This window comes from Sporocytophaga myxococcoides (genome assembly GCF_000775915.1).
In the GTDB taxonomy this organism is placed as follows: Bacteria; Bacteroidota; Bacteroidia; order Cytophagales; family Cytophagaceae; genus Sporocytophaga; species Sporocytophaga myxococcoides_A.
Window position 1 is genome coordinate 1 of the sequence record NZ_BBLT01000012.1, and the last position, 57,671, is coordinate 57,671.

Consider the following 57,671-nt stretch of genomic DNA (forward strand, 5'->3'; position numbering starts at 1 on the left):
AAAACGTTAGGCATGATAAAGAAAAACCGATGAATATACATTTAACTTTTGCATTAATTATTCTTTTTTTTGGGGCGTGTACCAGTCAGAATGGAGGACATGAGAATAAAAAAATAACAGAATCTTTTCCCGACTCAATAGTTAACGCAGGAATTATTTCAAAGACTGCTTTTATTGGAAATGGTAAAAATTACTTTTCAAAAGCTTATTCAGCACATGAATCTTTTAGAATTCTTAATTGGCAGAAAGATGCAGATAAAGAAAAAATTAAAAAATTTTATGCTGATGCTCTTGAAAATTATAAAAAATCCCTTGATAACAATGACGCACCTGAAAATATGATTTACACTAATATCGCTGGATTAAAATTAGATTTTGGTGATTATTATGGTGCAATATCTTATTATGAAAAATTACTTGAAAAGCATTCTAGAAATCAAGAATTTCTTTTATTGAAAGCTTTTTGTTATTTGAAATTAAATGAGATTGAAAAATCTGAAATCATTCTTGACTCAATCATTGCCATTAATGAGAAGTTAGAAATTGATAAAAAAGCAAAATCAAGTAATAAAAAGCGAATTAGTCTAAACTTGCCAGAATCAAAGGAGGATAACCCAATAATAGCTTCAGTTTATTATTATAAAGGAATTATTAATTATTTAAATAGCAATAAAGAAAATGCATGTAAAAATTGGAGCAGATCGTCTGAATTGGACAAACAAGTTTCTGAAAATGCGGTATTGGATATTATTTTAAAATATTGCCATTAAAAATGATTACCATGCCTAACATTGTGTATGAAATATGCCGGGTTGATGATGTTACGGAAAGGGCAGTGCTTCTAAGTCCCGCACATTTTGTTTATTTTTTAAAAGGTGTGCTGGGTTCCCTGCATGCGGATACTTTAGCACTTTAAAACCCGGCACATGTCATACACTAACTGTTAGCAGAAATTAAGTCACACCATATAAGTACACCAAAAGTTTAGATTAATACAATGGATTTAGAAAAAGATATTGAAGAAACATCAGAAAGGATTAAGAATAGGCAAAGTAAAATAACTTCAGAATTATCCATTCTTGAAAATAAAATAAATCTTTATACAAATTGGGCTTGGGGCTTTGTTTGGTCAGGAATAGTTGTAAGTATTTTTTCAATATTATATTTCATTTGTAAAAATTCGGAAGAGGGATTTGCATTAAACTTGCTAGGTGATTTTTTAGGAGGTAGTGTTGCTTCTATTTGGGCATTAGCTGGATTGTTTTTTATTTATGTAGCGTTTCTTGGTCAAAAACAACAATTGCTTAACCAACAATTGGAGTTAATGTATAGCCAATTAGAAGTAAAATATACTAGATTGGAACTAGCAGGTCAAAAGGAAGAAATGAAAGAACAAAATTCTACTCTTAAACAACAAAGATTTGAAAATACATTTTTTCAACTTATCAGCCTATTTAATACTATTGTTACTAGCTTAGACATAAGAGACAGAAAAACAAAGGTGGTTACTACTTCTGGACGTGAATGTTTTAATATTTTTTACTTAAGATTAAGACATCATCTTAAAAACATAAAATATGGGGAAGCGAGTACAAATGATAAATTAGACGATGCTTCAATAGCTGATTCATTAAAAGCATACGACACTTTATATGATAATGAGAAAGCGGACTTAAGCCATTATTTTAGGGTAATATATAGGATTTTCAAGTTTATAGATAATTCAGATATTGATGACAAAAGTCCTTATGCAGCAATTGCCAGAGCACAATTATCAAGTTACGAGCAAATCATAATATTTTATAATTGTTTACATGTACATGGTCGTGAAAAATTTAAACCTCTAATTGAAAAATATGCAGTATTAAAAAATCTAGATGATTCTTTAATTATTAATCACAAACATTTAGAAGAATACGATAGGACTGCGTATGGACAATAATGTAACTTCTGCTAACATTGTATATAAAATATGCCTGTCTGATGTTTGGAAGTCGAGAATAGTGCATCTAAATCCTGCACTTTTTTATTACTTTTAAAGGAGTGCAGGGTTCGGTAACGCCGGATAGTGAAGCAGTTCTAAACCCGGCACATTTTATATATTAACCGTTATGCAAAGAAACCATACATTATAGTACATCAGTAAAAGTTTTATTTTTGAGTGAAAATTAAATGTCAAAAGAATCAGAAATATTTTTTTATAAGGGAGATGATGGTAGCATCAAAATAGAGGTATTCTATCAGGATGAAACCTTTTGGATGACTCAAAAGTCTCTTGGAGATCTTTTTGGCGTGCAAAGACCTGCAATCACTAAGCATTTAAAGAAAATTTTTGAAAGTGGTGAATTACAAGAAGATTCAGTTAGTTCCATTTTGGAACATACTGCCGATGATGGAAAAAAATATAAGACAACGTTTTATAGTCTTGACGTAATTATTGCCGTTGGATACCGAGTTAATTCAAATAAAGCCACAAAATTTAGGATATGGGCAACTAAGTTATTAAAAGAATTTATTACCAAAGGGTTTGTTTTAGATGACGAACGATTAAAACAAGGAAAACAATTTGGCAAGGATTACTTTGATGAATTACTTGAGCGGATTCGTGAAATCAGGGCAAGCGAAAGAAGGTTTTACCAAAAAATTACCGATATATATTCCCTTTCAATTGATTATGACAGTAATGATTCATTGACAAAAGACTTTTTTGCAACTGTTCAAAACAAGCTGCATTGGGCAATTACCGGTAAGACCGCTGCTGAAATAATATACAGTTCAGCTGATGCTTCTAAACTATACATGGGACTGACCAATTGGAAATATGCACCTGATGGTAAAATATTAAAATCTGATGTATCGATTGCAAAGAACTACTTAATTGAACAACACATTCGAGAACTTAACAGGATTGTTTCCGCTTATCTGGATTTAGCTGAAAGTAGAGCAGAACGACAAATTCCTACAACCATGCAGGATTGGTTAAAATTTTTACACCAATTTTTAGAATTATCAAATTATCCGATTTTAAATGATAAAGGCAAAATTTCTGCATTAGAGGCTAAATTAAAAGCGGAACAAGAATATGAAAAATATCGAATCATCCAAGATAAGAATTACGAATCTGACTTTGATAAAGAAATAAAAAAAATTAAAGGAAAAGAATAAAGCACGACCTGGCTGATCAAGTTAAGGAAAGTGCAGTACTTCTAAATCCTGCACCTTTTGTTTATTTTTAAAGGTGTGCAGGTTTCGGTGCAGGCGGATACTTTGACACTTTAAATCCCGGTACATTTCATACGCTCACCGTTAAGCTTATTTGAGACAATCGACCCCCCCGAAATCTCACATAGATAAATTCAATTGTAAAAAAGAATCAGAAATGACAGACGAAAAATTGCTAAAGAAACTTGGTGAACGAATAAATCAATTAAGGCAGGAACAAGAAATGCCTTTTCAGGATCTGGTCCATAAAACAGGAATAGACAAAGGTAACCTTGTAAAGCTCACATCAACCGGATCCAATATAACACTTACTACATTTTTAAAAATATCCAGAGGTTTAAATACACCTATTGCTGATTTTTTTGACTTTGAATATGGAATAAAAAATATGGGTTGAAGGAAATGAATTGGGGAATGCTTGCTCTTCCATTTAAAGTTAAAAATTTGTTAGATTAGGGGTATAAGAAAAACCATATGGCCGTTTATTCAAATGTTAGCGGCAACCATAACAGACAATAAAACATGGCATACACATCACCATTATTTCAGAGTTCATTTGATCTCTTTTCACATTCGATAGAGCATTTTAATAGAGGAACTGAAAGAGACAGGAAATTTGTAATTCTGCATTTGGCTAATGCTGTTGAATTAATTTTTAAAGACCTAATGCTTGACTTAGGGCTATCGATATACAAAAATCCAAAAGAAACAGTTACAATAACAGGTGCTATTGAAACACTCTCAAAGGACAAAGGTATCAAGATACCGCATTTGAATAAATTGGAGTTATTAATTGATGAACGCAATGCATTACAACATCGATATGGATTTCCGAATGAGTTGACGACTATTTTTTATATGGAAGCTACTTATGATTTCTTTAGCGAGTTTCTCAAGCAAAACTATTCACTTGATATTGAGAAGATATTGGAGGACTTTCTACAACCAGAAGACCTTGCAGTATTCAAACTTCGTTCTGTGACTACGGAAACTGAATTAGACAAACTCAATAAGCTAATTAAAGTTCACCCAGTTGGAGCTTTGTTATCTGCTTATGCATATATGGAAGGACAAACAAATGAAATACGTGAGCTTATTATGAGTCAAGCTGTTGGCGAGGAGCGGGATTATCGAATGTCAATGTTTAGATTTTTCAATCCTGACAACGTGTCTCGCTTGATGTCAGAGTATGGTGTGGATGTAGATGAGAAAGTAAGAAGAAAACTATTTGACTTCAGAAATGTCAGAAATCAAGTAGCTCATGGCAGAGATACGGTAGAGGGTAAAGAAGTTGCAGATTTCATAAAAACGGTAAAAGAATTGGAGCCTAAATTTAAAGAACTTAAGGATAAAGTTGAACTTAATCCAAGACTGTTATTAGAAAAAGAGAAGGCAAGAATTGATGAACAAAAAGCGTCTTGAGAAAAGGCCCCCTCTCTGGTTAAAGTCTATCTGACTTCAACCCACAAATGAGAGCAAGTTTATTAACTTGCGGTTGCAGGGCGGAAATAGAAGAAGATGCCCAATACGCCTATAATCCTCGTTGCCAAACAAGGATTTACGAGAATAGCGATTGTACCGCTCCGAAATTTTCACTCTGTACACTTAAGAATAGTGATATTTAATAATCATGTAAATGGAAGCAATAGAATATACAAAAGGTGACGCGACAAGACCTGTGGGGTCAGGAAACAAAATAATAGTTCATGTTTGCAATGGTGGATGGGGAAAAGGGTTTGTCATGTCAATTTCAAAAAGATGGAAATTACCAGAAACTGAATATAGAAAATGGTATCAATCTAAAAATAAATTTGACTTGGGGCGAGGTCCAATTTGTACAGGTAGAAAATGATATTTGGATTGGAAATATGCTTGGTCAGAGAAATATCAAAACAAATTCAAAAGGAATTCTCCGCATCAACATTTGTGGTGAAAATCGTCATCATCTCCAAGCCAGAAAACATTAGCGGTTATTGGAAATAAATTCCTGCTCAATATCACCCTTTTTCTTAAATTTCAGCCTAATCAACTATTTTGCATGATGAGCGGATTGATTAACAAACCATCAGATTTTTTTGAAAGAATAGCCAGTTTACTAAATCAGGCCAGAAACTCAGTAATTCGAAATATTAATCATACAATGGTTCGGACATATTTCGAGATTGGCAAACTCATTGTTGAAGAAGAGCAGAATGGTAAAGACAGGGCAGAATACGGTAAGCAGCTAATCGAAGAACTTTCAATAAGGCTCAATCAAGAGTTTGGCAAAGGTTTTTCTGCTACCAACCTTAAGCAAATGCGTTCATTTTATCAGATATATTCAAAAGGTCAGACACTGTCTGACGAATTCGCGCTGAGTTGGTCTCATTACTTAAAACTCATGAGGATTGATGATGATAAAGAACGTAGATTTTATGAGATTGAATCAGCTAAAAACAATTGGAGTCTAAGAGAGCTTCAACGTCAGTATGATAGTGCACTTTATACTCGTTTGGCTTTAAGCAGAGATAAAGATAAAGTTTTGGAACTATCGCAGAAGGGATTAGTTATCGAACATCCTAAAGATGCAGTTAAAGACCCTTATGTATTAGAATTTATTGGTTTACCGGAGCATTCTGTATATTCTGAAAATCAATTGGAACAAAAACTGATTGATAAATTAGAACATTTTTTACTTGAACTTGGAACAGGATTTACCTTTGTAGCAAGGCAGAAACGGATATCTTTTGATGACAAACATTTTAGAGTAGATTTGGTGTTTTATAACCGAATTCTTAAAAGCTTTGTATTAATAGATTTAAAAATAGGAGAATTAACTCATCAGGATTTAGGACAGATGCAGATGTATGTTAATTACTATGACCGAGAAATGAGATTGCCTGATGAAAACAAGACTATAGGAATTGTTCTTTGTCAAAACAAAAGCCAAGCTGTTGTGGAATACACTTTGCCTGAGAATAATGATCAAATTTTTGCAAGTAAATATCAAACTGTTTTACCAAGCAAAGAAGATTTAAAACATATAATTGAAGACGAAGAATAAACTAACAAAACCGCTAACAATGCATAGGCCTGACCAGCAGGTTCTGTAGAAGCCGATACTTCTGAGCTTTACCTATCTTCGGTTTAGGAGGATACTTACCTGCTTTAAAATCTGCTGGCCATGCCATATGCTTACGTTATAAGACATTTTAACCAACATCTCGCTAACAAAAATTGAACATAGCAACAGAAATAAGAAACTTATACAACCCAATTCAACCGACAGTAAAGCAATCGGCTGAAAAGGTTACCTATATTGAATTTTTGCCTGACATAAAACTTCAACCATTCATTTATTGCTATTGGCAACTAAAAACAACACAAATACTTACCGAACAGTTTAATTATCGTGTTGTAGCTGACGGTTGTATCGATATCTATTTTGAACTCAATAATCCGCAGGAAAATTATGTTATGGGTTTCTGCAAGAAGTTTACTGAATTTCCTCTCGAAAACACATTTAATTATGTTGGCGTTCGATTTTTACCGACAATGTTTCCGCAACTTTTTGGGATCAATGCAATGGAATTAAGTAATCGCTTTGAACATTTGCATTTAGTTGTTCCATATTTGTCCGACTTTATTATACATAGTTTCAACGAAAATCAACAACAAGAAAAAATCAGAACTTTGCTCGACAACTATTTTCTTGATCAAATTACCAAAAGCACATTTGACTATGATAGCCGATTATACGGAGCGATAGAAATTATCTTGAAAAAATTCGGAGTTCTTGACGTTGAAAAAGAATTAAATACTGGTATCAGCACAAGACAACTTCGTAGACTCTTTGAGTTTTACATAGGTGATACAACCAAGACCTTCAGCAAGATTGTCCGGTTTCAAAATATCCTTAAAGCAAAACCTTCAAGTCAAAGTTTACGACAAAACAAACTATTCTTTGATGTAGGTTATTATGACCAATCACATTTCATCAAAGAGTTCAAAAATTTTTATGGAGTAACTCCCAGCAAAGCCTTTGGAAGATGAACTTGTCCGATTTTTACTATTTCAAGTGTTTATTCTGTGTGAACTTTGTTCCGTTAATTAAATTCAATAAAAATGAAACGGATAGTTTTAACCATTACAGCGATTTGCCTTTTGGTTATGGGCTGTTCACAGAAAAATTTAACAATTAAAAAGGAAAACAAAATGAAATTAAATGCAGGTATCATAACAGAAAAATTAGCGGAAACAAAAGCGTTTTACACACAGACATTGGGCTTTGGCGTAACATTTGAAAATGAATTTTACCTTTTGTTGCACACGCCAAATCACGAAGCAGAAATAAGTTTTTTGCTTCCAAACCACCCAAGTCAGCAACCGATTTTTCAAGCACCTTTTCAAAATCAAGGTGCTTATTTGACTATTGAAGTTGATGACGTGGACAGTATTTACAAAAAGTTAAAAGACAAAGGTGTTGAAATCAAAATCGATATTCGCAACGAAGCTTGGGGCGACAGACATTTTGCAATTCAAGACCCTAACGGAGTTGGTATTGACATTGTAAAATATTCGCCACCAACAGAAAACTAAAAAATCGCCAATGACAGCGCCTCCCCTCTGGTTGAAGTCTATCTGACTTCAACCAGCAAATGAGAGCAAGTTTATACCTTACGCTTGAAAGACAAATAGCCTATACATTCTCTATACATTTTTATAAAATACAATTATGTAAATCTGATTTACTTTCTAAAAAACAACTGATCAGCCGAAATACCATTCCCCCCTTTAAACTGAAGCAACCACACGAAAATCATCACATGTATTAATTGGGAAGGAATTGCTTCCCAGCTTTCTATAAGAGAACTACCGAATATAAGTAGTATCATAACTGCAGTCCCGGAGATCAGTGCTACTTCAGTAAAAAGCCCGATAATCAAAAGGAAACCTACACCAAACTCTATGAAAGGCAAAGCATAGCTGAAAGACACTACTAATGCCTGAGGCAGAATGGATTTTTCAAATCCCGTTACCATCCAGCTGCTAAATGAGGAAAGCTTTGGAAAACGAACCAGACCGTGACCAAACATACTTGCGCCTATTGCAAGCCTTAATAATAAATAAGCTATTGTATTCATACCGCATTTAATTTTTATTGGATCAAATTTATTCAGGATTTACAGCAAGGACTTGTAAGAACAATGGATAAATTTGTACATTCACAGGTATGGAAATCCGAAATATCCATCACCCCTTTGAGCTTGATATTCTGGAAGTAAGTTCATACTCTGCCAGGTCACATAAGAACACATTTTTTGAAATGATCTTTATCCTTGAAGGAGAAGGAATACAAATCGTTAATGAGCATAAACTTCCTTATAACCCGGATAAACTATTTCTTGTTTTCCCGCAAGACAAGCATAGTTTTGAAGTAAAGACCTTTACCAGATTTTTGTTTATCCGGTTTAATGACAGTTATTTAAAAAATCAAAGCAAAGAATGGATTAAAAAGGTTGAATATATTTTCCATAACCACAATCATCTTCCAGGATGTATTTTAAAAACAGTTACAGATAAACCTCTGATCAGAGCCCTTGCCCTAGGCCTTATCTGTGAAAATCAAAAACGTAATCCAAATCATCATGAGGTCATAACACAACTCATCAACACGATCATTACAATAGCTGCAAGGAACATAACACTCTTAAATGAATCTGGATCTTTACCTTCCTCTTCTAAAGATTCAGTTTCATTATTAAATTATATACATGAGAACATTTACTCACCGGAAAAATTAAGGACAGAAACAATGGCAGACCAGTTCAACATTTCTGCTACATACATAAGTGAATATTTTAAAAAACATACTGGTGAAAGTCTGCAGCAATACATTACACAGTACAAAATAAAACTAGTTGAAACCAGGCTTCTTTATACTCAAATGAGACTTAGTGAAATCTGTGACGAATTCGGATTTACAGATTTAAGTCATATGAATAAAGCTTTTAAAAAATATAAGGGTCTTAGTCCAACCGAATATAGAAAAACAAATAGTAAAGAGTAGCTAGATATCCTAACAACTCATAGGTAGGCTAATCACCCCCCGTCTGGTTGAAGTCTATCTGACTTCAACCCACAAATGAGAGCAAGTTTATTAACTTGCTGTTCATGGCAGGAATTGAAGGAGATACTCAATAGCCCCCTTTCAAAACAAGGATTCCCAAACACATCAATAGTATCACCCACTCCCTAAAACTCAATCTCCTCCATCTCCCAGAATACAATGCCCTTGATCGCGATCATTCAACTTTTATTATAGATTTAAGCCCCGAACAATCGGGCTAAAGCCCGAGAGATCCAAGCTTAAGCCTGGCTGTTCCAGGCTTACTTCTGGAAACTCCAGAAACCTCCTTATATTCCGGGAAAGCTCCTGACTCCTCCAGGAATACTCATGGAAGAATCAGAAGACTGCTGAACGGTCCGGGCTTAAGCATAAAGACATGAGGCTTAAGCATAAAAATTCCAGGCTTAAGCCTCAGACCTCCGAGTTTAAGCCTGAACAGCTCAGGCTTACTTCCGGATCATTCAGAAGCACTTCTAAAAGAGTCAGGAGCACTCCTTAAGCTCCCAGGAGCCCGGCTGGCGAAATCTGATATTTTACCTTCCTGCCCCTCTGGTTAAAGTCTATCTGACTTCAACCTACAAATAAGAGCAAGTTTATAACTTGCGGTGACATGGCAGGAATCGAAGAACCTTCACCTTCCAGAATAAAAAGCTTCTGATTGTAATCATTCAACCTTTATAATTGACGCCATCGCTTGAAGCGATGGCGTCAATTCAGAGCAGACATTTATTCAAATCCTTTTGATGATTTCTAGCTTAAACAAAAAAGCCCCCGAAAGATTTCCTTCCGAGGCCTTAATCAAATGGAGCGTATCTATATCCTTGCCCTGTTATTCCGGACAAGTCAAATGATTCATATACTTATTGCTTAACAAACTTGGTTTTATAAGAACCTGTAGATGTTTCAACATTCAGGAAATACAAACCAGGTTTGAAGTCTTCAACCAAAAGAGTATTACCACTAAATTCTACAGGTATATTAACTCCTTCAATGTTGGTAGCAGTTACTTTTAATACCACACCTTCGCAATCCAGGGATACATTAGAAACTGAAGGGTTCGGGTAAATGGAGAACTGAGAAGCCGTTTCTGTCTCAAAACTTTCCGCTCGTAAGTGGTTCGGATTTGCAAATCCGTTGTAGAAGAAGTCTGTAAATACCGCTCCCTGATTAGTTCCACTAAGATAATTGGTATTAACAGCACTGGCAATGATTCGATCACCATGAATATCGACATCAGATCCCACTCTAACTTTGTCAAGTCTGCCTGTAGCAGCATTGGTAGATGGAATATACATGGATCCGATTAGTGTGAAGTTGTTTTGAAGTTGATAATAGAAAATTTTTAAGTCATTTGATATAACCAGGTTCTGATTGCTGATAGCTACATTTAATCCGAATCTCGGTGTTCCTGTGATTGTTTGATAAAGAGACCAAACACCATTGCCTGACTTTTTAAAGACTAATGCTGGCTCCCCATCTCTTCCGCCAATAGCATAATTATTGGTAATATCCACATCAGAATAACCATACACCGAATTGGTATACGCGTAATCCTGTAACCAGGTCCCATTATTTTGTAATGAGTAAATGTAAACAGAAGATCCTCCTGTAACGATCATCTGCCCACCTGATATTTTTATGCATTTACCAAATCTGGCTCCGGATGGAAGCATAGGTGTAAATATCCATCCTCGTTTTGTCCACTGCTGATCGCCTGTTCTCTGGAACATATAAACACCACCGAGAGCATTGTGTCTTCCGGTAGCACCAACAGCAATCCAGTCTCCATCAATTGCTACCGCAGCACCAAAATTAAGATTGGATTCATTATCGACTGGGTCCGGAACTAATGTCGAAGTAAAGGAACTTTGGTAATCACCATTAGACAATCTGTGCGCAAGTAATACACCTCCGGACTGCACGTTATTTTGATACCTGTAGATTACTCCTGCAACAATAGCATGTTGTCCTATAGCAACTGAATGTTTTTTTCCTAATCCCAGGTTTGCGCCATTTCCATTGGTATACCTTCTAACAAATTGATTATTCTTGAATAATCTTACGGTACCGAAGTAAGTGTTGGTATTTCCGTTAAAGTATACATCGTTTTCAAATTCGGAGGCAGCAACGGTGTATTGATCATACACTGAAACAGCTGTTCCGAATTCTGATGGATGCTGAGGTTTCGGATAAACCAGTTCAGTCGCAGGGGTCTGAGCACTAACATTGCCAATGGCCAGTATCATTAAAATACTGCATACAGATTGTCTAAGTTTTCTCATGCGGTTTTGTTTTTTGCATAAGTTTATGATTTACAGACTGAAGAACCCAACAACAATTAATCTAATGCTGTTTTCCCTTAACAACCGTTGATTCTCGCTTAAGAAATGTTTCATCTTCCCAATCAATAAACCTTTGACAAACAACACCTTTTTAATCCTCATCATTTTCAATCATCTGGCATAGCGGTCTGAATTCTGATTATAGCTTAATAATTTGTGGATATACTTCACATCAGAAAAAACCAACGAAAGATGATGCTTTAAACATCACTTCTTTCCATCTGACTCATTCGAATCTAACTTGTTATACCATTCAGAAGGGCTGTAAACCCAACCTCCGCTTGAGTGTTCTATCAATTCACCCCAGAAAGGAATTTCTTTATTGGCAATATATCCATGATCACGGATGAGCTGAGCTTCTTTTATAGATCTGCAATACCACTCCTGGTCTTCTTCATCAAAATAGGGTTCTGTTAAACCCAACTCTACCTCTAACTCACTAAGCAAATAACTTCGAAGATCCCATCCACAAACAATTGTATCTGCTCCCCAAACTGAAAGAACAGGATTTCCTCCTTGCTGAGGTTCACTTATTAAAAACCGGTGAGCATACAATGGCAATAATTCAGGTGATTGCTTGTACCACTCTGCAAAGATTCTTTCTCTTTCCAAAGGAGATTGAAGAATCTCTCCCCAGGAGTCTAACCATGCACTTTTTAGAACATCGTGCCGGATAGTTTTATACGGCCAGTGTAACATCATTCTGATTTCACCATCATCTGTCAGCCAATTATAAAACATTGATTTTTCAGTAATTAAAACACCATCAGGTGTTTCAAAAACATGATCTTCGGTCAAAGGCTTTTTACGGTCTAATGTGTGTAAAACTTTTAAAAAAGCCCGATGCTCCGGAGTAAACCTGATTGAGTATTTAATTTCAATCTCGCCAATCTGAGCTTCTTCCATGCCAATCCATTTTGCACCATGAAGCCAAGTGTCATCCTCCAATGGATTTATAAGATTTGAATTATTGGCCCAATATGCCTCCGTTCTATCTTTTACCCAATACAAAAATGTATGAATATCTTCCGGAATTATTGTCATCGCTTTAGAAAACTTCCCTTACAAAGTTAACTGATTCTCAACCCGAACAAAGCAGCTCCGTTTCATCCACAGCCTGCCAACTGCTTTTCACTAAGAAACTCCTAACTGATTTCTAATTGATGCCATCGCTTGAAGCGATGGCATCAATCCTTTTCTCCGGTAAACAACGACAGACTTTTTAGTGAATAATCCGTATCTTTAACATTAATATTTAAATCAAAAATTTTATGGCTTCTGGTATTCTGGCTATTTTAGATGACATCGCTGCTTTAATGGACGACGTTCTGATAACCAGCAAAATGGCAACACGGAAAACAGCGGGAATCTTAGGTGATGACTTAGCAGTAAATGCAGAAAAAGCAACAGGATATCTTTCTTCGAGAGAACTACCTGTAATCTGGGCAATTACAAAAAAATCTTTACTTAACAAATTTATTATTATCCCGCTGGCCTTATTGTTTAATTTCTTTTTTCCTATAGTTATAAAAATTGTCCTTGTTCTTGGAGGATTTTATTTAGCCTATGAAGGAGCTGAGAAAATTGTTGAATACTTTTTCCCTCACCCTAAAAATGATACAGAGACTGAAGAAGAAAGCACTGAAGAAGATAATGCAGCAGCTGAAAAAGAGAAAATTAAATCAGCAGTCAGGACGGATTTAATTCTTTCTATTGAAATTGTCATCATTGCATTGGGAACCGTTTTAGACCAAAGCCTGACAATACAGATCCTTACTGTGTCAGTGGTAGCAATTATAGCTACTATTGGTGTTTATGGTTTAGTGGGTCTCCTAGTAAAAACAGATGATCTTGGCTACAAACTCATAAGAGATTCTAAAAACAAAGGATTTATATCCAAAGTCGGCCATTTTTTAGTCCGCCTGCTTCCATACATTATTAAGTTCTTATCTGTTGTTGGCACCATTGCTCTGCTATTGGTTTCCGGAGGCATATTTGTTCATAATATAGAGGCGTTTCATCATCTTTTCCCGGGATTGCATGATGTTATCAAAGAGTTTTTAATAGGATTGGTTGCGGGGCTTTTAGTAGTAGGACTGGTTTTGGCAGGAAAGAAAGTTGTTTCATTTGGTAAAAAGTAAAGTCATTGATTATGTAAATCTCAATAGTCCTTCTGTACTAATTGAGGATTACAAGAATACATTCTGCGGGCTGAAGTCTATCTGACCTCAGCCCGCAAATGAGAGTACTTTTTTTATCATTCTATTGAATGGAAGAATGCTGTATATTACCCAAACATTTTTCAAACTGATCAAATAGGCATCTTTGAATCTTACATAAATACCCATGACAAATTACACCGAACAAATCCAACGAATAAAAGAAAAACTTCTTGAAGCTAAAAATACAGACAAAAATTTAAAAGTTTTTGGAGCTGCAAGCCATAGATACATCATTCATGAGCCGGCAACACTAAAAAAAGTTAGCGAAATTGAGGCTAAATATTCTATTGAATTACCTGAATGTTATAAAGCATTTATACTCCATATTGGGAATGGCGGCATTAGTTCGCAAAATTCTGCGGCAGGACCATTTTACGGAATTTATCCGGTAGGAGTAAATATCAATGAATTGATTTATAATAATACCGAAGAATACTTAAAAAATGGCTGCATCATAATGCCGAAAATGACTGATGAGTATTGGAAGAGCATAACCAGCAATCCAGAAGAAAACAAAGCAATATCTAATGAAGATTTCGATGTAAAATCAGGTATATTATGGGCAGGTATACTACCAATTGGCTCTCAAGGCTGCTCCTACATTCACGGTATTGTGCTTAATGGACCACATAAAGGACGAGTTGTGAATCTTGATATAGACAGGCAAAAACCTCAATTCACCTTTGAGAATAATTTTTTGGATTGGTATGAAAGATGGCTGGATGAAGTAATTTCAGGTGAACTGATTAAGGATGTCCCAAGTTCATTCGGATACAGGAAAGGTGGCTCAGAAGAGCAATTATTAGCTTCGTTTCTAACCTCTAAGGATATGGAGGAGAAAAATGATAATTTAAGCGGACTATTGAATAAAAACTCCTTATCCAACCATACTTTAAATCAAATTGAAAATTTAATCAACATCAATTCTGAACCTAAAAATAAATTAATCCAGTTGCTGAGTAAATCAGATTACGCAAGAGCAAAACCCTATTTAATTGAATTAACAAAAACAGATTTATGTTCCGCATTTCAATTTATATACTGGTATGCAAAAGATAAAAGCAAAGAATGGATAACCGTTATTGAGAATAATATTCATAGAATTGATAATGATGAAACGTTTAGATTCTGTTCCTATTTACTAAAAGAAACAAACACTGACTATGGAAGGCTTATTGAACCGTTTACCAAAAATATTAATGATAATATAAGAGCGCAAGCATTTTACACACTGGGACTATTAAAAAATAAGAAAGACTATTTAGATTGCTTTATTGAAGGACTACAAGACAAATCAAACAAGGTGGTACATTCAACCTTGCAGGCCTTATCAGGTGTAAAGGACAAAAAATTATTAAACCATTATAAACAAATTGCAGAAAGATTTCCAATAGAACAAGATTATATTCTTGCAAATCTTAATCATAGACTTGCTGATTATGGATTAACAAACAAAACAATTTTAAATCAAAACATTCCAGAACAATCAACAAAGAAATGGTATGAGATATGGAAATAAAGACCTCCGTTAACCACATGACTTCTGCCCATAACTAAAAATATGTCACTAAAAAAAATACTTTCAAACAGTAGAAATGAATTCCAGACAAACAGATATAGATGATATAAAGAGAATCATAATTTCTAAAGACCATATTGCTGTTGAAGAAAAAGCCGTTGGTTTAATTCTAAAGTATCAAAGAGATGAAGAAATTTTATTACTTCTATGTGTAATTTTTGAATCTGATTGGCATTTCATGCACGAAGACATCGCTTCAAGTTTCCAATTCATAAAAAAACCCGTAGCTTCAAAATCTTTATTCAATATTGCCTTTTCGGACTTTGAATATCAAAATTGGAACGATAACTATCCTTTACAAAGAAAATGTACTTGGGCTCTTGCAGATATTGGAACAGAAGAAGCAAAACAATATTTACAAGAAATTGAAAAGAACGCAAATACAACAATTGCTTCCTTTGCCACAAAACGTTTGCAGAATTGGGACAAGGAAATAAATAGAAAAGGTCAAATATAAAGTAGTAATATTCGACTTTACTAACATCCCACTCTATTAAAAGACTATACGAACATCAATCAAGGTTCAATAACATTTCACAATAGTCGCAGTATGGAACTTTTCAAAACTTACATTTTGAATAAATTTTATCGGAAAGGATGGATAAGTTTTTTTTTCTATATCAAACCCCGTTTACCTTTATAAAAATCAATACCCTATTTTCATATAATTATAAGATTTACCAAAAAAGTATTTTTCACAATTCTTCCACTCTTATTTTTATTTAATAGAACTTGTTATTTAAAACTCGGTCGCAATTGAATTGCGAAGTGAACTTGGATCTTTATATTAAAATCAAAAACAAGTCTTTGAACAATAGTTCAATCTATAAAAAAATGACCAGAATTGGTTATTGATTTTGAAGTAAGCCTGGTATTCCTTTGCACATACACTAATAATAAATATCACATAGATCGAAGTAGATATTATTGAAATGGGAATTTAATGAATCACAAGATCAAGTAGCTTTATTTCAATAGATCAAATTTATACAAGAATTTGTACTAGTCAGCTAAATCACTAATCCAATCATTTTATAAACTGATCAATTTTAATTTTTAATTCACTTTTAACTTTAACCATTTAATCTATGAGAAAAATGAATTTACTCCTTCTCACAGGAGGACTTCTATTGATTTTAGGGCACCAGGCGTTTGCCCAGAAATACAAAGAGAAAGATCATGGCTCTATTGATTCCTTTAAAGGAAAAATAAAAAATAAGAGAGCCCTTGATATTGACCTGCCAGGAAAAGACAAAGCATTCAGGGGTGAAGTAAACCATGATAAAGTCAGGAATGGAGCTACAACAGTTGCCGGTATTTTAAAAGATGAACTCTCTGCGGGCTTTCAATTTACATACACAGAGAAAGGTGTAGAAGGACTGGTAGTTCTGAAAGACAAAAAGCAAGCCTTCAGATATTATACAGAAAAAGGAAAAGTAAAATCAAAGGAAGTTAATATTAACTCAGTGATGTGTGTTGAATATGCCTCCAATATCCCTGGGACTTCCCAGGCTCCTCCTATAGCACAAGCCCCACCGTCCGGAGATCCGATTTACAGTTTACAAAGTTTACCTGGTGCAGGTGCGGTAGTTTACCTGGACTTCGACGGAGAAACTGTAACAGATACATACTGGAATTCTTGGTATAACAACGGAAATATTATAAATGCACAGGCTGCCGCTGTAAATGCTACTCAGATTCAGGAAATATTCAATGTTGTATCTGAAGATTTTTTACCATTCCAATTGAATATTACTACAAGTTTGAGTGTGTACAATGCAGCTCCGGCCAACAGAAGAATGAGAGTTGTATTTACAGAGACAAGTGATTTTTTCCCTTTTGCAGGTGGAGTTGCTTTTGTCGGAATTTTTTCCGGAGGAAACCCATTAGTTAGTCCTGCCTGGGTTTTTACAGGTAATCTTCAGAATGCGAAAAATATGGGTGAAGCTGCCTCTCACGAAATCGGACATACTTTGGGCCTTGATCATGATGGCAAAACTGGTGTATCAGAATATTATGAAGGTCATAATGGCTGGGCACCTATAATGGGCGTAGGATATTACCACCCTTTGTCTCAATGGAGTAAATGTGAATATCCCAATGCATACAACCCTGGTCTAACTACACCACAGGATGACCTGGACATAATCACAACATTAAATGGTTTTGGTTATAGAACAGATGAAGACCTGAATACTACCGCTTCAGCCAGAAATCTGACTATAGATGGTTCAGGAAACGTCCTTGCTGCAAACAACAAAGGTATCATAAGCAAACGAACAGATATAGACTATTTCAAATTTACAGCGACCACCCAGTCAAATCTTGCGCTGAGTATTTCACCGGCACAGATGCATGGTGATCTTGATATCCAGGTAAGATTATTAAACTCAAGTGGTAGCCAAATCGCTGTATACAATCCGGCAGGACCAGGTAAAGTAGATATCTCCAATGCTATTAATACTGGAACATACTATCTGGAAATAGATGGAGTAGGGCAAGGAGATCTTACTACAGGATATTCTGACTATGGTTCATTAGGAGCTTATTCTATTTCAGGACAACTCAGTGCATGTGGAAACAATTTTGAACCGAATGAATCAATCGCAGCAGCTTCTCTGATAAACGTTAATACAACAAATAATGCGGCAATTACAACTTCCACAGATGTTGACTATTATAAGCTGAACGTTACAACTGCCAATCAGGATATAGAGCTGATATTGAAAAATCTGACAGCAAATTTAAAACTGGAATTACTAAGTTCCACTGGTACTGTGTTGTTCACCTCTGATAATTACGGAACCTCAGATGAAAAAATCAGTTACCTGGCTACGACTACAGGACTTTATTATATAAGAGTAACTGGTGTGAGTGGTGCTGTTACTACTGGTTGCTACACATTGGCAAATTCAGTAAAAGTCAATAACTGTCCAACCGCAAATGAACCAAATGAAAGTATTGCAGCAGCAACAGCTTTTCCTTTGAGAAGTTCTGTACAGGGAGCAATAAATACCACTACTGATAAAGATTTTTACAAACTGATCAATTTAACTGCAGGATCAGTATTGAAAATAAATTTAACAGGTCTTACTGTAGACATTGATATAAGGCTATTAAATTCATCTGGAACTCTGGTAGCTGGTTCATACAATGGAAGTTTTTCAGACGAAAATATCACTTATAATGTCCCTGCAACAGGCACATATTACCTTGAAATGTATGGATATATGGGTGCAAACAGCAGATTTTGCTATACGCTTACCAATGATGTGATCCTTTCATGTCAGAATGCTTATGAACCCAATAATCAGCCATCTCAGCCTATGCCGGAGATCCCTCTTAACTCTACTATTACTGCAGATTTTAATCTACCAACGTATGATTACGACTATTACGTGGTAACTGTACCTGAAAAGGGAACGCTTTCCTTTTCCCTTACCAACCCACCTGCTACAGGAATCTGGTTGTTGCTTTACAACTCAGCCCATACATTTTTAACACAAAGCAATACCCTGGCATTATCTTTTACAGTAACCACTCCGGGAAAATATACCATCCTGGCTTTTAATTCAGTTACAACTACAAACTTAAGTTGTTATAACTTAACCAACACATTTACTCCGGAATGCAATCTCTTTGAACCTAATAACACTGTAGCAACAGCTACTGTAACTTCACTAAACGGAAGTTTCAGAAGCACATTCACTGCTGCTACTGACGTAGATTATTTTAAACTAACCGTAACTGAAAGAGGTCAACTGAACATTTCAATTGAAGATAGAGATCCAACTTCCATTATTGTATATAACCCGGCTGGACAGATTATAACAGGTAATTCAAATACCGGATGGAACTGGCCAAGAAATTTTCTTGTGGCGGCAGCTACAACCGGGGATTACATCATTGAATTGAAACCGGTGACGAGCTATCCTATTACTTACCCAACCCAATGTTATAAAATACAGACAAGCTTTGTCCCTATGCCCGTGACTCTTTCCGGCAATGCTGTGAAGTTTAACGGGGATAATTATGGTGTTATCGGAGATGAATCTGGTATTTATATTCCTGCAAGCAACAAGCACCACATTGAAAACGCAAATATGAAGTTCTCACTGGAAGCTATTGTAAAATCTGATCAGGTACCTTACCCAGGAAGATTTAGTAGTAGTGATTCACCTGATGAAGGAATTTTCAGTAGTCCTACTATAGGTCAATTAGGAATTGTAAGAAGTGAATCATTGACTGGTAAAGATCTGTTGTACTTTTATTACTATGGTGGTGAATTATATTATGAATATAATTTTAAAGATGGCCTGTGCCACCATATTGCAGTTGTACACGATGGTACTAATTTAATTTTGTATATAGATGGAGCCAAGGTTGTTGAACAATTAAAACAATATCCAACAAATACACCATACGTAACAGGTGATACTCATCCGATAATTTTAGGTGCTTTTGGCAATGGAGCTGATTTTGGCTTTCAGAAAAGTTTCAGAGGAACTATAAAAGAAGTTCGTTTCTGGAAAGATGTTACAAGACCTCAGGCCACTATACAAGATCAGATGAATAAGGGATTGAATGGTAATGAAACAGGCTTGTTGTGTTACTGGAAATTAAATGAAACTACTGGTCAATATGCCTATGACCGCAGTATCAATGATGGAATTACATTCCCATTCCCCGAACCGGGATATTTCGGATTGACACCAGATAATAATTATTCGGACCCAAGTCGCGTTACAAATTCATGCACTAGCATTGGAAGTGCGAGATTGGCAAATGCAGATGCCATTGATTTTATGAATTCATCTCAAAAAAATGTTCAGGTATATCCTAATCCATTTAATGAAGAATTAAAATTTATATTAAATGAAAATGAAACTGAACAACATTACAATGCTGAATTAAAAAACTCATTAGGAATAACCGTTTTTGAGCAAAAAGAAGTTGTTCCGGGAGTCGAGTATTCTATTAAAGAAAACATAGTCCCTGGAACCTATTTTCTGGAAATCACCAGTGGAAATGAGAAGAGGGTAATTAAGTTAATTAAACTTTAATAACTTCAATATCTTTAATAACTTCATAAAAAGGCTGCCCTCATCAGGCAGCCTTTTCTAATAATTTTTATCTTACTTGATCATTGTCGTGATCACTACCTCGCAGAAGCTATCTGACTTCTTCCCACCAATGAGAGCTACTTTATTAACTTGAAGCCCAAATACAGTAGACTATCCAGGATTTTATCTCTTGACCAATCGACGGCGTTGAATCTTATTCCGTAAATACATATCTTGGTAGAGATACAAAAAAAAATAAACGCAACTGGTCTGAATATAAAGAATTATGTTGCATTATAAGATTGTAGCAACTTTAACTTTTAGAAATTTAAACTAATAGTACAATGAACAAAAAATGGTCTATTGATGACATTCAAAACACCTGGCAATTAGCAACAAAACTCCATGATGGGCAAAAGTACGGGGGAGCGAATCAAGGAGAGCATATAGAATATATCAATCATATTGGCAGTGTAGTTTTTGAAATTATGACAGCCATTACTATGGAAGATGGAATGAATTCTGATCTGGCTATAAAATGTGCAATTCTCCATGATACCATTGAAGATACTAACTTATCTTATGATGATATTTTATCAAGGTTTGGCAGTGCAGTAGCTAATGGAGTTTTAGCATTGACCAAAAAAGAAAACATAAGTGGAAAAAGAGAAAAAATGCTTGATAGTTTAAACCGCATAAAAGAGCAACCCAAGGAAATTTGGGCTATCAAAATGGCTGACAGAATTTCTAATTTATATGCCCCACCTTTTTATTGGACTAATGAGAAGAAAAAGGAATACCTTGAGGAAGCTCGTTTAATTCACAATGAATTGCAAGCTGGCAACAACTATCTGGGAATGAGACTTGCTAATAAGATTACAGAATATCAGAAGTTTATCGATTAACTGCATGTAAAAGAATGACAAAGGAACAATCTATAAATGAATATTTTTTTAGAATAAATAAGGTTATTGATTATATCAAAGCTCATCTTGATGAAGATCTATCGCTTGAAAAACTTTCAGAAATATCAACCTTTTCTAAATTCCACTTTCATCGCATCTTTAAAGCACTGACAGGGCAAACGGTGAATAACTTTATCAGAAATGCCAGAATAGAAAGATCCGTATTCTATCTTAATCATGATCCATCCTCTACCATTGCTGATATAGCCTTCAGGAGTGGATTTTCTAATCAGGCATCCTTTTACAGAACTTTCAAAGATATTCATCAAATCAAGCCAACTGATTTCAGAGATCACAAGCGCAAAGAAAATAGCAAGATTTGCGAGAAAGATAGCAACAATCGTAACCTTCAGGAACAGATTCAATCCTACCTTGCCACCAGAATTTATAACTTAAAAGAAATAAATATGGACAAAGGCAAATCTATCCAGATAGAGATCAAGGATTTATCTGAATTGCACGTGGTTTACATAAGAAACTTAAGCATTCACATGCACGATAGTGAAACATTTGGAAAAATGATTGAAGCGCTCTTGAAATGGGCGTTACCCAAAGGGCTTGTTAATTTTCCTGAAACAAAAGTTTTAACTGTATACAGAAGTAATCCAAATGACAAAGGGATTATCCAGGCAGATGTGTGCCTGACAGTTCCTGATGAAATTGAAGGAGAAGGGATTATTGGCAAAACCATTCTGACAGGAGGAAAATATGCAGTAATACATAAAGAGGCTACTTTGGCTGAATGCTTTACAACCTGGGATTATGTCTTTAAAGAATGGTTTCCAAGCAATGGTTATCAACCTGATAACAGGAATTTTTATATCAATCACTTAAATGAGCCAGAGAAGCATCCTCAGAAGCTTCACATTTTTGATATGTGTATACCTATCAGGGAATTATGAGGTCTTTTTTTTCTCTCTCCTTCCAATCTTTTGAAATGAGAGTACGGTACTGATAAAAATATTTTAATTCGTCACTCCAATTCGTCCCTTTGAATCTTATAAGTAAATTAATAATTTAGTCCTAACTATAAGAAGCATTGGAGTGATGCGTATATAAAGAAGTGATATGGCGCAATGCTGTAATAAAAAATAATGCATTCAACAAATGATATCCATATGTATTCCGGTATATAATTTTAATATAGCTTCATTGATAAATGAATTATCAAGGCAACTAAATTCATTGAATATTCAATGTGAAATTATAGTTATTGACGATTGCTCTCAAAATTTAAAGACTATAAACAAAAGTTCATGCGAAAAACATACCTACATAGAGTTACCCGAAAATATTGGAAGAGCAAAAATCAGAAATCTATTTTTACAATATGCTAAATATGAATATTTACTTTTTCTTGATTGTGATGCTCTCATAAAAACATCCTCCTTTCTGCCAAAATATATTGAAATTATCAAGGACAACCCGAGCGTTGTTTGCGGTGGGAGGGTTTACGATCCACGTCCTCCCAAAAGAGAGTATAGACTAAAATGGAAATATGGGATTTTAAGAGAAAGCCAGCCTTACTCTGTAAGACGCAAATTTCCCAATCGGTCATTTATGACAAACAATTTTTTAATACGAAAAAATATATTAGAAAAAATTAAGTTTGATGAGCGGATTGCACAATACGGGCACGAAGACACTCTTTTTGGGTATGCTTTAAAAAAAAGTAATATTACCATTACACATATCGATAATCCAATTCTCAATGGAGATGTTGAGCTCAATAGTGAATACCTCAATAAAACCAGAGAAGGCATCATTAATCTGATTCATATTTTGAATTTTAAAGAATATGATAATGACTTAATCAATGATATTGCGTTATTGAGATTCTATCAAAAAATAAAAATATTAAGAGGAATTATAAGATTATCATTTTTCGCTTTTAAACCTTTAACGATATTACTTTTAAAAAAAGGTTACGTTAATTTATACCTGTTTGATTATTATAAACTAGGCATTCTTATTGAAAACATAAAGACTAATTTGGATAACCAGAACGTTTAACATTCAATAGTATAAAGTTTTACTTAAATCTAAAAAACCATTTTTATGAAAAATCTATTTTACACACTAACACTTTTAATTGGATTGGTAACATTATTTTCATCCTGTAAAAAAGACTCAGATAATCCCAACCCTGAATCTCCCCTTCCAAAATCACAGGAATTTAATGTAAAAATTACTGCTAATGAAACTTACATGTTTGACTTGGGAATTTTTGGCGATGAAGAAGGTGCATCGATCTCCAGGCAAGCGACCCATTTTTCTATAAGCACAGTAGAAAGAGATAATAATTCGGGAAAAATCATTTATAAATATACACCTGCCACAAATTTTGTCGGCACCGATGAGGTTCAGATTAAATCAGAAAGAGGTTCAGATGGAGCAAGCCCAAATACCAACATAACTTATACAACGATAAAATTTACTATTATAAATTAAAGAGAATATCCTGTCTAAAGCCTTTTCTATGATGTTCACTTTAGAATTCCTGTCAAGAATAGAATGATTAAAGTGAACATCAATTCATGAACAGTTAACCTTATCTACTAATTAATTTCACTAACAATAAATAAAGTTCTTCTTGAAGAACAAGCTATTCAAATTTTTAGACCAACCAAGCTATAAAAACTAGAAATAATAGACCAATCTGATTTGAATAAACTTATACTAAATCCTTACACTGATCCAATGACACCTGAATTTCCTAATTCTCCAGTCCGTAGCACCACTTAAAATTATTCTCCTAATTTTGCATTTTTATTTGTTGACCTTCAATTAATGAATAGCTAATAATTTCTTCGCTATCAAGATTTTCTTTATGCATATCAACACCTGATATTTGGCTGTTTTCATAGGTTTTGTAGTAGTAGATACCTTTATCAGTGTTGCAGCATGAAGAATAGATGGTAATTTCATATTTATCACCTAATCGAACACAGCCACGTTGCTGTGCGGCGGAGCCTAGAATATGGAAGAATTGACTTATCGCTTCCGATTCAGAGCTGCCCGAGACGGAATTTATTTTAGTAAATACCGCTTTTACGAACCTTGAAGAAGAGGATAGATCACCAGGTAGTCCTATCGCACCCATACCCCTACTGTATGTATCAAGTACTAAATCGGGAGCAAAATTATTTTTCGGTGGGTCAATCGATAGTGTCATGTAGTTATTAAGATTAAAGAGCTGCTTGTCGAACGTTGGGTTATTCGTCAGTACCCCTACGGGATTGTCATACACGTGTAAGCCTTCTTTAACGGACTCTACAGTAATGGACTCTTCTCTGTCTGAGATGATCCAGTGAAGGGGTGACAAGGGATACTCTTTGCTGAATGAGATATTTACAAGATTTATATCTTTAAGAGCTTCTTTCACCTCTGCAACCGTCTCGTATTGCCCTAATACCCATGGAATAAATTCAAATGGAGTAATGTTTATTTTCTTCGGATCTTCAGGTTTATAGTCTGCATTTTCCGGAAAATTAAGACCCGCCATACTTAAGCCTTTTTCATTCGTTGCATCGTAGTAGAGCGGATATCCGTCGACATTCGTAGATATGCCAATAAGCGCATGGTGTGAACGGAGTTCATCTACCTGCCGAAACTTGAAGACATAGTTTCTCGGTGTTACAGTTACCGTTTCGTTATAGGAATATTCCAGGTCGAGATTTCTCCCAAAATAATGATCCGTTGCTGTATAGTTTGCTGCTGTACACATAAGTCTTTTTCCTCCTTGGTTAAACAATACTGCTCATGTTGGGTTGGAAATTCAATTATATAGTTCAATAATTTTAATGCATGTCTCTGGGTATGATCATCCGATAAACATCGCGAGCCCTTTGATTTCAAATTCAGTACGGCTTACTTTGTCAAAAAACCATAAAAGATACTGCCGGATTACGTTCGAGATTACCGTATTTTTTTGTGGAATCTTTTGTCATGAAGAAATAAGGATAATCACTGAATTTGTGCTGGATTATAACAGAACTTGAAGATGTGTCATCGGAGTTAATGGTAGTGAGTCCTCCTTCAGGATGATTCTCAAGCGTCGCCATAATTATCTCCTCGGCAAGGTTCATTGGTTTAGTCCTGAAGGTTGAAGTAATCATCATATTTATTGTGCGCGCAGCCCGGAGGCAATTATGTGATATTAATCACTTAAACCAGAGATATGTATCAATGTTTCTTTTACTCAAACTAAGGTTTAATAGCATCAGAGGATGCGAGCAATGGGAAACTTAGCATATGACACACCAAAACATTATCCGAGAAAAGACCAGTCGCACTACACCGAGTACTACGAGGCTGAGCCAAAGACCTCTAAGCAATACATAAGAAGGATGGGCGAATCGATCCGGGCGGGCATAGTACGCACTGCTAAGCGACGCCCATGTACGACAAAAGCACCAGATTGCAGTTGATGGCCATAAAACAGCCTCCCCCTGAAAGATCAAACTTTCTGATAAATAGTCTCTCCTTTTTTATAAAAAAACTCCAAATTTCAATCAAAAGACAACAATTTTTATCAAAAGGACTCAAATCCGATTCTTACAGATTTAATTTCAAAATATTCATTTTTTCTCTACAAACACATAAATAACCTACAATTCAATAAGTTACCAACAAATAAGGCTTTATAAAAAGTGGTAAGAATTTTAATCAGTATTTTGAAATATAATTTTGTTTAACTATTTTTAAAAAAAGTTAAACAAAAAAATGTCGGTTTATTCAATTTCAGATCTTGAGAAGCTCAGTGGAATAAAAGCGCACACGATAAGGATGTGGGAACAACGATATGAAATTCTGAAACCATTGCGCTCTGAAGGAAATGTGAGGTATTACGATGATGACCAGGTCAGGCAATTCATTCAGATAGCCCTATTGGTACGCTCCGGATATAAAATATCCAAAATAAGCAAGCTGGATCATACCGCCATTTATAAAATGGTTGAGGACTTATCGGCTACAATAACTGATGATATTAAAACAAAACATTTGGTTGACAGACTGATCTCATCAGCGATTGATTTTAATGAACACTCATTTCAAAGAATATTCCAGGAATCTATTGATCACTACGGAATAATTACCACCTATGAAAAAGTGATTTATCCTATGTTGGTAAAAATAGGTTTACTCTGGGGCAAAACAGAACTGATTCCCGCTCAGGAACACTTTATTTCAAATCTGATTAAACAAAAGTTATATCACTCTATTGATACACTACCACCGGCATCCAACGGATCTAAAACCTGGCTGTTGTTTCTTCCGGAAGAAGAAGATCATGAACTAGGTCTTCTTTTATCCAGCTATATCCTCAGAGCAAATAATTATCGTGTTATTTATCTGGGACAGCGAGTTCCTTATTATAACCTGAAAACAGTAGTTGAAAAAATAAAACCTGATTACATGCAGTATTTTATAGTAAGGTATCAAAGTACAGAAATCATTCAGGAATTTATGTCTTCGATGAACAATGATTTCCCTGAGATTATAAAATGTATTTCAATGTCCGAAAAGTTATCCCAATCCCTTCAACTACCAATGGACCATAGATATATAAAAGATATTGATCACCTCCTTGAACTCATACAGTCTGACAAAGCATGAAAACCATTGCCATTATAGGATCCGGCATTAGCGGATTGAGTGCCGCGGCATACCTTGCTTCAAAGGGGCAGGATGTTTTGGTATTTGAAAAAAACGAAGAGATAGGCGGCCGCATGCGTCAGCATAAAGCCAATGGATTTACTTTCGATATGGGGCCCAGCTGGTACTGGATGCCAGATGTCTTTGATTCTTTTTTTGAAAAACTCGGGCATAAAACATCTGATTTTTACGAATTAAAAAAACTGGATCCAGGGTTTCAGATCATTACCACAAATAACGAAATCATGAAGGTTCCTGCTTGCTGGGAGGAGTTGCTTGGGTTGGTTGAAAATATCGAAGCAGGAGCTGCAGAAAGGTTAAAAAAGTTTATGGCTGAGGCTGCATACAAATATGAAGTCGGCATTAAAAAGCTGGTATACAAGCCAGGATTATCCATATGGGAATTGTTGACAAAAGAAACTATTAAAGGAGTATTCCGGCTTCAATTATTCTCGTCCTATAGTTCTCATGTACGAAAATATTTTTCAAACAAGAAAATTATAGCCTTAATGGAGTTTCCTGTATTATTTCTCGGCGCAATGCCTAAAGACACTCCGGCATTGTATAGTTTGATGAATTATGCCGGCTTGTACCAGGGAACATTTTATCCAATGGGTGGATTTAAAAAAGTGATTGATGCAATGCGCCACGCAGGCGCTCAGAGAGGAGTAAAATTTTATGTAAATGAAGCTATTGAATCTGTGACACAAGGCCCCGGACCACTCATTAATATAAAAACATCCAAACGCCAGCTTTATGCTGATGGAATTATAGCCAGTGCAGACTATCACCATATAGAACAAAAGCTTCTCAATCAGGAAGACCGAAATTATTCTGAAGACTACTGGCAAAAGAAAACTTTTGCTCCTTCTGCCCTCTTGTTTTATATAGGTGTAAAAAGAAAACTACCCCGACTTGAGCATCATAATTTATTTTTTGATGCAGATTTTGATAATCATGCCAGGGCCATTTATGAAAAGCCGGAATGGCCTGATCAACCACTGTTTTATGTATGCTGTCCTTCAAAAACTGATCCTGAAGTGGCACCTCCGGAGATGGAGAATCTTTTCATACTAATGCCAATAGCTCCAGACATAGAAGATAATGAAGAAAAGAGGGAATCCTATTTTGTGAAATTATTAACCCGACTTGAAAAATTTACCGGTGTATCTGTTCGTGAACATATAGTCTACAAGAGAAGCTATTGCGTCGAGGATTTTAAATCTGACTATAACTCATACAAAGGGAACGCTTATGGATTAGCCAATACATTGATGCAAACAGCTAATCTAAAACCAAAAATCAAAAACAAACATATTCAAAACTTCTTTTATACAGGGCAACTTACTGTTCCCGGACCGGGAGTTCCACCTTCAATCATATCAGGTCAGGTTGCAGCAGCAGAATTATTAAAATCATTACGGATAAATATATGAAACAGCTTTTCGATGATGTATCTGCTAAGTGCAGTAAATTGACAACACAGAGCTATAGTACAAGCTTCTCGTTAGGCATTCGTTTTTTAGGTAAAGATTTACACAGACCAATTTACTCTATATATGGGTTTGTTCGATTTGCTGATGAAATTGTAGACTCTTTTCATGAATATCCCAAAAAAGACCTTATGGCATCCTTTCGCAAAGATACTGTCAAGGCAATAGAGGACAGGATTAGTTTAAATCCTATACTAAATTCCTTTCAACAAGTAGTACATGAATATAACATTGAGTGGGAACTAATAGATACATTCCTCAAAAGCATGGAAATGGATCTGGAACAAAGAGAATACACGCAGGACGCTTACAAATTGTACATTTTAGGTTCTGCAGAAGTTGTAGGATTGATGTGCCTGCGCGTGTTTGTACAAAATAACACGAGCCTTTATAATCAGCTAAAACCTTACGCCATGAGCCTCGGAGCTGCCTTCCAGAAAATTAATTTCCTACGTGATATACATACTGATTATACACATCTTGGTCGTACATACTTTCCTGACATAGATATGCATTCATTTGACAAAACCATAAAGATGAATATTGAAAAGGAAATTGAAGAGGATTTCAACCATGCATTAATAGGTATTAAACTATTACCTTCATATTCCAAAACAGGAGTATATCTTGCCTATATTTACTACAAGGCTTTATTCAGAAAAATAAAATCCTTACCAGCTGAAACTATTCTGCAACAACGTATTCGAATACCGAATATTAATAAGCTGGGGTTAATGTTTCAGTGTTACATACGCAGTCAGTTTAACATTTTATAATCATGGATCAAATTATTCTGGTAAACAATCATGACCAGGAAGTAGGAATGATGGACAAACTTGAAGCTCATCAAAAAGGTTTGCTTCACAGGGCTATATCAGTCTTCCTATTCAATTCGGAAGGAAAACTGCTTCTACAGCAGAGAGCAAAGAATAAATACCACTCCGGAGGATTATGGACCAACACTGCCTGCAGCCATCCTTATCCTGGAGAGAGTACATTACAGGCTGCCATAAGAAGACTGAAGGAAGAAATGGGCTTAGAAACAAATCTTACAAAAGCATTTCAATTTACTTATAGGGCTGAGTTTACAAACGGACTGATCGAACATGAACTTGACCATGTATATGTGGGTAGCTCAGACATCGATCCTGATCCCGATCGGGAGGAGGTGATGGATTTTACCTATCTTTCACTGGAAGAAATCGAAAACAAACTGAATAGCACACCTGAGTTATTCACAGAGTGGTTTAAACTTTGCTATAAATATGCCTTTCATTATTACAACCAAAAATAGAAAATAATAAACAGAAAGCAGATAAGCTTCCAACGACATCGTTCTAAAATCCTTAATGTATATTCTACATTTAAACTAGTTATAAATGTATCTTAATATTCTCATTGTAATCATTGCTTTTGCATCTATGGAGGCTGTAGCCTGGATGGCCCATAAGTATATCATGCATGGCTTTCTCTGGATATTTCATAAAGACCATCATCGTCCCGGAGGATACGCTATAGAACATAACGATTTTTTCTTTTTGCTGTTCGCTACTCCGGCAATAATTTGTTTCCTGATAGGTTTTAAAGAACTATCCATATACTTCTGGATTGCTACAGGCATTACTCTTTATGGACTTACATATTTCATTATACATGACATATTTATCCACCAAAGAATAAAGTGGCTAAAAAAGTCAAATTTCACATATCTAAGAGCAATACGTAAAGCACACAAAGTACATCACAAACATCTGGACAAAGAAGATGGAGAATGTTTTGGTATGCTTTGGGTACCAATAAAATATTTTAAAGAAGCAAAACAGCATGCTAACTAAATACACCTATTTATTAATCAACCTGGGATCTGTAATCATCCCCTTTCTTTTCAGTTTTCATCCCAAGCTCCAGTTCTACAAAAAGTGGCACTATTTCTTTGGAGCTAATATAGTGGTGAGCAGTCTTTTCATTCTTTGGGACATGTATTATACGCACCTTGGAGTGTGGGGATTTAATCCAACTTACCTCACGGGATATTATGTTATGAACTTACCTATTGAGGAAATATTGTTTTTTATCTGCATCCCTTTTGCCAGTGTTTACAGCTATCATTGCTTCAGAATATTTTTTCCTTCACCTAATCTTCCGTATCGGGAGATCACAGGCATATTGATACTTGTTTTAATTATCACAGGCGGTATTCACTATGATAAGATTTACACAAGTGTAACATTTTTTGGCCTGGCATTTTTTCTACTACTTGTGGTATTTATATATAAAACAGACTGGACAGCTTCCTTTTATCTGGCTTTCGCTTTTCTACTCATTCCGTTTTTTATAGTAAATGGCATACTCACCGGGACCGGCCCTGAGCATCCGATAGTATGGTATGATAACAGTGAGAACTTAGGAATTCGTATGCTTACCATTCCAGTTGAAGATACATTCTATGGTATGCTTTTACTGATGGGAAACGTTGCTGTATATGAAAGATTACAGATTACACGAAAAGTTGAAGAATTTACTGTTTAAAAGTTAATTTAAAAAATTTTGAGACGCCATGCATGGCGTCACAAAATGTTCAATCACAGCAAACTTATCCTATTTCTAAACAATAGATCTTCTTATAACTAAAAATCCATTTTCTGATAATTAGATCATCAGAAAATGGATTCCTTCATAGTATATTCTGTGCAAGCATAGCAATTGACATTCCTTGCGTTTTCAAAAAATTATTATTTTTTACAAGTTATAGCTCAATTTTAAATAAAGTACTCTGCCAGGTCTTTGCATAGCGTAAAAATCAAACACTTGCTGATGTAAAACATTAGAAACGTCGAAAGCTAATTTTACTCTTTCAGAGAAAGAATATGCTACCCCATAATCCACCATATGTTGAGCAGGTATAATCATATTTCCATTTGGCCGCCCAGGACTTACCCAGTATAAATTAAATTTATTTATATACCCCCAAAGTAAATAAGTCTGCAACTTTGACCCCTTCAATCCTACATTATTGAAACTTGCCTGCAGCGTACCGTTTAATATAAAATAAGGCTGATTTGGGATGTGATCTTTATACGTAATATATGGCAGCGGATTATCTATCGTCTTAAAATATGTTGTATTCATTTTAAGAGTAAAAACGTTGCTTAAGTTATACTGCAACTCAGATTCAATACCTTTCCCAAGGATTTCGCCATAATTATCATATATGCCAATTCCATTTCTATATGGTAATAGATGAATCTGATCTTGTATATTCCTATAAAATGCATTTACATTTATACTTATACCATGCCCCCCTACATACTTAATATTATTTAGTGTAACTCCGGCATTGATATTTATACTTTTTTCTGGTTTAAGGTATGTATTACCCCATACCGTCCACCCATCACTTATTGCTTCATAAGCTTCAGGCATACGAGCTCCTTTTTCTATAGATACCTTAACTGAAGCCCAGTTCAGCGCCTGAAATGAAGTTGCTAATCCAAACCCCAGATTGCCGATGCTATAGCTTATTTCGCCAGAAGATCTAGGAGACCAAGGAAAAGCTTTTGGCATAGTAGCTTTTAAATAATGATATTTGGCAAAAAGATTGGTACTCAAATGATTTTTAAACCAATAACTGACATAGGACAAGCCAAAGAAGTCCTTTGTCGATCGAATCCCCTTTGATCCATATGGAATTGACGAAAAAAGTTCTTCTGCTTCTGACTTTCCCTTTTGTCTCAAATAATTAAAAGATATTTTGTGATTCTCATTGATGACGTAAACCGGATTAAATCTTGTAACCAGAAAATTTTCTTTTCTGGTTTGGAAAGTTCCACCTCCTACCATCTCTCCGGGGGTTACACTCTTACCAACAACTTCACCTTTCCAATTATATCTGTTCCTTGATGTATCTACAAGAATATTTTCTCTCATAGAGTATCCAGAAAAAAAGTCTAAGGAGAGCCTCCTTGTAAACAAATTCTCTTTTTTATACACCAATGAAGGCATCATAAATTGTTGTTTAGACCTCACCTTGCCATAAACCGGATAGGAATAATCATTTGTTTGTATGCCTTTCTCCAGATTAGAAAAGGCTACACTAAACAAAAGCTGATCTGCATAGCTTCTTTTGGTAAAACCAAAATCTATTTTTGCATGCCCCAGACTGATGTCATCATTAAAGTGTTTACCCGGATTGTTTTTAGTATAATTTTGAGGATAAGAAGTTTGTGGATCATTGTAATATATTCCCGGCCCCCACACATCATAATTGTTATCTGAGTGAGTAAAATATGACGATGCTCTTACCGTAAATCGTGAATTAGGATCTATCCACTGGCCTTGAAAATGAGCTTGATGAGTATTCAACGAACCATAAGAATAGGAAGCGTTAAAATAGTTTTTATCAGATTGAGTGGTTATAATATTGATAGCTCCTCCAATAGCATCAGCCCCCATTTCTACAGGGGTAACCCCTTTATAAACATCTATTTTACTTACAAGGGGTGACAAAAGATTACTAATATCATAACCAGGACCAAGATATTCTGCAGGGATTCCATCGACAAAAAAAGTAATTCTATTTCCTGAAATACCATCAAGCTGGTAGGAATAATTAGAACCTACACCACCTTGCTGCCTCACACGAACACCGGCAGAGCGATCCAGGATTGTATTAAGTCTCAAACTAAAAGGCTTATAAAAATCAACATTAATTGAATCCGAATGAAAGCCGGATATTTTCGCATATTTATTCTGATTTTCAAGACTATCTGCCTGCCCAAAAGCCTCAAATGATAACATGACTAAAAAAAATAGAAAAACAAGGTATTTCATAAAAACTGTGTAAAAAAGTTTAGTACAATATAAATCAAGCCATTACTCTAAAAAAACAACAAAAAATCTTAAGAACAAGCCAATGTAAAATTACAAATGAATTCAAGAGAAATCAAAGAATCAACTAAACATGTTATAACAAATCATAAAAAAGCGAATAATAAAAACGTACTTATAACTTACAATCCTTTCATAACCTGACCCTTCTTGCATTTGAACAGTAGAAACAAATTCAGAAAAAAATAAAAAATGACGAATAACAATTACTTCTAGAAAGATATGACATCATTAAAAATAAAATTCTTCCTGAACTATAAACAGGATAAGAACTATGTTTAATTAAGGTTATAAATATCCGGCAAACCTGAATTGCCTGCCGGATATTCTGTAACATAAATTTTGCTCACTAATATCTAACAAGGCCCGTATCCCTTCTTATCAAAATCAGGCTTACGTTTCTCAAGAAAGGCATTACGTCCTTCTTTGGCTTCATCTGTCATGTAGGCTAAACGTGTCGCTTCTCCAGCGAATATCTGTTGACCCACCATGCCGTCATCTGTCAGGTTCATGGCAAACTTTAACATCTTTATAGAAGTCGGAGATTTTTCAAGAATCTCTTGTGCCCACTGATACGCAGTAGTCTCTAATTCAGCATGAGGGATTACAGCATTCACCATTCCCATATCAAAGGCTTCCTGAGCACTGTAGTTGCGTCCCAGGAAAAAGATTTCTCTGGCTTTCTTCTGTCCGACCATCTTAGCAAGGTATGCAGATCCGTAACCTCCATCAAAGCTTGTTACATCGGCATCTGTTTGTTTGAAGATCGCATGTTCCTTACTGGCCAAAGTAAGGTCACAAACAACGTGAAGACTATGTCCTCCACCCACTGCCCAACCAGGGACAACTGCGATTACCACTTTCGGCATGAAACGAATAAGTCTTTGTACCTCAAGAATATTTAGCCTATGACGACCGTCTTCGCCTACATATCCTTTATCTCCTCTTACTTTCTGATCCCCACCACTGCAAAATGAGTATACACCATCTTTGGTAGATGGGCCTTCAGCAGACAATAGCACAACCCCTATAGAAGCATCTTCATAAGCATCATAGAAAGCATCATACAATTCTGAAGTTGTTTTAGGTCTGAAGGCATTTCTTACATTAGGTCTGTTAAAGGCAATACGCGCCACTCCACCGGATTTCTTGTAAGTAATATCTTCGTATTCTTTTGCTGTTTTCCAATCTATGTTCATTAGTCTCTATATTTAGTAAGTGATGGGGTAAAAATAACGCTACTTTGGGAGATTTAGAAATCTGCAAACAGAGCTGTTGATCATATTTTCGAAGTAAAAGCTCAATCATCCGAGCATTAAAGTCATAATTCAAGGTAAAAGCTCAAATGCCGGAGCTTTAAGGTCATAATTTCGAGGTAAAAGCTCAAATGGCGGAGCTTTGAGGTCATAATTTTGGGGTAAAAACTCGAATATTGGAGCTTAGAAGTCAAAATTTCAGGGTAAAAGCTCGAATGTCGGAGCTCTGAGGTCAAAATTTTGGTGTAAAAACTCGAATATTGGAGCTCTGAGGTCAAAATTTCAGGGTAAAAGCTCGAATTACATTCAAAAGATCCAGCTTAAACAAAAAAATGGGAGGCCTCCCTCCCATTAAATTTCTGTTTTACAAAAACTACTTTTCAATAGTAACCTTTACAGGCTCTTCCCAACTCTTAAATTCATTGGTATAATACAGGTAAGTACTTGCTGCTGGAGATTCATACGCTCCCGGGATCTCTGCCTTCAAATCGAGATGAATGGTCTTGACTTCTTTAGGAGCCATTTGTCTGAAATAGAGGCATACAAAATTGCCTCTGATTTCATAGAAGTCTACCTGTTTCTTCACCAGCAACTCTTTCAACTGCCAGGGCTGTGCCGACATTCCGGATGGAATTCCTACAATACTCATCGTCATGGGAAGTCCTTCTGTTGTTTTGTTGGAGATGACAGACGTAAGTCTGCTTGTCTCCCCGACACGTACATTTTTATTGATCAGTTTGACATCCAAATCAACTTTGCACTCTTTGCTTGAAGGAGGCAATGTAGTGCTGTAATTGATACCTAATGTAAATGGTAGCGGCTCTTTCACACCAATATATTTCACTTTTATCTCATGGTTACCTTCCTTCAGATAAGATTCCAATCCATCAATACTGATCTCGCCACAGTCTCCGGCTTTGTATTCTTTTGTTCCTATATTCTTTCCATCTATGTAAACTATAATGGTTCCGTCTTCAGAAGTTTTCTTTGCATGAATACTATATGCAGTAAGCGCTTTCAAAGCAAGCACAGTTCCCTGGGTAGAAGCAAATCCTCCGTGCGCAGATCTTGCACTTACAATGTATTTCACACCATCCAGTATTAACTTTTCTTTTTTCTTCCCTTCTTTCAACAAAGCCATTACTGCAAGAGAGGTTGTTTCCACAAATAATGATTGTCCGGTAGAACAAGTGATAGAGTGAATTGAGCCAGGCCAGCTTCCATCCTTCAATTGCAATGCTTCCAACAGAGCTATAGCTCTTTCAGCTTTCTTAACTTCATTCAGGTTAAACATTGTATTGGCAGCTAAAGCAAGTTGGTATGCGTCTTTAGATTTCAATGCGATATCATATGCATGGTCCGCTTCTTTCATGATATCCTTATAACCTGCTTCAGATAAAGCATACACGATATAGGCATTGGTGATATCATCAGTAGCTCTTCCAAACTGATCCAGTGCCTGAGCACTTTTCTTAAACCCTCCTTTGCCATCTCTTCTGCTCATCAACCAATTGGCTGTTCTGTCAATCATAACCTGATCCACTTTATTATACACCTGTTTCATATCATTAAACTGCATCAATCCATAAGCAGTAAGTGCTTCATGAGCAGGTGTACTTCCAAACCACTCATATCCTTTTTCCTGTGTTTCGTAAGAAATAAGTTTGGCATATCCTTTCTCAAGGTTAGCTTCCAGATTTGCCGGCGCTTTCAATCTTTTAACACTTGCTTCAGAACCCTGATTCATTTCCATCAGATATCTTTTTATCAAAAGATTAGGATAGTTGCTTGTAGATGTTTGTTCAAAACATCCGTAAGGCTCTCTGATGATGGATTCAATTCCTTTGAGCAAGTCTGTCATCAAGGATGGATAAGCAACCAGCTGTGCTTTCATTGATCCAGGAATCATGTGCTTCACTGCCACATTAAATTCTTTCTCTGTTTCTTTTCCCGATAAAGAGATGGTCATTGGAAAACCTTTAGAATGAACATTGATTTCCTGCTCGAAAGCATCTTTAAATCCATTGCCAGCAAAGGCTATGATGAGTTTATCTTTCCCTGTATTAGAAAGTACTTCAAACTCCAGTTCTATCGTCTTTGCTGTATTGGCAGCAATAGTAACATCTGAGTTAAGTCCGGTATTTAATTTTAAGTTTGAAGGCACCTCTACCTTTAATAAACCTTTAAGATTTGCCATGGTATTATTCTTCAGAGTCACAGGAATATTTACCTTATCACCACTTATCAGATCTGCAGGGCATTTGGTAGTCATGCTGAATGGCATTTGGGTGTAATATAGCTGCTCACCTCTACCTGATGTACCATCATCAGAAATTCCTTCCAGTGTAATTCTATAAGAACTTACCTCATCACTGTTGAAGAATTCTACTGTTGCTTTACCATTTCTGTCTGTTTCTACCATTCCGTTCCAGTAGATGGTACTTCTGAAGTCCGTTCTTATTTCCGGTATTGACTGGTTTTGATAAACAACAGCGGGAAATTGTCTTGCTCTGTAATACTTCGCTACCAAAGGCAGTGGCTGAGGCATTGCTCTTTTCTTCATTGCATCAAAATTTCCATTATTAAAAATATCTTCTGCAAATTCAACAGCCACCTCTTGTATCTCATTCAATGCGCCCTCCAAAATTTCCTCCTGAATAGCATTTCCAACTAAATCCATATCTGCCATTACTACCTTCTCCTCCATTTGCATTTCTTCTGCCCTAACAATTTCTTTCTCCACGAAATCATCTGCTACACCCTTTACTCTTCTCGGACGCTCAGCCTTCCGTATCTCTAAATTACCTGCTGCGGCTGGTACTTGATTATAATAAAGCTGACGACCATTATAAAGATGACAGCGAATTTGATCACTATACTGGCTTACCTGCATTACAAATGGTGCATAGTTATTGGCGTTAACCTTCAGAGTAACTATTTCACTCAAATCAACAAAAGGAAGTATAAACCTTCCGCTGCTATCTGAAGTTGTACGGATCGATTTCCCTTGTATTTCAATAGTAGCATTGGCCAATGCTGTTCCGGTATAGGCATCAACAATGTTTCCTGCAAGTATTGCTTTTTCAGCCTGGAAATTTATCTCAGGAAGTTCGTTGCTTACAATTTGTTTCCAGGTAAATCTTCTGTAACCAGAAGTAAGCATCAGATAGTCCAGGGCCTGCTCTGACTTCGCTTCCTTATTGTTAAAGTAAAATGCAGGTTCTTCTACTTTGCCTTTGATGTCTGCTTCAAGGAATAATCTTGAAAGCAAATTACCTGAACAATCATCAGCAAAAGAAAGTAATTTTTCATCTACCACAGAGACAGAAAAGTTGCCCGGCATAGCGATTCCTCTTTCATCTGTCACTTTAACATTCAACTTAACCTTTTCTCGTGGAAGGTATTTTTCTTTATCGGTTGTAAGAGAAATTTTCAGTTGCTTGTCTCTGTTCACAAATGCCAGTCTCTCTGCTCTTTCAAATCCCTTACTATCAAACAAAGTAAAACGAATGACTCCCATCGGAAAATCATTTGTAGCAACAGGCAGCTTGCAAACAGCAGCACCGTTGGATTTCCCATTGTACACTACTTTATCCCGGATAGTACCGATAACTGTCAACACCTCCTTCTCAGTAGATGATAATTCCAGAGTGATCCTATCCTTTATATTTTCAGATATACTTAAAGCATATCCCCTGTGTGCAGCTTCAGGCAACTGATAAGTTGTTTTGATCCCTGAAGGTTTAGTAATATGCGCTGTGTAAACTTCCCCTTCTTCAGGCTTCAGATAAAAGGCTCCCATGCCCTGATGAAAGCTGCTGAAGGATGCAATCTTTCTTCCTTTAGTATCAATTACATACCCTTCCACATCAGCAGGCTTCTGAAAACTATTAAGCCCTTTGAATGCAATTTTTGAATTGAACCCTGTAAGCATGTCTCCTCCCTCAGGATAGAAACTAAGGTCGATCGTATTTAACTCAATCGGAATGGATCTGGAAATAGATTCTGTTTTACCCTCGTGTTCCAGAAGGATATTCAGCAATCCATCATTGCTGGTGAGGTCTTTCGGCAGCCTGAAAGAAAGAGTTAGTACACCTTCTTCATCTGTCCTGCCTTTGGCTTCTAAAAAATTTTTACCGTCGATCTGCACAACGTACTTCAAATCTTTCAGTGCCACAGGAGTATTGTTTAAAGATTTTATTTCCGCTGTAACACTCACAAGGTCTCCGGGGCCAAATGCTTTTTTATCATAGTCGAGTTTTAAAAGCACAGATGGAAGGATTACATTCTGCACCGTGAGCTCCTTTTCAAACAACAAAGCCTCTGTTTCATTCTTTTGCCAGTTTGTATAGGCCTTTATTTTATAAATGCCACCTGCTGCATTTTCTCCTAATTGAAAGTCTCCCAGCACACTACCGTTTTTGCAGATAAGCTCCAGATGCTTTTCTATACTACCTTTAGGATTGATCAATTCTACATGTAAAATATCACTGACATTGCTGGCAGTCATATCAGCGCCTCTTCGAACATATCCTTTAAACCAGATACTTTCTCCCGGTTTATAGAAAGGCTTATCAATATGTAAATACACTCTTTCTTCCGGATGACTGGAGTTAAAAGTTTCTATCCTTTGCATTAAACGCTCCATCCATCCGTTAAAATTAAGAGGCTTGTTTAATGAAGATCCAATGGCATAACCAGTAAAACCTAATCCGGCAATAAGGCTGAATAGCGGTATTAATTTTAGATACTTTGGGTTCATAGAGTTTATCCTTAAAAGTTAAATTTCTCTATAGATGCAGAGGCTGGAAAAATTCCATAAACGTGAAGCAAAAATTTTTAAAATAATTAACATACTGAATTTAAAGGAAATAAACTTTATGGAATCAAAACGTAATAAGCTAAAGACCATTAAATATTAAAGTCCTCTTTCTGAAGAGGGGCAGCTTAACAAAATAAAGATCCTTTAAGTTGAGCATGGCCGAGGGACAGGCAAGATTTCTATTAATACGGTAAAATCAAGGCTAAGAAAAGTCATGACCTCGAAGAGGTCACATGTTTATAGATAAGAGCAGACAAATAACATACGACCCTGTAGGGGTCGCACCAAGGCAATGACGAACTATCTATAAATATTCAATCCCTTCAGGATTGTGAAATTGTCAGAATCAGGATTTACAAGATTTTAGAAAAATGAAACATAGACATTAAAGCCTCTCTCTTTTAAGAGAATTTCAGCTTAACAAAATAAAGATTCTTTAAGTTCAGCATGGTCGAGGGACAGGCAAGATTTCTATTAATACGGTAAAGTCATAAAGTCTAAGAAAAGTCATGACCTCAAAGAGGTCACATGTTTATAGATAAGAGCAGACAAATAACATACGACCCTGTAGGGGTCGCACCAAGGCAATGACGAACTATCTATAAATATTCAATCCCTTCAGGATTGTGAAATTGTCAGAATCAGGATTTACAAGATTTTAGAATTAACAGGATCTTGATTATCTCAATGCCTGGACTTCCCAGACCACATAAAGTAAAAATTATTAAGTTGACCATGTCTTTAAGGAGAAGGATTTAGAGTGAGGTCGTTAACCAATTCAGAAAGACAACTTTAAAACCCAAAACTTGGTATTTGAAAATTTATAAAGTTATTTTGTTACATGCGTATCGGTGATAAAGAAATGCGTTCAGAGCTAAACGATCAGGAATTGCTCCTTTTATATAAGGAGTCAACTGATATGTCTCTGGCTGCTGCTTTATTCAGCCGGTATACCCACCTGGTGTTTGGTCTGTGTATGAAGTACCTCAAGGATGAGGAAGACAGCAGAGATGCCGTCATGACCATTTTTGAGAAACTTATAGAAGACCTTAAAAAGCACGAAATAAGCAACTTCAAGTCTTGGCTGTATTCAGTTTCAAAAAATCATTGTTTGATGGTTTTAAGAAAAAAAACCTCAGAAAATGAAAAAATTCCTGATCTGATTATGAAAAACGAGTACGTTTTGCATCTATCATCAGAAGAGGATAAAGAACTAAACCTTTTGAAACTGGATAACTGTATGGAAAAACTGGTGGAACAACAGCGCAAATGCATTGACTTGTTTTTCCTGCAGGAGAAATGTTATAGAGAGATTGAAGCGAGCACTGGCTATTCCTCTAACGAGGTCAAAAGCTTTATTCAGAATGGAAAACGCAATCTGAAGAATTGCATGGAAAGGAGTACAGATGACTGATCCAACCAAAATATTTCCTAAAGAAGATAAATGCCTCCCATTGGAGGTTATGATGGACTACCTGCATGATCGTCTTTCCAATAAAGAAAGAAACCATGTAGAAAGGCATACGCTTCATTGTGAATTTTGTAGTGAAGCTATGGAAGGCTTGGCAATGAGCAAAGAGGACCCTATAAAAGATATTATTGCTTCTATCAATGAAGTCAATCATCTGGAGTCACAGATTCTGTTAAGTGCGAGCTTAGAGGAGCCAGTAAGTGAAATCGGCATGGATGAAGATGTTGACTTCAGCAAGAAAGAAGTGATGATGGAGGAAGCAGTCTTTTCTATGACTCCGGCTGCTGCTGCTGCACCTATGCGTCGCAAAGAAATATCCATTGAGGCAGAAGCTAAGCCTTTTGTATTAAAAGATAATCAGACGAAGTTTAACTGGACAAAGATAGCTGCAGCAATTACAGGATTCCTGTTGCTTGGAGGAAGTTTGTTCGTTATACTAAAGAAGAACTGGACGAAGGACCAGCCTGTTGCTTCCGTCAAAAAATCTGAAACAAATTCTGAAGATGACAATGCTTTTATAAATGCTGATAGCACCATCGCTATAGTACCTCTGCAAAAAGAACCTCTGCAAAGAAATCAAACCTACTCAGATGGTGTTCTGATCCCTGAAAAATCTGAGAATGAAAAAGCAGAAGAGGTTCAACAAGAAGCAAGAGTAAGCGAAATACAGGAGCATTTGGTAATCACAGAGCAAGCTAAAGAACTTTCTGCCCCGGCGACACAAGAGGAAAATCAATTATCTAAAGAAGTAGACAACAACTTTGCTTACAAATCAGAAACTACTGAAGAGATTACACTGAAAACCAGCAAATCAAGGAAGGTAGAAGCGAAAAAGAAAGCAGCTATCCCGGCAGCAGCAGATGTTGCAAGGAAAGATTCTGCTTTAAAAGCAAACGGTAACAGCATACAATCTACCAGCTTTGCTATTGGACTGAACTTATACAACAAAGGTGAATACAAGAAAGCCATTGTACAATTACTGAATGCAAAGAAGACAGATCCTGACTATGAAGTAGCACTTTGGTTTCTTGCAAAGAGCTATGAAGCTCTTGATGAGACAGAGAAATCTGAGGAAGTATATCATGAGCTTATTAAAATAAATGGAGAATTTAAAGAGAGGGCGGAGGAAGAGTTGAGGAAGTAGGAAGGATATTCCAAAATGAAAGAACAGAATCTATGAATATCAAAATTGCAGTTAACATCTTATTAGGATTGCTTGCAACAGTAATACTCTTTCACTTGACTATAATGTTCAAGGTTATTCCTTATGACATTGCCTGGGGAGGACGACTGAAAAGTGATTCTGAGATGTACGTATTTGAAACTATTTCAATCCTCGTTAATTTATTTCTGGGACTTGTTATACTTATAAAAGGAGACTATATAAGAACTTCATTCAATAAGAAGGTAATTGACATAATACTGTGGGCTTTCATTGTTAATTTTATTCTGAATACGATTGGCAATCTATTCGCAAAAACAATTCTTGAGAAATCATTTGCCGTATTGACCCTTGGTTCTGCAATACTTATCTGGACAATTTTGAGAAAGAAAAAGTTAAACCAATAGGTCTTTTTTATCAAAGATAACTTTAGCATGGCGGATTGAACCAGTAGGATTTTCCATTACATGCTTTGGGGAAAGATGAATGTCAGGTATTTTGTAATGATCTCTTCAGATTGATGCGGTTAAACAATTTGCGCTTCATGCTTTAGGTTGGGTACTGCTTCAAATAGTCATAAAATAAATGGAAAAACTATGAAAAAAGATAAAATTACTTTAAAGTTCACATTACTAGTTATTCTAATAATACTTTTAAATTTTCAATCTAAAGCGACATCTACATTAGATAGTCTCAAGGCTGAAATAAATAAAGACCTAAAATGGTTTAACAACACTCGTGACCACGAACTTGTTGACAGTATTATTATGGATGATTTGGAGGAAAGACTAAAAAAAAACCTTCTTAAATTATTAACCTTTAAGGAGATGGCTAACCTTAATTTGAAGGAATTTCCCAATCTTAAATTAGATGCCTCTACAAATGACAGCTTAAAAATTCGTTTCTATTCTTTCGGTTATTTATCCGGTGCAACAGGCTATGAATATAAGACTACTATTATTCAATGGCAAAATAAAAACGGAAAGCTATTTTCATACGCCATATCTTCTAAAATAGGTGGGACAATTGGTCAAATTTCCAAATTAAAACCTAATTTATATTTACTGAGAGCACAAGACTCGTCCACTACAAACCTATATGTTATACAATTTAAAGGCGACTTCTTAATTTTGAATTATCCAGCATTTATTCGCAGTCCTAATATTAAATTAGATCATATGGATATAACTTTTAATCCTAAAACACAGACATTATTAATTGCTAGTTACCCAGAAGTTGGATTAAATACTTACGATCTTCTTCAGTCTATGAGGTACCATTCAGAAACCAATCCTTCATATAAAAAAATAATAACCATGTTTGAAAATTTTTTTAACAATTGTAAAGATGAATATAATTGTTCCCTTAGATTAAAATTTACCGGACTGAAATTTATTGAATGACTTTGCCAAAAGTTCTCAATAATAATTTAAAGACAAATTAGCACGAGTTTACAACATTGTATATAAAATATACAAGCTTATATGTGAAAGTTGAGAGTACTATGTCAGATCACCGAACTGCATCCGTAAACTCCTTAGGCTATCTATGCCGTGTTCACTGTTGAAGACATTGAAGAAATTGTATCCAGAGACTGGCAGAAGTTTGCAATAAATTAACACAATGAATTCATAACAGCGGCTCAAGACCATGGCTCGTGATCACTAAATTTACGAATGTTCTGTTTTTTGATCTGTAAGACCGTCCAAATCCGGTCAACAGGACTTAAAATGCAGAGCATTTCTTTTCCCATCTACTTCTTAGGAACAGCAAACTGAAATTTAGTTTCTTTTCCTAATTTACTGTCCACCCAAATATTACCACCGTTTTCTTCTACAAGCTGTTTTACAATTGTTAATCCGATTCCGTGACTTTCTATGTCATACTTGCCGGAATGAGCTATCTCAAATAAATTGAATATTTCTTTCAATCTTCTCATGCCCTTATCCGCCACGAATTTTGAAAGGTCCGTTTATTCTGTTAATTTGAAATAAAAGCAGACATCTGTTTGCAAGTAAGAACCAAGGGTGTAAGATACTTTTCACAGACGTAGGCAGATAAAAAATTCAAAGTGAATGAGCCAAATTTTAAGACAGCAGATAGAAAAAATAACAAAATTAACTGATGAAGAATTTGAATATATTTTGTCACACTTTGTTAGTAAGAAATATAAAAAGCATCAGTTTATAATCCAGGAAGGAGAAGATGTTACCAACGACTTTTTCATTTTAAATGGTTGTTTGAAATCATACTTTACAGATAAAAACGGCAAGGAGCACATATTGCAGTTTGGAATGCAAGACTGGTGGATTACTGACTATCAGGCTTATTATAGCCAGACAAAAGCAACCATAAACATGGACTGTATTGAGGATAGTGAAGTACTTTGTCTATCGTATCATAATAGAGAAAAACTCTGTGCTGAAATTCACAAAATAGAACACTTTTTCAGAAAGAAGACTAATAAAAGAAACGTTGCGCTGCAACAAAGAATTCTTTCATTACTAAGCAACAATGCTAAAGAAAAATACGATCAATTATTACAACTATATCCTCAGCTTTCTCAAAAAGTACCCAAACACCTTATAGCCTCTTATTTAGGTGTTACAAGAGAAACGTTAAGCCGGCTTAACTCTCCTTCAAATTAGTGTGACATACATCACAAAAAACTCGTGATGTATGTCCTTTACCAATTGTCCATTCCAATAGAACTTTGTGCCATAAACTTTTAATTAAAAATCATATGGCAAAATTTCAAATGCAACAAGCAAGTTGCAATGTAAACTGGACAGGCAAGAAGGTATTAGGCTTACACACTGGCAGTATCAATGTCGCAAATGGCTTTATTGAATTTAAAGACAATACTGTTTCAGGAGGTGAAATACAAATTGATATGACATCAATTACAATCACCGATATTGAAGACTCAAAGACACACGATGAATTTTTAGCCCACCTTACAAATGATGATTTTTTTGCGGTAGATAAATTCAGGACTTCAAAACTCGTAATTACTAATGCAACACAAATTGAGTTGAACAAATATAAGATTAGCGGAATACTAACGATCAAAGATATTTCACATCCGGTTACCTTTTTTTCCACGATCGAAATATTTACAGACTTCCTTCATTCATTAGGCGAAATAGTTATTGACAGAACATTATACAACATTCGATATGGATCTGGAAAATTTATTGACAATCTGGGCGATAAATTAATTTATGATGACTTTGTTTTACAATTCAAACTTGTCGGAAAGCTATAATAGTGCGATCATATAAAAGACCAATTTGACCAAAACAGATCCTTTGACAGATGTTTCAGGAACTACCTTTCAGCACTTGTTAATCAATCAACATTTAACCTATCAAGACAATGTGGAATAAAACAAAATTTACAACCCTATCAGGTATCGATTATCCAATAGTACAAGGACCCTTTGGAGGAGGCCTTTCATCTGTTAAACTTACAAGTACAGTTTCAAATGCAGGCGGATTAGGTTCTTTCGGAGGTCAGCCTTTTTCAGCTAAAGAAATAATTGAAACTTGTAACGAAATAAGAAAATTCACCAATAAACCATTCAACATTAATTTATGGGTAAGTGACAGAGATGAAGGCCTGGAAAATTATACTGATGATGATTATGCCCAATTATGCGCATTATTTAAACCATATTTCAATGAATTAGAGTTACCCATACCAGAAAGGCCAAGCAATCTGGGACCTAAATTTGAAGAACAGGTAGAAGCTATCTTTGAGGTTAAGCCAGCTGTATTTAGTTTCGTTTATGGCATTCCGTCCGATATCATAATAGAAAAGTGTAAGTCATTGAACATAAAAACAGTGGGAACCGCCACCACTGTTGACGAAGCTATTGCTTTAGAGAATGCTGGAGTGGATGCAATAATTGCCACAGGCTTTGAAGCTGGCGGACATCGCGTTTCATTTTTAAGTTCTGCAGAAAATTCCTTAACGGGGACATTTTCACTTATTCCACAGGTTGCAGACAATGTTAAAATTCCTGTCATTGCCGCTGGTGGCATTGCTGATGCCCGGGGAGTAAAAGCGGCATTAATATTAGGAGCAGATGCTGTTCAAATGGGCACCGCCTTTTTAGCTACATCACAATCAAACGCTTCACAAGACCATAAAGACAAATTATTTACGGAAAATGCAAAGTACACCACTCTTACAAAAATCTTTACAGGAAGGCTTTCGAGAGGAATACGCAATAGACTAACAGGCGAGTTAAAACAAAATGAACATTTATTAGCTCCTTATCCATTACAGGGAAAATTTATGAGTCATTTAAAAGCATATCCACCAGGAGCAGACAACAATCCTGACTTTAAATCTTATTGGGCAGGACAATCAGCATCGTTATTAAAATACCGAGACGCCCAAATTCTGATTGAAACTATAGTTAAAGAAATGAATGAAATCAAATGATGAAGGTGTCACTGATTATAATAGCATTCAGGGTCTGAAATGGGCCATCTTAGCAGTGCCCCAAAGAAAGGCTTAAAATGTCACAGTATTTCTTTCTTCGCTTTGTAGACACTTTAATTTCCATATGGTAGGAAGGCTTTTCCATCAAAATCCAGTTGCTTAGAAATCTTTACCTTAAAAGGCAGGATGCTATGTTCTCAATATGCATTAAGGAAGGCCTTCCGACTATTGAAAAAATTTACTTCTTAGGAATAGTAAATTGAAATTTAGTTTCTTCCCCCAATGTACTATCAACCCATATATTACCCCCGTTTTCTTCTACAAGTTGTTTTACAATTGTTAATCCGATGCCATGACTTTCTATATCATACCTACCGGAATGAGCAATTTCAAATAAATTGAATATTTCTTTCAATCTTTCCTGAGGTATTCCTATGCCGTTATCAGCAACACAAATGGTGTAATAACTTTCTTTTTCAAAATAGGAAATGGTTATTAATGGATTAGCCTTATCCATATATTTAATGGAGTTGCTCAACAGGTTCTGTAATATCTGTACAATGGATGCACGAGGATATTTAATCTGTGGAAGGCCTTGTTGAATAAAAAAGTGAAAATGAGAAGGAGGATTTAAAGTTTCAACTATTTCATGCACAGTTTTCTCCAAATTGATGATTTCCCTACTCCTGATCGCATCTTTAGCTGACTGCAATACATTTTCAATAATGTCGCGCATGTCATTGATCTTAGCCGTCATCATTTCAAGCATTTCATTCCCTTCATCATCTAAAGGGATTCCGGCATAATCAGCCTTTAAAGAAGATGCAAGCCCTTCTATATTTGCAAGCGGAGCTTTTAAATCGTGAGAGATCATATATGCATATCGATCAAGTTTCTCATTGATACTTCTGAGCTTTTCATTTGATTTTAACAATTCCAGAGTACTGTCCTCAGCCCTTTGTTCCAGTTCCTGGTTAGTCTCTTTTAATTTTTCCTCAGCTTGTTTGGAGAGGGATATATCGTCGAAGGTGAGTAAAATTCCATCATCTACTCTTATAAAGTTTGCTTTGTACCAGACTGACTTTTCCTTTCTCTTTGATTGAAATTCATGAACTTCTGTATCACCCTGTTCAGCGACCCGAATCATGATTTTGAGAATATCAGAATCCTTTATCCAGGGATTGAGTTCAATGATTGTCTTACCGATCATCTCTTCCTCTGTTCTCTCTGTCAGCTCCAAAGCTCTTTTATTTGCTACTACATATTTAAAATCGACGAGTTCGCCTTTTTCATTTCTAATGTTTTCATATTTCACTATCCCATTAAGAGAAGACTCAAAGATTTTGTGAAAAATTTCCTGAGTGCTTTTCAGTTCTTCTTTTACCCTGACAGCTTCTGTAATATCCCGAATGGCAGAGATAATGACGACTCCATATGGATCCGATTCTAAGGAACTTAAATTTATTGCCACATTAAACTTCGCACCGTCCTTTCTTATACCTATGAGCCTGACACCTGGATGTATTGCAGATTGAGTGAAATGGTGATCCAAAAAATCCTTTCGATACTCATCAAGTATGTTATGATAGTCTTCGGGTATAAGTATATCAGTAGGTTTCCCTAAAAGTTCTTCCCTTTTGTAATTAAAAAGTGCTTCAATCTGGGCATTAGCAAAGATGATCTCCCCATCCTTATTAGTAACCAATATTCCGTCAGGCAGACACTCCAATATTTTTCGGACATTTTCTTCTCTGTTCATCTGAATAAGCCATCTTAGGGAAAATTCCCACTTAATAACCTTTTAGATAACGAATAGTTTAGAACTATTTGGGAACAGACTAATTCAATGAGGATCAGAGGATATAAAAAGATTACATTATTGCTAATTGAAGTCTCTGACTTTAATCTATTAATTGAGAGCAATCCTGTTACCTTGGCGACTAAGAGCAATAAACTCAGCCCTTCTTAGAACTTCCTCGTTTGATTCATTATAGAGCAGAAAATGTGAATCATTACTTTTTTACACAATCCTAAAGTAAAGCTTCATACCAACATATCTATATATCTATATATATATATATATATATAGAGAGAGAGAGAGAGAGATCACTCCAATTTGCTTTTGCTCCTCAACAATATTAAATGGTTAACAACCATAATTCCATTTTTTATAAATTGACACAGGACAATCATCTGTAAAAATTCTTTTTAGTGCTGCAATATCAAAACCCATCCGCATAGTGGTAAATCCAATTAAAACTGAATTACAGATACCAATAACTGATGCATAAAACCCAATAAGCACAACTTTAAAATTAAGCTTTAGCATTCCTTTTTTTAAATTCCGTTTATAACTTATACCTTTAAACGATTAACATTCACTTTTTTTAAAATAAAATTTCAACTATGAAAAAAATCATTTTTACAATTCTTTTAGCAGTTTTAGCATTAGACCCGATCTATAGTCAGGTAAGCCTGGGGCTCGATTATCAAAGTAAGTTTGCTATCATGGAGCTCACTCCCCAGGAATACAATGCCTGGATTACAGAAGACGGGTTTAGCGATGATGCCATCCGTCAGACTATGACAAAAAGAATATACAAGAAATTTAAAGATGACTTCGATTTCATTTTCTTCATATCAAATGAGCAAAGCCGTCCTACCACCATATCTTACTATGGAAAATTTGCAGGCATATCCAACAATACTTTAGGAATCGGCAGGTTCATTTATTCTACTTCGAGCAATTATGGTTCATCAGGAAAACTGCAAGGGATAATGCACATACCATACAGATCCGGGCTTATGTACGGACCTACTTTACATGAGTTCATGCATAACTGGGGCAATTATGCTCTACAAACAGGTATATACGACCCTGCTTCCGGACCTGACAACAACTTTGATGGTCATTGGGGGTTTACAGGAGGATCAAGTCCCGGGCAATTAGGAGGTTTTGATCAAAGTACATTAAAAACAAATGTAAACGGAGATCCAAAGAGATACAGCGTAAAACAATTCGGAGTAAACGTTAATGGTGGGAATTCACAACCATATAGTAAACTGGAACTTTACCTTATGGGTATGATCCCGGCTAGCGAAGTTCCTACCTTTGATCTGTTCAGAGATATTACCTCTGTGACTCCAGTAGGTGAGAACTTTGAATTTGTAGCTGGAACAAGAGAGACATATAACGGCAGTAGTCTTGTTGCTAAACTAGGGGCTAGAAACCCAGATTATTTAAGCTCCCAGAAAGATTTTAAGGTTTTGTTTGTGCTCATCTCGAATGATCAACTCAATGAAACGGAATGGAAGGATATCAGTGATCAGGTGATGTGGTTTGCCGGAAATACTAATGACGATAAGAGTATTTACAACTTTTACGAAGCTACAGAAGGTAAAGGCACAATCAACATCAGTAACCTGGCTTCTTCTCTCAAAGCAAACACTTCCGGAAATATCACATTGAACTCTCCCGCAAGCTCTGTGAAATTCGGAATAGCCTCTAACATCAGCTGGCAAACTAACATTAGCGGTAACGTTAAATTAGAACTTTTCCAAAATGGAGTATTAAAGGAAACTTTGACATCCGATATTGCAGCATCCTCACAAACATTTTCATGGACACCAACAGAATCAATGTTAGGAGATCTGTACAGGCTAAAGATAACAAGTCTATCTGATCCTTCAGTTTATGATTTTACTGACAACATATTCAAAATCGATTACCATTATTATAAAATTAGCGGAACCGTCAAAGACGAAACAGGAAAACCTCTTGCCAATGCTATTCTTAAATTGGGAGAAACAATTGTGCCGGACCAGGTACAAACTGAGGATAACTTTTCAATTTCGCTAAGCCTGGCTCCGAAAAAACAATCTTTTAAACCTTCGGGAAACTTTCTGGGTAAGATAGATCTGATGCTTAATAAATCTGCCGGTTCCACAAAAGATGTATATGTAGAGATAACCGATAACACAGGAACAGTGATAGGAAGAGATACAATTCCCAATGCGGAAATTAAAAGTAAAAGTTCCTTTGTATCAGCCTCATTTTTTCCCATCATTAAAGTCAGTCCGGAAAAAGAATATACAATCCTCGTAAGTGCAGATGACTCGGAAATATCCTGGTCGCTAGGTTTTCCTTCCGCCTATACCAAAGGTGAATCTGACATATTGGAGAATGCAGATTATACATTCATAACCTACAAAGGAAATGGCACTGAATTAAAATCTGATGAAAACGGATACTATGAATGTTGGATCAATGCCGGCTATTCAGGTGAACTCTCGTTAACAAGTCTCAATACTTTATATCAACCATCACCTTCCAAAATATTGAACTCTGTTGCAGATAATCTCCCGAATCAGAATTTTGTACTTTACTCACCCGTTAAAGTGTCAGGTTATGTTTATTCCACTAATAACGTCCCCTTGACTAATGCAACGGTAAACTGGGGAGAGCCTTTAACAGTTGATCAAAGTCAGACCTCAACTAAAATTGGCTATGGGATTAGAAAGGAATATGAGTTATCCCAAACATTCATTCCCACAGCAAGCACTCTTTCCCAGGTTCAGTTAGCTCTGATTAAAAATGGTACTCCTACACAATCGATTAACGTTCAAATAAAAAAGGAAAACGAAATTATAGGTACACAGACAATTGTTCCTTCTTCCATTAGCAAAGCTACAAATTGGGTAAGTGCACCTTTTATACCTGCCTTGAATCTGATACCTGGACAGGAATATACCATCTCTGTAACAGCTTCAGGATCCGGAGAATACTACTGGTTTTGTGACTCAGCTAAATACAACAATGGAACAGCAATTGGTATAGATAAAACCAATTATGATTTTAGTTTTATTACCAACCAAGGTAACGGGGGACAATTCCTGACAGATGCATCCGGTTATTATGAATTCAGATATCCAAGAGGTTGGAATGGGGTAATTCAGGCATCAAGGGCCGGCTACACTTTCTTTCCAATTCAGTTTTCTAACATTACAACAAGCCTGACTGAGCAGAACTTCAAAGATGGCATAAATACTTCCATTAATAATTTAGAAGAAGCTGAGGCAAAAGTAAAAATTTATCCTAACCCTGCATCTGACATGATCTTTATTGAATCCGGATTTGCAAATGAATCGATCTTATCGGTGGAAATATTGAACGATAAAGGTGAGTCTTTAAAAACATTATCTGAATCTTTCACAGGAACCCGATCCTATTCCATATCTGAAGTTAGCAGTGGATTGTATTTCCTTAAAATCTCAAACTCCAAAGGGACATATATTCATAAACTAACAAAGTTGTAAGATTCTTAATTTTCTTTAACCAAAGACATAAAAAAGAAGCGTCCCGGATATTCTCTGAGACGCTTCTTTTTATTTTAAATTATACAGGATTTTCTATATTCCATGGAGTCTTAAATGGACCATTCAAGCAACCAATTGTTTCATTTGTAATCAAACAGTCAGCCAATCTCATCTCCAACTTGCCTTAGCGCTATGTTACAAGAAACACATCATACTTTCCTCTATCAGGTTGTCAAAGATGCTTTTTAGATACACTACCACAATTTTGTGATGCAAAAAATCTTATTTCTACGGGCTTCAACTAAACACTAAGTTCACACCTACCATAGTCAAGTGAGTAAAAGCATGTGCCATAAAAGCACTCTCCAGTCCTCTTTTCCAATAAGCATAACCAAATAACAAGCCACCAATGCTATTCCCCAGGATGACATAAGCATAAACAGGAAACGACACATCAGTAACCAACTGAAATACCATAGGCAGATGTCCCACCGCAAATAAAACTGCCGACAGGAAATTAGCAGACCAAAAAACTGCTGCATTCAGGCTCTTAAAAATCTTATAAAGTACCCAGACAAATAAAGTCATCAGACCGAAGCGGCACAACAGCTCTTCCGTAACACCTCCATATAAAAGCTTTGTGATCAGATTTAATCTCGCATTATCGCTGGAGTCCAACAAGACCTGAGGCAGATAGGGCTTAAAGAAATAAGCAACAGCGAGGATTGCTATTCCTGCTAAAACTCCCAGAACAATACCCTCTACAATAATTCCTTTTAAGCTAAAAGAAGAAGTTCCTCTTTTATCAAATAGTTTTTCAAATAGAGGCACGGATAGATTTACCTTATCGTAAAGAATGGTTCCGATAGTTGTAGCAATCAGTACTAAAACTGCAGGGTTTATCAGCATAAGAAACTTCAGAGTCTCCATCGGGATTTGCTCTGTTACCTCAGGGGGTAAATTTCCTAATGACAAATCAGATAAGAGTAGTGATGCTACACCTGTCAATCCAATAAATGCGAGGATTAACCAAAGTTTAAACTTAAAATTGCGCATTAACTTAGAACTTAATTGATATAACGCTAATGTACTCCTTTTTCAACAAAAAAGCCGAAGGCTAAAAATCACCTCCGGCTTTTTGTATTTAAATTTAATAATGCCAACTGATTAGCTACCGCAGGCCTCACAACCTTCAGGGTTGTCTAGGGAACAAGCCATATCGCTTGCTTTCTGTGCATATGCTGCATCCTGTGCTTCTTTGTTTACAACAGGCTCAAGAGCAACATCTGCCTGTTTCTCCACCGTAAACTTGATAGCATCTGCAGCAGCTTTTGTTCTAAGGTAATACATACCTGTTTTAAGCCCTTTCTTCCATGCATAGAAGTGCATTGAAGTAAGTTTTCCGAAATTAGGATCCTGCATGTGTACGTTAAAGCTCTGGCTTTGGCAGATGTAAGCCCCTCTGTCTGCAGCCATATCGATAAGCGTCTTTTGTTTGATCTCCCAGACAGTTTTGTAAAGATCTTTAATATGCTGAGGAATCTCTTTGATGTTCTGTACAGATCCGTTTGCTTCGATAAGTTTGTTTTTCATCTTATCGTTCCACAGACCTTGTTTGATAAGATCTCTCATCAAATGTTTGTTCACTACAACAAACTCTCCTGAAAGTACTCTTCTGGTATAGATGTTTGAAGTATATGGTTCAAAACACTCGTTATTTCCAAGGATTTGAGAAGTAGAAGCTGTCGGCATCGGAGCAACAAGCAGAGAGTTTCTCACGCCATGTTGTTTTGCTTCCTTCTTCAAAGAATCCCAATCCCATCTGTTAGATGAAGGAGTTACGCCCCACATATCAAACTGGAAGATACCTTTAGAAACAGGAGATCCTTTGAATGTCTCGTACGGACCATGTTTCTTAGCCAGATCTTTTGAAGCGGTCATGGCTGCGAAATAGATCGTTTCGAAGATATCTGTGTTCAATGCTTTTGCTTCTTCAGATTCAAATGGCATTCTCAACATAATGAACACATCCGCTAAGCCTTGAACCCCTAATCCGATAGGTCTGTGTCTCAGATTTGACTTTCTTGCTTCCTCTACAGGATAATAGTTGATATCAATAATCCTGTTAAGGTTTTTCGTTGCTACATAAGTAACATCGTATAATTTCTGATGGTCAAATTTACCGTCAATAACAAATTTAGGTAAAGCCAGAGAAGCCAGGTTACATACAGCTACTTCATCAGGAGCAGTATACTCTATAATTTCAGTGCAAAGGTTGCTTGATTTTATAGTGCCAAGGTTTTTCTGATTTGATTTTTTGTTTGCAGCATCTTTGTACAACATATAAGGAGTACCAGTCTCAGTCTGAGACTCCAGGATTGCAAACCAAAGTTCCTGAGCTTTTACAGTTTTTCTGGCTCTTCCTTCTTTCTCATATTTTTCGTAAAGTGTTTCGAACTCTTTACCATATGTCTCATCAAGGTTAGGAGCCTCGTTCGGACAGAACAATGACCATTCACCGTTTTCTTCAACACGTTTCATGAAAAGATCCGGAATCCATAGCGCATAGAACAGATCTCTGGCTCTAAGCTCTTCTTTACCGTGGTTTTTCTTCAGATCCAGGAATTCGAAGATATCAGCATGCCAAGGCTCAAGATAAATTGCGAATGCACCTTTTCTTTTTCCACCTCCCTGATCAACGTATCTAGCTGTGTCATTAAACACACGAAGCATAGGAATGATACCGTTAGAAGTACCATTGGTTCCTTTAATATAAGATCCTGTAGCCCTTACACCATGTACGCTCAATCCGATCCCCCCGGCAGATTGTGAAATTTTAGCGCATTGTTTCAGAGTGTCATAAATACCTTCTATGCTGTCATCCTTCATTGTTAACAGGAAACATGAAGACAACTGAGCCTTCGGAGTTCCAGCGTTAAATAATGTAGGGGTTGCATGCGTAAACCACTTCTCAGAAAGAAGATTGTAGGTTTCTATCGCAGCATCAATATCGTTTGTATGAATACCTATAGCAACACGCATCAACATGTGCTGAGGTCTTTCAACTATTTTTCCGTCTAATTTAAGAAGATACGATTTTTCAAGGGTTTTGAAACCGAAGTAATCGTAATTATAGTCTCTGTCATAGATAATGCTTGAATCCAGAACAGATGCATTTTTTCTGATTGCTTCATAAACTTCTTTAGAAAGAAGAGAAGCATTTTCACCTGTTTTCGGATCTTCATAAGTATAAAGCCTTTTCATTGTGTTCGAGAAAGACTTGCTTGTGACTTTATGAAGATTAGAGATAGCAATTCTTGCGGCAAGAATGGCGTAATCAGGATGTTTAGTTGTCAGAGAAGCAGCGATTTCAGCAGCAAGATTATCCAACTCTACGGTTGTTACCCCGTCATAAATTCCATCAATTACTTTTTTTGCTACATCAATCGGGTTGACATAATTTATGTCAAGACCATAGCACAGCTTCTCTATCCTCGCCGTGACTTTGTCAAATTTTACAGACTCTCGTCTGCCATCTCGTTTAATTACTAGCATATCAGGGGGTAAAGGTTATTAGTTTTTTGACTGTTTTAAATTATACATTTTAAATTTAAATCCAGTATTTTTTCGATCAATTTCTTTATTTATTCAACTACTTTCTGCTTTTGTAATTTGCAAGCGGAAATCTTACCTCTAAAAATCCTCATCCAGAGAGAATTTGTGGTTGTCTTTCTCATTCATTACTCCAGCTTTTTGATATTCGGCAACTCTCTTTTCGAAGAAGTTGGTTTTACCCTGAAGAGATATCATTTCCATAAAGTCAAACGGATTGGTTACGTTATAAACTTTATTACATCCCAGAGCAACCAAAAGTCTGTCGGCAACAAACTCTATATATTGAGACATCAACCTTGAGTTCATTCCTATAAGATCTACAGGAAGCGCTTCTGTAATGAACTCCTGCTCGATTTTTACAGCATCAGTTATCAGAGCTACCACCTGCTCTTCAGGAAGTTTATTAACGATATATTTAGTATATAACAGACATGCAAAATCGCAGTGTAAGCCTTCGTCTCTTGAAATCAATTCATTAGAGAAGCTCAAACCCGGCATCAGTCCCCTTTTCTTTAACCAGAAAATAGAACAGAAACTACCAGAGAAGAAAATCCCTTCAACCGCTGCAAAAGCAAGTAATCTCTCCACGAAAGACCCCTGACTAATCCATCTCATTGCCCATTCAGCTTTTTTCGCTACACATGGAACAGTCTCCAGCGCATTGAAAAGCTTACTTTTCTCTTTTGGATCTTTAACATAAGTATCAATCAGCAAAGAGTATGTTTCAGAATGGATATTTTCCATCATGATCTGGAAACCATAGAAACATTTAGCTTCAGGATATTGAACCATTTCCAGGAAGCTTGTTGCCAGGTTTTCATTTACAATACCATCACTAGCTGCAAAAAAAGCAAGTACGTGAGTGATAAAGTGTTTTTCACCTTCATTAAGCTTCTCCCAATCAGCGAGATCAGGGGTAAGATCTATTTCCTCTGCAGTCCAGAAGCTGGCTTCTTCTTTTTTATACATCTGCCAGATGTCGTCATGAACGATAGGAAAAAGGACAAACCTGTTTTTATTTTCCTCTAGTAATGGTTCTTTTTTTTCCATGTTACTATATCTAATTTCTTTTAATCAAAACATTTAGAGATTCTTCCCTGTTCATACTGAGAAAAACCTGACAAACTTTATTATCCTGCCCTGTATTATTTAAGGAAAAAAATCCCCTGTTCCTGTTTATTAAAAGAAAGGAACTCTCAGAGATGAAATAAGGATTTTGGAAAAGTTGTGTTACAAATATGATAAAAACGACTTGAAAAATCAAAGGAAAGAAGACCTGGACCGGAGATAGTAAAATCATGTTAGTAAATATAACAAAACCTATTAAAATACAATAAAATACAGGTTATTTTTTAGTTACATTTTGTACTTTTTCAATAGCCTTCAGGCGTAATAATCCAGAAAAATAGTTTTCCACATAGATATTTTAAAAAATGATTTGTTTTTTCAATTCTGTCTCCCTATATTTGCAGTCCGTTTTTAAAAAGATATAATACTGTTATGTACGCAATTGTCGATATAGCCGGAAAACAATATAAGGCAGAAGAAAATAAATTTATCTATACAGATAGATTAGAAGGAACTGAGGGTTCTAAAGTAGAATTTACACAAGTTCTTTTGGTTTCTGACGGAGCAAATACTCAGGTTGGTCTTCCTGTAGTAAGTGGAGTTAAAATTTCCGGAAAAATCCTTTCTCAGGAGAAAGCAGACAAAGTGATCGTTTTCAAAAAGAAGAGAAGAAAAGGTTTCAGAAAGAAAAACGGCCACAGAGCACAATTAACTAAAGTTTTAATCGAAAAAATTTCTAAATAAAGTAACACAATGGCACACAAGAAAGGGGCCGGTAGTTCCAAAAACGGTCGTGAATCACATAGTAAGAGACTTGGCGTTAAAGTTTTTGGTGGCCAGGTTGCAATAGCAGGAAATATCCTTGTTAGACAAAGAGGTACAGCTCACCACCCAGGCAAAAACGTGGGTATCGGTAAAGATCATACTCTCTTCGCTTTAGCTGCAGGTACTGTAGTATTTAAAAAAGGT

The 57,671-nt window shown here is 35.9% G+C and carries 49 protein-coding genes (1 of these 49 running past the window's edge); 35 read left to right on the forward strand and 14 right to left on the reverse strand.

The window, feature by feature from the left end:
* The 9 genes from MYP_RS21690 to MYP_RS21730 all read left to right on the forward strand — a co-directional run.
* Window positions 1–770 (forward strand): tetratricopeptide repeat protein (locus tag MYP_RS21690; RefSeq protein WP_045468359.1); only part of this gene is annotated, 770 nt, incomplete at its 5' end.
* Window positions 771–997: 227 nt separating this feature from the next.
* A complete protein-coding gene (locus MYP_RS21695) occupies window positions 998–1,942 on the forward strand; it encodes a putative phage abortive infection protein (protein WP_045468361.1) in 945 nt (314 codons plus the stop codon).
* A 230-nt stretch (window positions 1,943–2,172) separates the two neighbouring features.
* Entirely contained in the window at window positions 2,173–3,165 is a 993-nt protein-coding gene (locus tag MYP_RS21700; protein WP_045468363.1) for a virulence RhuM family protein, read from the forward strand.
* A 214-nt stretch (window positions 3,166–3,379) separates the two neighbouring features.
* Entirely contained in the window at window positions 3,380–3,619 is a 240-nt protein-coding gene (locus MYP_RS21705) for a helix-turn-helix domain-containing protein (RefSeq protein ID WP_045468365.1), read from the forward strand.
* Window positions 3,620–3,744: 125 nt separating this feature from the next.
* Complete coding sequence (locus tag MYP_RS21710) at window positions 3,745–4,644, forward strand: hypothetical protein (RefSeq protein WP_045468367.1); 900 nt, start codon at window positions 3,745–3,747, stop codon at window positions 4,642–4,644.
* Window positions 4,645–4,858: 214 nt separating this feature from the next.
* The gene (locus MYP_RS26245; RefSeq protein WP_156140787.1) at window positions 4,859–5,074 is read left to right on the forward strand and encodes a hypothetical protein; all 216 of its coding nucleotides are present in this window, start codon (window positions 4,859–4,861) and stop codon (window positions 5,072–5,074) included.
* Between the two features lie 186 nt (window positions 5,075–5,260).
* Window positions 5,261–6,265, forward strand: a complete 1,005-nt coding sequence (locus MYP_RS21720; RefSeq protein WP_045468370.1) for a PDDEXK nuclease domain-containing protein — start codon at window positions 5,261–5,263, stop codon at window positions 6,263–6,265.
* A gap of 173 nt (window positions 6,266–6,438) precedes the next feature.
* Entirely contained in the window at window positions 6,439–7,254 is an 816-nt protein-coding gene (locus MYP_RS21725) for a helix-turn-helix domain-containing protein (protein ID WP_045468372.1), read from the forward strand.
* A 72-nt stretch (window positions 7,255–7,326) separates the two neighbouring features.
* Window positions 7,327–7,800 (forward strand): VOC family protein, encoded by a 474-nt coding sequence (locus tag MYP_RS21730; RefSeq protein ID WP_231570081.1) that lies wholly within the window; start codon window positions 7,327–7,329, stop codon window positions 7,798–7,800.
* A 149-nt stretch (window positions 7,801–7,949) separates the two neighbouring features.
* On the opposite strand, the gene MYP_RS21735 is transcribed toward MYP_RS21730, so the two are convergent.
* Window positions 7,950–8,345 carry a DoxX family protein gene (locus MYP_RS21735; protein WP_045468375.1) on the reverse strand — a complete coding sequence of 132 codons (396 nt, stop codon included), beginning with the start codon at window positions 8,343–8,345 and terminating at the stop codon, window positions 7,950–7,952.
* 89 nt (window positions 8,346–8,434) lie between these two features.
* Here MYP_RS21735 and MYP_RS21740 point away from each other — a divergent pair, with 89 nt between their 5' ends.
* Together MYP_RS21740 and MYP_RS26815 are read left to right on the forward strand one after the other, a co-directional pair.
* On the forward strand, window positions 8,435–9,271 hold the full coding sequence (locus tag MYP_RS21740; protein WP_045468378.1) for an AraC family transcriptional regulator: 837 nt from the start codon (window positions 8,435–8,437) through the stop codon (window positions 9,269–9,271).
* 436 nt (window positions 9,272–9,707) lie between these two features.
* Window positions 9,708–9,830 (forward strand): hypothetical protein, encoded by a 123-nt coding sequence (locus tag MYP_RS26815; RefSeq protein WP_262506810.1) that lies wholly within the window; start codon window positions 9,708–9,710, stop codon window positions 9,828–9,830.
* A 361-nt stretch (window positions 9,831–10,191) separates the two neighbouring features.
* Here MYP_RS26815 and MYP_RS21745 read toward each other — a convergent pair whose 3' ends face one another.
* On the reverse strand, window positions 10,192–11,613 hold the full coding sequence (locus tag MYP_RS21745) for a T9SS type A sorting domain-containing protein (protein WP_081990635.1): 1,422 nt from the start codon (window positions 11,611–11,613) through the stop codon (window positions 10,192–10,194).
* A 267-nt stretch (window positions 11,614–11,880) separates the two neighbouring features.
* The gene (locus tag MYP_RS21750; RefSeq protein WP_045468383.1) at window positions 11,881–12,717 is read right to left on the reverse strand and encodes a hypothetical protein; all 837 of its coding nucleotides are present in this window, start codon (window positions 12,715–12,717) and stop codon (window positions 11,881–11,883) included.
* Window positions 12,718–12,944: 227 nt separating this feature from the next.
* Here MYP_RS21750 and MYP_RS21755 point away from each other — a divergent pair, with 227 nt between their 5' ends.
* The 8 genes from MYP_RS21755 (at window position 12,945) to MYP_RS21790 (ending at window position 23,953) form a co-directional block, all read left to right on the forward strand.
* Entirely contained in the window at window positions 12,945–13,814 is an 870-nt protein-coding gene (locus MYP_RS21755) for a DUF808 domain-containing protein (protein ID WP_045468386.1), read from the forward strand.
* A gap of 205 nt (window positions 13,815–14,019) precedes the next feature.
* The gene (locus MYP_RS21760) at window positions 14,020–15,414 is read left to right on the forward strand and encodes an SMI1/KNR4 family protein (protein ID WP_045468389.1); all 1,395 of its coding nucleotides are present in this window, start codon (window positions 14,020–14,022) and stop codon (window positions 15,412–15,414) included.
* 76 nt (window positions 15,415–15,490) lie between these two features.
* On the forward strand, window positions 15,491–15,931 hold the full coding sequence (locus tag MYP_RS25515) for a hypothetical protein (RefSeq protein WP_052430428.1): 441 nt from the start codon (window positions 15,491–15,493) through the stop codon (window positions 15,929–15,931).
* A gap of 631 nt (window positions 15,932–16,562) precedes the next feature.
* A complete protein-coding gene (locus MYP_RS25520) occupies window positions 16,563–20,537 on the forward strand; it encodes a pre-peptidase C-terminal domain-containing protein (protein ID WP_052430429.1) in 3,975 nt (1,324 codons plus the stop codon).
* Window positions 20,538–20,881: 344 nt separating this feature from the next.
* Window positions 20,882–21,442 carry an HD domain-containing protein gene (locus tag MYP_RS21775; RefSeq protein ID WP_045468392.1) on the forward strand — a complete coding sequence of 187 codons (561 nt, stop codon included), beginning with the start codon at window positions 20,882–20,884 and terminating at the stop codon, window positions 21,440–21,442.
* A 14-nt stretch (window positions 21,443–21,456) separates the two neighbouring features.
* Window positions 21,457–22,404, forward strand: coding sequence for an AraC family transcriptional regulator (locus MYP_RS21780; RefSeq protein WP_045468396.1), 948 nt, complete (start codon window positions 21,457–21,459; stop codon window positions 22,402–22,404).
* A 205-nt stretch (window positions 22,405–22,609) separates the two neighbouring features.
* Window positions 22,610–23,515: a glycosyltransferase family 2 protein gene (locus MYP_RS21785; protein ID WP_045468400.1), complete on the forward strand. Its 906-nt coding sequence runs from the start codon at window positions 22,610–22,612 to the stop codon at window positions 23,513–23,515.
* A gap of 45 nt (window positions 23,516–23,560) precedes the next feature.
* Window positions 23,561–23,953: a hypothetical protein gene (locus MYP_RS21790; protein ID WP_045468402.1), complete on the forward strand. Its 393-nt coding sequence runs from the start codon at window positions 23,561–23,563 to the stop codon at window positions 23,951–23,953.
* A 304-nt stretch (window positions 23,954–24,257) separates the two neighbouring features.
* Here MYP_RS21790 and bsh read toward each other — a convergent pair whose 3' ends face one another.
* Together bsh and MYP_RS21800 are read right to left on the reverse strand one after the other, a co-directional pair.
* Window positions 24,258–25,229, reverse strand: coding sequence for a choloylglycine hydrolase (bsh, locus tag MYP_RS21795; RefSeq protein WP_045468405.1), 972 nt, complete (start codon window positions 25,227–25,229; stop codon window positions 24,258–24,260).
* A gap of 151 nt (window positions 25,230–25,380) precedes the next feature.
* Complete coding sequence (locus MYP_RS21800; protein WP_156140788.1) at window positions 25,381–25,623, reverse strand: pyridoxamine 5'-phosphate oxidase family protein; 243 nt, start codon at window positions 25,621–25,623, stop codon at window positions 25,381–25,383.
* Between the two features lie 604 nt (window positions 25,624–26,227).
* On the opposite strand from MYP_RS21800, the gene MYP_RS21805 reads away from it, so the two are divergent.
* The 6 genes from MYP_RS21805 (at window position 26,228) to MYP_RS21830 (ending at window position 31,182) form a co-directional block, all read left to right on the forward strand.
* Entirely contained in the window at window positions 26,228–27,121 is an 894-nt protein-coding gene (locus MYP_RS21805) for a MerR family transcriptional regulator (RefSeq protein ID WP_045468411.1), read from the forward strand.
* Entirely contained in the window at window positions 27,118–28,596 is a 1,479-nt protein-coding gene (locus MYP_RS21810; protein WP_045468414.1) for a phytoene desaturase family protein, read from the forward strand. The genes MYP_RS21805 and MYP_RS21810 overlap by 4 nt, the downstream gene beginning before the upstream one ends.
* Entirely contained in the window at window positions 28,593–29,429 is an 837-nt protein-coding gene (locus tag MYP_RS21815; protein WP_045468415.1) for a phytoene/squalene synthase family protein, read from the forward strand. The genes MYP_RS21810 and MYP_RS21815 overlap by 4 nt, the downstream gene beginning before the upstream one ends.
* A 2-nt stretch (window positions 29,430–29,431) precedes the next feature.
* A complete protein-coding gene (gene idi, locus MYP_RS21820) occupies window positions 29,432–29,947 on the forward strand; it encodes an isopentenyl-diphosphate Delta-isomerase (RefSeq protein ID WP_045468416.1) in 516 nt (171 codons plus the stop codon).
* 85 nt (window positions 29,948–30,032) lie between these two features.
* Entirely contained in the window at window positions 30,033–30,488 is a 456-nt protein-coding gene (locus tag MYP_RS21825) for a sterol desaturase family protein (RefSeq protein ID WP_045468417.1), read from the forward strand.
* Window positions 30,478–31,182 carry a lycopene cyclase domain-containing protein gene (locus tag MYP_RS21830; protein ID WP_045468419.1) on the forward strand — a complete coding sequence of 235 codons (705 nt, stop codon included), beginning with the start codon at window positions 30,478–30,480 and terminating at the stop codon, window positions 31,180–31,182. Before MYP_RS21825 ends, MYP_RS21830 begins: the two co-directional genes overlap by 11 nt.
* Window positions 31,183–31,392: 210 nt before the next feature.
* Here MYP_RS21830 and MYP_RS21835 read toward each other — a convergent pair whose 3' ends face one another.
* The 3 genes from MYP_RS21835 to MYP_RS21845 form a co-directional block, all read right to left on the reverse strand.
* Window positions 31,393–33,450, reverse strand: a complete 2,058-nt coding sequence (locus MYP_RS21835; protein WP_045468424.1) for a TonB-dependent receptor plug domain-containing protein — start codon at window positions 33,448–33,450, stop codon at window positions 31,393–31,395.
* 446 nt (window positions 33,451–33,896) lie between these two features.
* Complete coding sequence (locus MYP_RS21840) at window positions 33,897–34,739, reverse strand: 1,4-dihydroxy-2-naphthoyl-CoA synthase (protein WP_045468427.1); 843 nt, start codon at window positions 34,737–34,739, stop codon at window positions 33,897–33,899.
* A 430-nt stretch (window positions 34,740–35,169) separates the two neighbouring features.
* Complete coding sequence (locus MYP_RS21845; RefSeq protein WP_045468429.1) at window positions 35,170–39,558, reverse strand: MG2 domain-containing protein; 4,389 nt, start codon at window positions 39,556–39,558, stop codon at window positions 35,170–35,172.
* A 901-nt stretch (window positions 39,559–40,459) separates the two neighbouring features.
* Here MYP_RS21845 and MYP_RS21850 point away from each other — a divergent pair.
* The 4 genes from MYP_RS21850 to MYP_RS21865 all read left to right on the forward strand — a co-directional run bounded on the left by MYP_RS21850 (window position 40,460) and on the right by MYP_RS21865 (window position 43,654).
* A complete protein-coding gene (locus MYP_RS21850) occupies window positions 40,460–41,032 on the forward strand; it encodes an RNA polymerase sigma factor (RefSeq protein WP_045468432.1) in 573 nt (190 codons plus the stop codon).
* The gene (locus MYP_RS21855; RefSeq protein ID WP_045468435.1) at window positions 41,025–42,233 is read left to right on the forward strand and encodes a tetratricopeptide repeat protein; all 1,209 of its coding nucleotides are present in this window, start codon (window positions 41,025–41,027) and stop codon (window positions 42,231–42,233) included. The genes MYP_RS21850 and MYP_RS21855 overlap by 8 nt, the downstream gene beginning before the upstream one ends.
* A 32-nt stretch (window positions 42,234–42,265) precedes the next feature.
* Window positions 42,266–42,658, forward strand: a complete 393-nt coding sequence (locus MYP_RS21860) for a hypothetical protein (RefSeq protein WP_045468438.1) — start codon at window positions 42,266–42,268, stop codon at window positions 42,656–42,658.
* A gap of 189 nt (window positions 42,659–42,847) precedes the next feature.
* Window positions 42,848–43,654: a hypothetical protein gene (locus MYP_RS21865; protein WP_156140789.1), complete on the forward strand. Its 807-nt coding sequence runs from the start codon at window positions 42,848–42,850 to the stop codon at window positions 43,652–43,654.
* A gap of 350 nt (window positions 43,655–44,004) precedes the next feature.
* On the opposite strand, the gene MYP_RS21870 is transcribed toward MYP_RS21865, so the two are convergent.
* A complete protein-coding gene (locus MYP_RS21870; protein ID WP_045468444.1) occupies window positions 44,005–44,190 on the reverse strand; it encodes an ATP-binding protein in 186 nt (61 codons plus the stop codon).
* A gap of 136 nt (window positions 44,191–44,326) precedes the next feature.
* Here MYP_RS21870 and MYP_RS21875 point away from each other — a divergent pair, with 136 nt between their 5' ends.
* The 3 genes from MYP_RS21875 (at window position 44,327) to MYP_RS21885 (ending at window position 46,703) form a co-directional block, all read left to right on the forward strand.
* Entirely contained in the window at window positions 44,327–44,899 is a 573-nt protein-coding gene (locus MYP_RS21875; protein ID WP_045468446.1) for a Crp/Fnr family transcriptional regulator, read from the forward strand.
* Window positions 44,900–44,994: 95 nt separating this feature from the next.
* The gene (locus MYP_RS21880) at window positions 44,995–45,519 is read left to right on the forward strand and encodes a YceI family protein (protein ID WP_045468449.1); all 525 of its coding nucleotides are present in this window, start codon (window positions 44,995–44,997) and stop codon (window positions 45,517–45,519) included.
* A gap of 110 nt (window positions 45,520–45,629) precedes the next feature.
* On the forward strand, window positions 45,630–46,703 hold the full coding sequence (locus MYP_RS21885) for an NAD(P)H-dependent flavin oxidoreductase (protein ID WP_045468452.1): 1,074 nt from the start codon (window positions 45,630–45,632) through the stop codon (window positions 46,701–46,703).
* A gap of 238 nt (window positions 46,704–46,941) precedes the next feature.
* Here the strand turns inward: MYP_RS21885 and MYP_RS21890 are convergent, their stop codons facing one another.
* A complete protein-coding gene (locus tag MYP_RS21890) occupies window positions 46,942–48,462 on the reverse strand; it encodes a PAS domain S-box protein (protein ID WP_045468455.1) in 1,521 nt (506 codons plus the stop codon).
* 387 nt (window positions 48,463–48,849) lie between these two features.
* Entirely contained in the window at window positions 48,850–49,032 is a 183-nt protein-coding gene (locus MYP_RS21895; RefSeq protein WP_045468459.1) for a hypothetical protein, read from the reverse strand.
* Between the two features lie 77 nt (window positions 49,033–49,109).
* Between MYP_RS21895 and MYP_RS21900 the strand changes: the two genes are divergently transcribed.
* Window positions 49,110–52,019: a T9SS type A sorting domain-containing protein gene (locus MYP_RS21900; protein WP_045468462.1), complete on the forward strand. Its 2,910-nt coding sequence runs from the start codon at window positions 49,110–49,112 to the stop codon at window positions 52,017–52,019.
* A 297-nt stretch (window positions 52,020–52,316) separates the two neighbouring features.
* Here the strand turns inward: MYP_RS21900 and MYP_RS21905 are convergent, their stop codons facing one another.
* The 3 genes from MYP_RS21905 to MYP_RS21915 all read right to left on the reverse strand — a co-directional run bounded on the left by MYP_RS21905 (window position 52,317) and on the right by MYP_RS21915 (window position 56,684).
* Complete coding sequence (locus tag MYP_RS21905; RefSeq protein ID WP_045468465.1) at window positions 52,317–53,075, reverse strand: CPBP family intramembrane glutamic endopeptidase; 759 nt, start codon at window positions 53,073–53,075, stop codon at window positions 52,317–52,319.
* A 111-nt stretch (window positions 53,076–53,186) separates the two neighbouring features.
* Window positions 53,187–55,574 carry a ribonucleoside-diphosphate reductase subunit alpha gene (locus MYP_RS21910; RefSeq protein ID WP_045468468.1) on the reverse strand — a complete coding sequence of 796 codons (2,388 nt, stop codon included), beginning with the start codon at window positions 55,572–55,574 and terminating at the stop codon, window positions 53,187–53,189.
* A gap of 138 nt (window positions 55,575–55,712) precedes the next feature.
* The gene (locus MYP_RS21915; protein WP_045468471.1) at window positions 55,713–56,684 is read right to left on the reverse strand and encodes a ribonucleoside-diphosphate reductase small subunit; all 972 of its coding nucleotides are present in this window, start codon (window positions 56,682–56,684) and stop codon (window positions 55,713–55,715) included.
* A gap of 450 nt (window positions 56,685–57,134) precedes the next feature.
* Between MYP_RS21915 and rplU the strand changes: the two genes are divergently transcribed.
* Window positions 57,135–57,446, forward strand: coding sequence for a 50S ribosomal protein L21 (rplU, locus tag MYP_RS21925; RefSeq protein WP_045468477.1), 312 nt, complete (start codon window positions 57,135–57,137; stop codon window positions 57,444–57,446).
* Between the two features lie 9 nt (window positions 57,447–57,455).
* Window positions 57,456–57,671, forward strand: partial view of a 50S ribosomal protein L27 gene (gene rpmA / locus MYP_RS21930; RefSeq protein WP_045468480.1) — the 5' portion only. Its footprint extends 48 nt past the window's final position; the window shows 216 of its 264 coding nt (coding positions 1–216); it begins with the start codon at window positions 57,456–57,458; its stop codon lies beyond the right edge, outside the window.

Bases quoted from the DNA above. Each gene is read 5' to 3' on its own strand.
- MYP_RS21695 (WP_045468361.1), top strand. From the start codon at position 998: ATGGATTTAGAAAAAGATATTGAAGAAACATCAGAAAGGATTAAGAAT.
- MYP_RS21700 (WP_045468363.1), top strand. From the start codon at position 2,173: ATGTCAAAAGAATCAGAAATATTTTTTTATAAGGGAGATGATGGTAGC.
- MYP_RS21705 (WP_045468365.1), top strand. From the start codon at position 3,380: ATGACAGACGAAAAATTGCTAAAGAAACTTGGTGAACGAATAAATCAA.
- MYP_RS21710 (WP_045468367.1), top strand. From the start codon at position 3,745: ATGGCATACACATCACCATTATTTCAGAGTTCATTTGATCTCTTTTCA.
- MYP_RS26245 (WP_156140787.1), top strand. From the start codon at position 4,859: ATGGAAGCAATAGAATATACAAAAGGTGACGCGACAAGACCTGTGGGG.
- MYP_RS21720 (WP_045468370.1), top strand. From the start codon at position 5,261: ATGATGAGCGGATTGATTAACAAACCATCAGATTTTTTTGAAAGAATA.
- MYP_RS21730 (WP_231570081.1), top strand. From the start codon at position 7,327: ATGAAACGGATAGTTTTAACCATTACAGCGATTTGCCTTTTGGTTATG.
- MYP_RS21735 (WP_045468375.1), bottom strand. From the start codon at position 8,345: ATGAATACAATAGCTTATTTATTATTAAGGCTTGCAATAGGCGCAAGT.
- MYP_RS21740 (WP_045468378.1), top strand. From the start codon at position 8,435: ATGGAAATCCGAAATATCCATCACCCCTTTGAGCTTGATATTCTGGAA.
- MYP_RS26815 (WP_262506810.1), top strand. From the start codon at position 9,708: ATGAGGCTTAAGCATAAAAATTCCAGGCTTAAGCCTCAGACCTCCGAG.
- MYP_RS21745 (WP_081990635.1), bottom strand. From the start codon at position 11,613: ATGAGAAAACTTAGACAATCTGTATGCAGTATTTTAATGATACTGGCC.
- MYP_RS21750 (WP_045468383.1), bottom strand. From the start codon at position 12,717: ATGACAATAATTCCGGAAGATATTCATACATTTTTGTATTGGGTAAAA.
- MYP_RS21755 (WP_045468386.1), top strand. From the start codon at position 12,945: ATGGCTTCTGGTATTCTGGCTATTTTAGATGACATCGCTGCTTTAATG.
- MYP_RS21760 (WP_045468389.1), top strand. From the start codon at position 14,020: ATGACAAATTACACCGAACAAATCCAACGAATAAAAGAAAAACTTCTT.
- MYP_RS25515 (WP_052430428.1), top strand. From the start codon at position 15,491: ATGAATTCCAGACAAACAGATATAGATGATATAAAGAGAATCATAATT.
- MYP_RS25520 (WP_052430429.1), top strand. From the start codon at position 16,563: ATGAGAAAAATGAATTTACTCCTTCTCACAGGAGGACTTCTATTGATT.
- MYP_RS21775 (WP_045468392.1), top strand. From the start codon at position 20,882: ATGAACAAAAAATGGTCTATTGATGACATTCAAAACACCTGGCAATTA.
- MYP_RS21780 (WP_045468396.1), top strand. From the start codon at position 21,457: ATGACAAAGGAACAATCTATAAATGAATATTTTTTTAGAATAAATAAG.
- MYP_RS21785 (WP_045468400.1), top strand. From the start codon at position 22,610: ATGATATCCATATGTATTCCGGTATATAATTTTAATATAGCTTCATTG.
- MYP_RS21790 (WP_045468402.1), top strand. From the start codon at position 23,561: ATGAAAAATCTATTTTACACACTAACACTTTTAATTGGATTGGTAACA.
- bsh (WP_045468405.1), bottom strand. From the start codon at position 25,229: ATGTGTACAGCAGCAAACTATACAGCAACGGATCATTATTTTGGGAGA.
- MYP_RS21800 (WP_156140788.1), bottom strand. From the start codon at position 25,623: ATGATGATTACTTCAACCTTCAGGACTAAACCAATGAACCTTGCCGAG.
- MYP_RS21805 (WP_045468411.1), top strand. From the start codon at position 26,228: ATGTCGGTTTATTCAATTTCAGATCTTGAGAAGCTCAGTGGAATAAAA.
- MYP_RS21810 (WP_045468414.1), top strand. From the start codon at position 27,118: ATGAAAACCATTGCCATTATAGGATCCGGCATTAGCGGATTGAGTGCC.
- MYP_RS21815 (WP_045468415.1), top strand. From the start codon at position 28,593: ATGAAACAGCTTTTCGATGATGTATCTGCTAAGTGCAGTAAATTGACA.
- idi (WP_045468416.1), top strand. From the start codon at position 29,432: ATGGATCAAATTATTCTGGTAAACAATCATGACCAGGAAGTAGGAATG.
- MYP_RS21825 (WP_045468417.1), top strand. From the start codon at position 30,033: ATGTATCTTAATATTCTCATTGTAATCATTGCTTTTGCATCTATGGAG.
- MYP_RS21830 (WP_045468419.1), top strand. From the start codon at position 30,478: ATGCTAACTAAATACACCTATTTATTAATCAACCTGGGATCTGTAATC.
- MYP_RS21835 (WP_045468424.1), bottom strand. From the start codon at position 33,450: ATGTTATCATTTGAGGCTTTTGGGCAGGCAGATAGTCTTGAAAATCAG.
- MYP_RS21840 (WP_045468427.1), bottom strand. From the start codon at position 34,739: ATGAACATAGATTGGAAAACAGCAAAAGAATACGAAGATATTACTTAC.
- MYP_RS21845 (WP_045468429.1), bottom strand. From the start codon at position 39,558: ATGAACCCAAAGTATCTAAAATTAATACCGCTATTCAGCCTTATTGCC.
- MYP_RS21850 (WP_045468432.1), top strand. From the start codon at position 40,460: ATGCGTATCGGTGATAAAGAAATGCGTTCAGAGCTAAACGATCAGGAA.
- MYP_RS21855 (WP_045468435.1), top strand. From the start codon at position 41,025: ATGACTGATCCAACCAAAATATTTCCTAAAGAAGATAAATGCCTCCCA.
- MYP_RS21860 (WP_045468438.1), top strand. From the start codon at position 42,266: ATGAATATCAAAATTGCAGTTAACATCTTATTAGGATTGCTTGCAACA.
- MYP_RS21865 (WP_156140789.1), top strand. From the start codon at position 42,848: ATGAAAAAAGATAAAATTACTTTAAAGTTCACATTACTAGTTATTCTA.
- MYP_RS21870 (WP_045468444.1), bottom strand. From the start codon at position 44,190: ATGAGAAGATTGAAAGAAATATTCAATTTATTTGAGATAGCTCATTCC.
- MYP_RS21875 (WP_045468446.1), top strand. From the start codon at position 44,327: ATGAGCCAAATTTTAAGACAGCAGATAGAAAAAATAACAAAATTAACT.
- MYP_RS21880 (WP_045468449.1), top strand. From the start codon at position 44,995: ATGGCAAAATTTCAAATGCAACAAGCAAGTTGCAATGTAAACTGGACA.
- MYP_RS21885 (WP_045468452.1), top strand. From the start codon at position 45,630: ATGTGGAATAAAACAAAATTTACAACCCTATCAGGTATCGATTATCCA.
- MYP_RS21890 (WP_045468455.1), bottom strand. From the start codon at position 48,462: ATGAACAGAGAAGAAAATGTCCGAAAAATATTGGAGTGTCTGCCTGAC.
- MYP_RS21895 (WP_045468459.1), bottom strand. From the start codon at position 49,032: ATGCTAAAGCTTAATTTTAAAGTTGTGCTTATTGGGTTTTATGCATCA.
- MYP_RS21900 (WP_045468462.1), top strand. From the start codon at position 49,110: ATGAAAAAAATCATTTTTACAATTCTTTTAGCAGTTTTAGCATTAGAC.
- MYP_RS21905 (WP_045468465.1), bottom strand. From the start codon at position 53,075: ATGCGCAATTTTAAGTTTAAACTTTGGTTAATCCTCGCATTTATTGGA.
- MYP_RS21910 (WP_045468468.1), bottom strand. From the start codon at position 55,574: ATGCTAGTAATTAAACGAGATGGCAGACGAGAGTCTGTAAAATTTGAC.
- MYP_RS21915 (WP_045468471.1), bottom strand. From the start codon at position 56,684: ATGGAAAAAAAAGAACCATTACTAGAGGAAAATAAAAACAGGTTTGTC.
- rplU (WP_045468477.1), top strand. From the start codon at position 57,135: ATGTACGCAATTGTCGATATAGCCGGAAAACAATATAAGGCAGAAGAA.